Raw genomic sequence first — 57,671 nt, forward strand, 5'->3', positions numbered from 1 at the left:
ATCAGTCTCTGACTATACTGTCTGTACATCTTATGATCCGGCGGTTCAATTACCAGTGTCGCACACTTTCTGAGCGCGTTTGCTACTGGTTCCCCGGTTCTCACTCCATACTTTTTTGCAGGGATTGATTTTGCCAGAACAACCCCATGTCTGGATGCTTGATTTCCTCCTATAATAGAAGGAATCTTTCGCAGATCAATCTCTGACCCGTTTTTCAATTTTTCCACCGCAGTCCAGCTTAAGTAAGCGGAATTTACATCAATATGAAAAATAATGGATGACATGTCTGCTCCTTTCCCTAGCCTATTAAAAGTACACTTTTTCCATCTCTGATCTCTTTATCATCTGGGATTTCAAAAAAATATTCCGCGCAACAAAAAGAGAACATCTGTACTGTTTCTATCATTGCACAAATGTCCTCTTTCGTCAACGAAAAACGGCTTCACATGCAGACTGCTTCCACAAATCGCTTCCGCTGATTGAATTCACTTTGTTAGGATCTTACCCACGCCTTGACTCTCGCCTTGAGTGCTCCATCTTCTACATCGATCAAGATTGTATCCTCCGCTCCGATTTCTCCGGAAAGAATCAACTTTGCTGCCAGTGTCTCTACATTTTTCTGTAAAAACCTCTTAAGTGGTCTTGCACCGTACATCGGCTCATATCCGCCATCCACAACAAATTGCTTTGCAGCTTCTGTCAGTTCTATCTTCACTTGAGAATCCTGCAATCTTTTATTTAAATCCTGAATCAACAACTCAACAATCTCGTAAATATCTTTCTTCGTCAGTGGCTTAAACATAATGATTTCATCCAGACGATTTAAAAACTCCGGCCGGAAGTGTGCCCGCAGATCATTCATAACGAGAGTCTCTCTCTCTTCTTTGATTTCCCCATTCTCATCAATTCCATCTAACAAATACGTAGAACCGATATTCGATGTCATGATCAAAATCGTATTTTTGAAATCAACGGTACGTCCCTGTGAGTCTGTAATCCGACCATCATCCAATACTTGAAGCAACACATTGAATACATCTGGATGTGCTTTCTCAATCTCATCGAACAGTACAACAGAATATGGTTTTCTTCTCACCGCCTCTGTCAACTGTCCTCCTTCATCATATCCGACATATCCCGGAGGTGCTCCGATCAGACGTGACACGGAATATTTTTCCATATATTCACTCATATCGATCCGAACCATATTGCTCTCATCGTCAAACAGCCTTTGCGCAAGTGCCTTTGCAAGTTCTGTCTTACCAACACCGGTCGGTCCAAGGAATAAGAAAGAACCGATCGGCTTTGTAGGATCTTTGATTCCTGCTTTGGAACGGATAATTGCTTCCGTCACTTTCGTCACACCTTCGTCCTGTCCGATCACTCTTTTATGAAGTTCTTCGTCCAGATGAAGGGTCTTACTTCTCTCACTTTCATTTAACTTCGCCACCGGGATGCCCGTCCAGCGTGAGATGATCCTTGCAATCTCATCCTCTGTGACACTTTCATGCACAAGTGTCATCGATTTTCCTTTGACACGTTCTTCTTCCTCCTGAAGCTGCTTTGTCAGCTGCGGTAATCTTCCGTACTGAAGTTCTGCCGCCTTTTCCAAATCGTAAGAACGCTGTGCTTTCTGTATCTCCTGATTGACTTGCTCTATCTCCTCACGGATCTTCTGCAAACGTTCCACAGATGTTTTCTCATTGTCCCACTGCGCTTTCTTTCCGGCAAATTCATCCCGCATCTCTGCCAGTTCCTGCTGCAAATGAACAAGACGCTCTTGACTGAGTCTGTCATTTTCCTTTTTCAATGCAGCCTCCTCAATCTCTAACTGCATGATCCTTCTTCGCAGTTCATCCATCTCTGTCGGCATAGAATCTAACTCCGTCTTAATTAAAGCGCATGCCTCATCTACAAGGTCGATAGCCTTATCTGGCAGAAAACGGTCTGTAATATATCTGTTGGAGAGTGTTGCAGCTGCCACAAGTGCGCTATCTGTGATCTTCACACCATGAAATACTTCATAGCGTTCTTTCAATCCACGAAGAATAGAAATGGCATCTTCCACCGTCGGTTCATCTACCATAACCGGCTGAAATCTTCTCTCTAAAGCCGCGTCTTTCTCGATATACTGCCTGTATTCATCCAACGTTGTCGCACCAATACAGTGTAATTCACCTCTCGCCAGCATCGGTTTTAACATATTGCCGGCATCCATCGCACCATCCGTCTTTCCTGCACCGACAATTGTATGAAGTTCATCAATGAAAAGAATAATATTCCCATCACTGTTCTTCACTTCTTCCAGTACCGCTTTCAGACGTTCCTCAAACTCCCCGCGATATTTGGCCCCAGCTACAAGCGCCCCCATATCCAGCGCAAAAATCTTTTTATTTTTCAGACCTTCCGGCACATCTCCTCTGACAATTCTCTGTGCAAGGCCTTCTACCGCTGCAGTCTTACCGACACCAGGTTCTCCGATCAATACCGGATTATTCTTTGTCTTTCTTGAAAGGATCCGGACCACATTCCGAATCTCTGCGTCACGCCCGATCACCGGATCTAGCTTCTGTTCTCTGGCTCGTTCTACCAGATCGCTTCCATATTTATTCAAAGTATCATACGTAGCCTCCGGATTGTCGCTTGTCACCCTCTGATTTCCTCGGACAGTAGAAAGTGCCTGAAGAAATCCTTCTCTCGTAATTCCAAATTCTCTGAAAATGGCCTTTAATTCCTTGTTTGGATACTTCAACAGAGATAAGAAAATATGCTCTACCGAAACATACTCATCTCCCATCTGTTTTGCCTCATCTTCTGCATGGATCAAAGCTTTGTTCAAATCCTGGCCAATGTAGATTTGTCCGCCCTGTACCTTTGTGCGTTTTCTTAATCCTTCTTCCACGCGATTGCTAAACAACTGCTTCTGAATCCCCATTTTCTCGATTAGATTTGCGATTAAACTGTCATTTTGTATGATAAGAGCATACAGCAGATGTTCCTGCTCTACCTCCTGATTGCCATATTCATAGGCAACTTTTTCACATCCTTGTACCGCCTGCAATGAATTCTGGGTAAATTTATTAATGTTCATCTTGTTACCTCTCTTTCTTTTTGTTCTATAATAGATATAACATATGTTGTTAGCCATGTCAATAGATGAGTGCTAATTATTTTGTGAAAAATTTGTGAAGCCTTGATTTTACGGGCTTCACAGGGATTTTTCACTTACTTTCGCACTCGATTTTCTTGATTTGACCACATTTTTACCACAAATTCTTGGAAAAATATATTCGTCTGATTTTCTTACCACATTTTACGACAACGGCTTCTGGTTTATACCACAGCAGGTACAGTTTCTGGCAGGTTCATTTTAGACATCTCATTCTCCACATGAGGCTTCTCTGCAATATGATTGTAGACATTCATTGTGATCTGTGCATCTGAATGTTCTTCGCTCCGCTACGGTCGGTGCTAAACGGATCTCCATCGGACATCCAGCACCCTATCACATACTGCATAACTTTGGGATTGACATTGTTCTCACCCAGTCTGGTACATCCCGTATGACGAAGGGTATGCGATGAAATAGGAGGCATCAGCTCCGGCTCGTAACAACTAAATTGACATAATCAGCTTAATCTTCGAATCAGTTTCAGGATTCTGTCTGCACAAAGACGGATTTCCTTTTCTGTAAGTTTTCCTTCTTTATACGCATCACGAATGTTTTTATCATCATCCGGATTCCCCGGCATAATAATATCATTTCCTGCTGCCACACAAACCCACGGAATGCTTCCATCCTCCGGCACTGTTGTATTCCAGTCAGACATTATAACTCCTTCAAATCCCCACTCTTCACGTGCAATCCTTGTACAAAGGTCCTTGCTGTTTGCTGCATGCACACCATTGATCAGATTATAGGAAGACATAATCGCAGTTGGTGCACCCTCTTTGACGGCAATTTCAAAACCTCTGAGATAAATTTCTCTCAATGTCCTTTCTGATACGTGTGCATCAACCCCCATTCTGTTATCTTCCTGATTATTGCATGCAAAATGCTTGATTGTAACACCACATCCCCGTCTGCTCTGAACTCCTCTGGTCACCGCTGCTGCCAGTGTGCCTGCAAGAAATGGATCTTCTGAATAATATTCAAAGTTTCTTCCACACAGCGGATTTCTGTGAATATTCAATCCCGGTGCAAGCCAGAGATTAATATGAAATTCTTCCATCTCTGCCGCAACCTTCCGTCCAAACTGTTCCATCAGTTTTTTGTTCCAAGACTGTGCAAGTGCTGTTCCTACCGGAAATGCAGTACAATACTGATAGTAACGTTCTGCGCCCTCATGGTCTTTTTTTCCAACAAGATAACCATTTTCAAGTGAACCAAGCACACCTGTTCCATAAACTGTATCTTTCTCACGGTCTACTTCATAAGTTTGCTGCAGGCGGATTCCGGCCGGTCCGTCTGCCATGGTCAAAGATGGGATTCCGTATTGATCAAGCAGTGCTTCACTCGTCTCTCCTGCTGTTCCCGGCACTTTAATTCCAGATGCTCCAAGTGTACTTCTGATTTCAGACATATTTCCATACAGAAGTGAAATCAAATCTTCTACAGGAATCTCCGTTTCTTCTGGAAATGTGCATACTTTCTTTTCTTCTGCCTCTGGTTCAAATGATACGTTCGGAAGTTCCTCAAGTAGTGCTGTCCATTCTTCTGCGCGTCTGCATAATTCTTCTGCACAGTCTTTGATTTCAACGACTTCACTATGATCTTCCAGTTTCTTTGTTTTCTCCATCATTACATCAGCAGATACCTTTACCCCCGCTGAAAGTTTTGCCTCTGACAAGCTGTTTCCAATCCATATTCCATAAGCACCTGCCTGGATTCTCCACTCCTGCTGCTCTTCCAAAAAGCTTGCGAACGCCTTTGCAGGAAGAACAATATTCAGCATCTCTTTCTCTCCCGGTTTCAGTTCTTCTGTCTTTTCATATCCGACCAGACGACGGAATTCTTTTCTGCTTCCATCCTGAGGAAGAGAAGCATAAATCTGCACAACTTCTTTTCCGCTGTATGTTGTTCCTGTGTTTTCTACCTCAACAGTTACTGTCACACCTTTCGAAGCAGTATTTATACCGCAAAGTCGAATGTCAAATTCTGTATAAGACAGACCATAACCAAATGAAAATAATGGTTCAATTCCAAAGCTGTCAAAATAGCGGTATCCAACATAGATTCCTTCCGCATATTCTTCCGTCTCAAGATTTCCGTTCAAATAGCTGAACTCCTCTGCTGCCGGACAATCATCGTAGCGTTTTGTCCATGTTGTTGTCAGCTTTCCACTCGGTGTAAATTCTCCAAACAATATATCAGCAACTGCATTTCCACCTTCCTGTCCAAGCTGGGAAATATTCAGGATTGCACATATATTTTCTGTTCCAGCCAGCAGGTCTGTAAGTTCTACCGGTCCACCTGCATTAATGATCAATACAGTTGGGATTTTCTGCTCGTTTAGGAAATACAGATCTTTTTCTTCCTGGTCACTCAGATAATAATCCCCTTTTCTTTTTCTTCTGTCCTTTCCTTCGCCGGAAATACGGCTTATAACATAAACCGCTGCTTCTGCAGCCTTGATATCTTCATTTGTCACCGCACGGCCATCCGGCATGGCAAATGGATTGGCAGCATAGGCATCAAATGGATTGTCTACATGTTTTGCAGCTTCTAAGATCTGCTCCTTCCACTCTGTTCTCGCCTGCTCATAACGGTTGTGATAATCTTTCAGCCACTCCTCGCTTACAATATCCGCGTTTTTTTCTTTCATTCCGGCATATATAGATACACTTTCCCTGTTATTTACATCTCCGGAACCAGTACCACCTTTGATCGTCTTCTCTGCCCCAATTCCCAAAAGTGCAATCTTTGTATCTTTTTTTAATGGAAGAAGTCCTTCATTTTTCAACAGGACAATTCCTTCTTCTGCTGCCTCACGCGCAAACACTGCATGATCTATTTCACGCTGGCAAACTTCTGTACTTCTTGTTCCACTATGTTTCAAATTTGTTTCCATTTACACATCTCCTTAAATAAACCAACTGTAAGAAAAAAGCTGCCCACTAAATGACAGCCTTCCTCCAACAACTTATTTCTTATTATTCTTTTACTCCACCAAGAGTAACTCCTGCAATAATATATTTAGACAACAGCAGGTATATAATAATGATCGGCACGATTGCTACTGTGATCATCATATAGATTTTACCCATATCAAAGTTCATATAGTCTGCTCCACGAAGTGTTGCGATCAGGATCGGGACTGTCATCTTATTCTTTGACTGAATGATCAAAGCCGGAACGAAGTAATTGTTCCAGGAACCAACGAAAGTAAAGATTGCCTGAACTGCAATTGCCGGCTTCATGATTGGAAGAACAATGTGGTTAAATGTCCTAAATTCTCCGGATCCGTCTATTCTTGCCGCTTCTACAAGAGAAATCGGAAGGGAAGACTGCAGATAACTGTACATGAAATAAAATACAGCCGGTGATGCAATGGATGGAAGGATCAATGGAAGCAGAGAATCATACATTCCCATGTTCGTAACCAATTTCAGGAATCCCATTGCTGTAACCTGTGTAGGCATAACAAGGATTGCCATAATAAATGTGAATGCTACTTTTTTCGCTTTAAAATCATAAGCATAAAGCCCATATGCTGTCAGAGCTGAAAAATAGGTACATAATGCTGCTGAACACCCTGATACGATCAAACTGTTCAAAATACCACGGAACATCGGGAAGCTTCCGTCATTCGCTACATTTTTTAGATTTGTAAAGAAATATTTTCCCGGCAGTGCTGAGAATCCCTTCTGCAGATCTGAATGAGAACGTGTTGCATTTATAATCAACACATAGAAGAAAAACAGACACATAAAAGATAACAGAATCAATACGGTATGTGCCAGTATGCTACGTCCACGACTTGACTTTGTTTTTGATTTCATTATCTCTTTCTCCTTTCTGCTTTTGCTCTTTTCTTAGCTGCTTTCTTAGAACCATCCGGATCGTTATCATTTGTCATACGATATACAAAGAAACAGAGGATTGCACTTACGACAAACAGATATACAGAAAGTGCACCGGCCATTCCATAGTTTTTGCTCTTCAGATGACTGTTCAGGAACATGATCAGAGTCATGGATGTTCTGTTCGGGTTACCCTGTCCATTTGTCAGGATCTGAGGAACATCAAACATCTGAAGTCCGCCAATAATGGATGTGATCAATGTATATGCCAGAATTGGACGGATTATAGGCAGTGTAATATAGAAGAATCTCTGGATACTGTTACATCCATCCAGGTCAGATGCCTCGAAGACGTCCTGACTGATTCCCATGATTGCTGCCATCAACATAATAGTTGTATTTCCAAACCACATCAGGAAGTTCATAAATCCGATCAACGATCTTGTTCCAAATACAGATCCAAGGAAATCGATCGGTTTTTTCAGGATTCCGATTGACATCAGAATTGAGTTAATCGGTCCATTTGTTGAGAACATTGTAAAGAATAACAATGCAAATGCAGATGCCATAATCAGGTTTGGAAGATAAATGACAACTTTGAAAAACTGCTGCCCTCTAATCTTTAATCGGACATCAGTGAACCACGCTGCAAGTACCAGCGCGATCACAATCTGAGGTATAAATCCGATCACCCACAGAATTAAAGTATTCGCTCCATATTTCAGCATATCTGAATGAAGAAGACTCACATAGTTTGCCATTCCTATAAAATTCGGTCCAACCTCTTTAATTCCTGATCGGTAATATTCAAAGAAACTATACCTTACTGTATCGATCAACGGTATCAATGAGAAAATAATGTATGTTACGAAAAAAGGAAGAATAAATATATATCCCCATTTTCCATAATCAATACTTTTTTTCTTTTTCTTCATAATGGTTCTTCCTTTCCACAATATCTTCTAACAGAACAGAGGCTCTGCTGTCACAGAGCTCCCTGCGTTAGTAGCTGTTCATTCCAGACATTATTCTGGCCAAACAACCTCTGTAATGTCAGGATAACGTTCTTTAATTGCTGTTTCAAAGTTTGATTTTGCTTTCTCAAAGTCAACTTTGCCCTGGAAGTAATCGCTGAATGAGTTCTGGAGCAACTCCACACATCCCTGATCGTAAGCGGAAAGTGGTGCGATCTTGATGTTTTCAGCAACTGGTGCAAAATACTGGAATGGGTTCTGTCCGCCAAGGAATTCTGAACCATATGTAGCATCATCGTTTGCTGCTTCCTGCATACCGGATTTTGTATTTGTAAAGTCTGAGTAATCCTGGGAGATCTTTAACAGATTATCTTTTTTTGCTGTCATAGCAAGGATAATGTCTTTTGCATGTTCCGGATTATCTGTACCTGTTGCAACATGGATGTAAGATCCTCCCCAGTTGTATTCCTGCGGTGGGTTTGTTACTGCCCATACGCCGTCTTCTCCATCCCAGTTCGGTTTCAGTGTGAAATCAATACCCCATGCCGGGAAGAGGAATGCAAATACTTTGGACTGACTTCCCATTGCTTTGTTCCAGTCATCATTCCACTGACCTTTTACTGTCGGGTTTAAGTAACCTGCATCCAGCCATTCTTTTGAATCATTAATCCACTGCATGATCATTGGATCAACTGTAACCTTTGTGTCTCCATCTTTTACCCATGAATCAGAAATGTTGTTTCCATAGAGACGGAATGTATCAGCATAAGAAGCAAATGCATAATATCCTTTCTGCTTCAGTTCTTCTGCTGTCTGTTTCATAGTAGCCCAGTCTTTTACTTTTTCACCTACAGCAGTCGGATCGTCTGTTCCGAATACCTCTTTTGCAATATCACGACGGTAAACCATTGTTCCCGGACAGCACTGCCATGTAGATCCTCTCTGAACTCCGTCTGCATCAGATGCTGTTGTTCTTGTGAAGTCGTACTGATCTGCAAGATCTTTATCCGGATCAATTCCAAGATCCTTCAGTGGCATTGCAGCGTCTGCTTCAGCATCTGTATATTTGTATACATAGTCTGTCTCTGACAGGAAGATATCTACTTTATCATCTGTATCAGCATCTGCCTGTTTCATAAGTGCCTCATCAAGTTTCTGCTGATAAACACCATCCTGATTTGGATTGATGATCCAGTGGATCTCTGTTCCATCTTTCAATGTTGTAACAGTTCCATCTTTGGATGTTGACTCAACTTCAGGATATACAGCTTCCAGTCTCTCACGGAACTCATCATTCCAAGAATAAATGTTAATTACCTTTCCTTCTTCTGTACTGGCCTCTCCGCCATTTCCCCCTTTGCTTCCACATCCGGCAAGTAATCCAACAGCAACTACTGTTGCCATAAGAATCGCAACAACTCTCTTTTTCATTTATAAATCCTCCTTTATCTAAGCACTCTGCTATGCTTTTCTTGTTGTTGAACTAAATATACCATCTTTTTTCCTCCGATTATATTATTTATCTTAACAAAATGTCAAATTCGTGTTATAATATAAAAAAGGAGATTTTTTATGGCTTTATCTAATGAATGGTACAATACAGAACTCGAAAACAGCGAATTAGAAACGCTTCACAGATCACCAACTGTAGAATATTCTTTCTATAATGCTGTACGCTCCGGCGACATGGAAGCAGTCATTAAAAACTGTTCCGAAGATGAATTTATTCGCCTGGAAGGAACGGGCGTTCTGTCCCGTAATGCGCTTACTAATATAAAATACCACTTTGTTGTCACTGCTGCAATGTTGACCCGTTATTGTATCGACGGTGGGCTCGAACCAGAGCAGGCTTACAGGCTCAGCGACTTCTATATTCTGAAGATGGATCCCTGCACAACGATCCGTCAGGTTGCAGATCTTCACCATGAGATGGCAAAGGATTTTACAGGTAAGATGATTCTTCAGAAAAAGAGTTCCATTTTATCAAAACCCGTTATGCAATGTGTTGATTATATTTACAGTCACATCAAAGAAAGAATCACGATTCAGGTTCTTGCTGACCACACCGAACTTTCCACGAATTATCTTTCACGCATTTTCAAGCAGAATCTGGGAGTCTCTGTCAGCGATTATATCCGTGAGCAGAAAATAGAAAAAGCAACTCATCTGCTGCGATACTCAGATAAATCAATTGTAGATATCGCAAATTATCTTGCTTTTTCTTCACAGAGTCACTTCATCCAGACATTCGAGAGCTTTACCGGGCTCACCCCAAAGAAGTACCGGGACAAATACTATAAAAGCATGTGGTAACATCAGAATTCTTCTCAGAAGAATTCTCAGATTTTCCCACAAAAAATACTGTCAGAAAGCAATTCTCTTTCTGACAGTATTTTTATCTTTTTTTAATCTGTCGATTATACTAATTCAATTTCAATCTTATGTGTCTGTTTCACTGAAAGCATCTGAATCTCTCTCTTTGAAAGTATTGTACACCTTTCAGCTGTTATTTCTAATGCTTTTCCATCGCAAGCTGCTTTCCGGATCTTCAACTGATTGAATTCTTTCTTTTCTTTATTATAGAATATAATCTCAAAGTTCCTTCCGGCAAATGTCATCTTAAGTACTGCTTTTCCATCCTGATTATACTGTTCCGGCATAAGTGCAGGTGCGATCTTCAAGTCACCGCAATCTCCTTTCACCCCAAACACTTCTGTGATCATGGTAAGCATATACCAGCTTGCAGCGCCTGTCAGATATGCATAGAGGCCTCTTCCCTGATTATCAAAATATTCCGGAAGTCCAGGATACATCTTACTGTTATCAAATTCCATTGCTGCATCTAAAAGTGCCTGAAGTACTTTATTTCCTTCTTTTGCAAATCCTCTCTGGTACAATGCATTTGAGTACATAACAGCCATGTGTGAGAACACTGCTCCATTCTCTTTCTCGCCATAAGCAAATCCAAACATTCTTCCAAGATCAAATTTTTCCTCATGGAAGTTTGTGTTCAAACGGTATCCGCCGGCTTTCTGATCATAAAGATACTTGTCTGCACTCCTGCAGATAGATTCCACCTGATCTTCTGTTGCCGTTCCACTCATAATGGCAAATACTTGTCCGGTCAGCATCATTCTCACGCTTTCATCCATAACGCCTTCTACTTTTCTGCCATGGTTATCATAATAGCCATTGAACCAGCCATCTTCTCCATCCTTCACCCATTCGTTGGCACGGACGTTTTTCATCATCCAGTCTGCTTTTCCCTCAAGATTAGCAGCAAGTTGATCCAGTCTTACAACAATTGTGTCTCCACTGATATTATGTTCACATTTCTTTGCGTATCCTGCAAGGAGTGCCTGCTTACGTGCTGCATCTTCATACAGTTCCACGCTTCCTGCAAGAAGATCTTCCATCTCTTGTGCAATTTCAATCTTGCTGCTTCCACTGATTTCTTCCAACTGACGGAGTGTTTTTGCAATATTTCTCAAATTTCCGGCATAAGCACAGGTAAATGCAACACTTTCACCCTTCTCCCATGCCATGTCCAGTGCATCATTCCAGTCGGCACCATGAAGACGCATTTCATTATGCTCTCCTACATCATAGAACGCACACAGATTCTGTAAAAGAATATGCTCCAAAACTGTTCCGAAATAAATGTGGTCTCTTTCTGTTTTCTGCTTCTGTCCATATTCGCTGTTCCAAAACTTATCATGTGCAGTACCTCTCATAGACTGCAAATCTTTAAAATACGGAACCTTTTCAAACAGAACCTCCATATCTCCTGTCTGATCCAGATACAGACGAGTCGTTACAAATGGCCAGAATGCATGATCCATCCAGACACGTGTAATATTGTTTCTGTCTGCAATAAACTCACCCTGCTTATTTCCGATGATTGTCGCATTTGTTCCATCAATTCTTACTCCGCCATAATTATCCACAATCATCTGACGGACGTTTGAGGGATTCATAATCAGAAGTGCAAGGCAATCCTGCCAGAGATCTCTCCAGCCTCTTCCTCCTTTTCCATAATCGTGATATGGAAGGAAGGAACATCCATAAATTCTTCTTAAAATTGGCTGGAAGCAAATCCACTTCAGATAATTGTCTGTAGCTTCATCACCGGTTTCAAACTCTACATTCACTTTTTCTGTCCAATACTTTTTCACTTTGGCAAGCTCGTTTTCCGCTTGCTCCTTCGTACCAAATAAAGTACAGATTTTTGAAATGGAAGCCTTTTCTCCCGTTGCTCCGGCAAGAACAACATACTCTATTGATTCATTTGCTTTTAATTTTCTGCGTTCAAACCTGAATGCCCCAACAGCCTCTTTCCCCTCCAGATGGCAGCCTGCGGTACATCCCGTTTTTTCTACACGTACTGCTTCCGGAATCAGGAAAGAACCTCCCTCTCCAATAAAGCTTTCAACAGTCGGATAAAACTCCTTCGGGGCATTTCCTTCTGCTGTAAAACCATATACAAAATAAGTCGTATCATTTTTCTGATGTCCACGCTCATCAAAGGATAATACCGGTGTAACTTCTACGCCACATTCTTTCGTGTCGATTCTGTGAAGAAGTGATGTAACATGTCTGTGGTCGCGGATATTATCTGCGCTTCTTCCATAAACCGGAATGGCAACGATCGGTGTTACTTCCTGTTCTTCTTCCGAAAGATTTGTAATCTTGATCAGCTGGATCTCTGTTGTGCCATCAATAGAAACAAAGGATGTGATTTCTGACTGAAGATCATATTTTTTTGAAGTTCTTGTCAACTTCTGCCACATCATTCCTGCTTCCAGAGTGCTTTCATCCTGTCTGTCTGTATATTTATCAAACTCCTGCTCCGCTGAAACTCCACATGCTGACCAGTAGCCTTTTCCTTCTACCCGACACCAGAAATTTCTGGTGCCACGGTTATTGTGAAGGTTTTCAATGCTGACAGGTTCGAGAAGGAAATGATTCTGGTCCGTTTTACTATCTCCTCCCAAAGTTGGTGTAATACTGGATTTCAGACCTTCTTCTCCTGCCAGTGGTAAGTAAAGTCCACTATAATTTTCCGGATTTGTAATCGTAAATGTTCCGTTTTTATCTGTAAAATTGATTTTTCTCATGTCCAGTCCCTCGTCATTTCATTTAAGAAAGGAATAATTCTACCTCTGTTGTCTTTGTTAACTTCTCCTGTGGAATATAATTATCTTTCATTTGTTCTCCATTTACGAAAAGTTTTTCACATCCTGACTCTGCATGCCCCGGATTTTTCACAACGATATGTAAATGTGAACCTCTGAAATCTTTTTCGATTTCAAATTCTTCCCACTCTTTCGGTACTGACGGAGCAATCTTCAGTCCATAGAAGTCTGGCCGCATTCCGAGAATTCCTTCTACACATCCCACCATAATCGTAGATGCTGTTCCTGTCAGCCAGTGTACATGAGAACGGCCGAAGTTCGGGCTGTGTTTTCCTTCTGTAAACTGTCCATAGCAGTATGGTTCAAGTCTTCTGATCTCTGCACGATTATTCTGTGCAGCCGGTGCATTTTCAATAAAATAGTTAAATGCTCTCTCTCCGTGTCCACGAAGCGCCTCTGCAAGAATGATCCATCCCTGAGACTGTGAGAAAATTCCTGCATTTTCCTTTGTTCCGGCATTGTAGATCACAGCCAGTGCACCGTCAAATGCATGTGCATGATACGGAGGATCCATCAGGATTGCACCATATTCTGTATTCAGTTTGTCATATACATTCTGAAGTGCAAAATCTGCCTGCGCTTCATTTGCAAGCCCACTGATCACAGACCAGCTCTGTGGGTTCAGCCACATATTTGCCTCCGGATCTGTGCGCTGTCCAATCACTTCACCATCCTCTGTGAAGCCACGGATAAAGCGGTCTTCGTTCCAACAGAGATCCTGGATCAGTTTTTCCAGCTTCTTCTGACTTTCCTCCAGATAATTCAGATATTCTGTGTCTTTCTTATACTCAGCAAATTCCTTCAAAATTGTCATTGCATAGTAGAACTGTAATGCAACGAAGGTTGACTCTCCATCTTTTCCGAGTCTTAAGCAGTCATTCCAGTCAGCATAAAGGCCTGCCGGCATACCATGCTTTCCAAGATGATTCATGGAGAAATCTACTGCACGTTTCAAATGCTCGTACACGGTACCTTCTTCTTTATTTGCAAACGGAATCACTTCATCGATAAATTCCAGATTTCCCGTCTCGGAAATGTATTTGTATACTGTCGGGAACAGCCACAGCGCATCATCTGCACGATAAGCCGGGTGTCCTGTCTCCTGCACATAAGAAGCATCATCCGGTGTATCCTCATGTCCCGGATTGTGTGTGAATTTTACAAGTGGAAGCCCTCCACCATTATTTACTTGTGCAGAAAGCATGAAGCGGATCTTCTCTACTGCCATCTCCGGTGCCAGATGGATCACACCCTGGATATCCTGTACTGTGTCACGATAACCGTATCCATTTCTCAGTCCACAATATGTAAAGGATGCAGCACGTGACCAGATAAATGTCATAAAGCAGTTATATGCATTCCATGTATTGATCATTATATTAAATTCTTCGCTTGGTGTCTTCACCTGGAAATGGGACAGATGTCCATGCCAGTACTGGATTAATTCTTCCAGTTCATTTCTGCAGATTGTTTCACAATCCTCATAACGAGACATGATTGTTTCTGCATCAACATCTTCTTTCATACCAACAAGAAATGCTATTTCTTTTGTCTCTCCCGGATATAAAGTCAGGATTGTAGCTAATGCTCCACATCCATTTTCATTATAATTTCCTTCACAATTTAAAATACCATCTTCCACTCCGACCGGATTGTTGTATCCATGATATCTTCCAAGGAAACCTTCCCTGCTTCCACACCAGGAATCAACCTTTGCACCTGCAAGTCCGAAGAAACGGTCAACAACTATCTTGTCATCCACATCTTTTCCATCTTCCAGCTGATCCAGATTGGCATGGATCAGCTGCCGCACACGGTTTCCACGGAACACTGTTCTTGTAATGAACTGAGAGTACTGAAGATTTACCTGATCCTGCTCGTAATTGCTGTTGTTTGTAAATTCTGCATAGCCTGTTACATTGATCTTGCGCATGCGATCCGAGGTATTTGTCACTGCAAGATTCCACACTTCATAAGACTGATCCAGCGGAACATAGTATCTTACTTCTGAATGGATCTCGCTATAATCAGCCATCATCTTTGTGTATGCTGTACCATGATGACATTCGCTCTTATAAGAATTCAAATCTTTTCCTACCGGCTGCCAAGAAGCTGACCAATAATCTTCACTCTCCTGATCTCTTAAGTAGATATATCTTCCCGGCTGGTCAAACTGATTGAAGATATATCTTAAAATTCTTCCGTTCGCTCCTGATTTTGCAAAGCTATATCCACCTGCATTATTAGAAATAATTGCTCCATATTCTGGAGATCCAAGATAGTTCACCCAAGGTGCCGGTGTATCCGGTCTTGTGATCACATATTCTTTTTTCGATTCGTCAAAAAAACCATATTTCATACTTCTCATTCTCCTATCACACTTATTATAAACAAATTGCAGCCATTCCTACTATCTGCAATTCTATCTTTACTTTCATAAAAGAATATCAAATCAGAACACATTAATATACAAAATAAGAACTCAAAATATCAAATTCGTGACATGACAAAAAGGGATTTACCATATCTGGTTTTACTATTTTCTGATGTCCGGAGATAGAAATTTCCTTAATTACAGAACGAACAGAATCAATCCCATCTCTGCTCAATGTTGCCAGTCCTTGCATATTGTAATTCCAGTCATCTGGCAAACTTAACATCAGCGATAATAGACCTTTCGCTTTCAATGTCAGATTCTTATTCTTGAAATGGTGATTACTCATTACCGTAAAATTCTTAGTTCTCTCTACACGAAAAATCTGTGCCATGCTCCCATCCTCCTTTTCAGTTCAAAAGAAAAAGCGTAAGTAATATCTCTATCACTCACGCCTTCTCTAAACATTTTATTCTTTTTTCAATAAATTTTTAATCTGTCCAATTACCTGTTCAATCCTCAGTTACCAGCTTCAACTTTATTAAACATAGATCAGTTCCTTTAAAATAATCTCTTCCGCAATCGCTTTGTGTTGATTAACAGCTCTTACCCAGGCCATCTGATCTGCTTCTTTATCCGCCAATGGTTCTTTTTCTTCCAACTGTTTCAGAATCATTTCTTCCCGTTCTCTGGCTGCCCTATCCACTTCCAGAAGATGCTCTCCAATGGTGTCCTGCAGAAGCATCACCTGATAAGTTGAATTTCGATGGTTCTTCAGATAATCTCTGCGAAGAAAACCATACTTGCCAAGCTGCTCCATCTGCTCACCGGATTTATAGGTGAGATTCGGGATCAGATATCCATTTACATTCGTATACGTTAATTTCATTTTATTAGCACTCTCCATTTCTCATCATTTTTTGACCACAAATTTACGACATTTACGACAAATCTGACACTGCTTTACAATACCAGACAAAATGACTGATACCCCGGAAAGCCTGTAAAACAGGCACTTTTGGGATACACAAGACAGAACAAAAATCGACTTCCATTATCAATAGACGAGTGCTAACATTTTTAATATTTTTTTGTAATCTCATCACAGAATATTTCTTTTTTCTGTATTATAGTATTTTTATCAACTTTTAAATGTTTTATTATGAAAAAGAAACAGATGCTCTGCCTATTTTTCAGCTTTTCAAAAACTGGCAGATTTAGGATATCCAACGATTGTATCATTCAGCAGTATCAACGATTGGAACGAATATACTGTGACAAGGAGGTAACATTATGAGTTTTTTCGATTTTTTCAAACTACCTGATATTAATCAGGAATTGCTAGCTTTTCACAATACAAAAGAAGGCGTACTATTAGATGTAAGAACCCCTGAGGAATACAAAGAAGGACATATTCCCGGAAGCAAAAATGTCCCTCTACGCTCCTTATACGAAGGAACACCTGCTGCACAGCTTCAGACACCTGTATTCGTTTACTGCCATTCAGGAGCCCGAAGTCGTCAAGCAGTTATCTTACTCAAAAAAATGGGGTATACGAATGTAAAAAATATAGGAGGCATCGCTTCCTATACAGGAAAGGTGGAAAAATAAAATGAAAATTGTAATTGTAGGCGGTGTAGCTGGCGGTGCAACTGCTGCCGCAAGACTCCGCAGATTGGACGAACATGCAGAAATCATTGTCTTTGAGCGCTCTGGATTTATTTCCTATGCAAACTGCGGACTTCCTTATTACATTGGAGATGTAATTACAGATTCAGACCTTCTTACTTTACAGACACCAGAAAGCTTCCTTTCTCGTTTCCGCGTATCCATGAAGGTACATCACGAAGTTACCTCCCTGCATCCGGAACGTCATGCAGTATCTGTAAAGAATCTGGAAACAGGAGAAGAATTTGAGGAAACCTATGACAAGCTCATCCTTTCTCCTGGTGCCAAGCCAACCCAGCCCAAACTTCCTGGTACAGATATCGACAAACTCTTTACACTCCGAACCGTAGAAGACACCCTGCGGATCAAAACCTATATTGAGAAAAACCAACCAAAGTCTGCTGTTTTGGCAGGAGGAGGCTTCATCGGATTAGAATTAGCCGAAAATCTCCGTGAGCTTGGCATGGAGGTCACCATTGTACAGCGACCAAAGCAGCTGATGAATCCGTTTGATTCAGATATGGCTGCCTTTCTCCATAATGAAATGCGTAAACATGGAGTAAAACTGGCTCTTGGACATACAGTAGAAGGATTTCAGGAAACTACAGATGGTGTCCGTATTCTTCTAAAAGAAGCGGAGCCTCTTTGTGCAGACATGGTAGTATTAGCTATTGGTGTTACTCCGGACACAAAACTAGCTAAAGATGCCGGTCTGGAACTTGGTATAAAAGACAGCATTTTAGTCAATGCGCATATGCAAACTTCTGCACCTGATATTTATGCTGTAGGGGATGCCGTACAAATAAAACATTTCGTCACCGGACAAGATGCTTTAATTTCTCTTGCCGGACCTGCCAACAAGCAAGGACGTATTGCAGCAGACCATATCTGTGGAAAAAACAGTTCTTATTCTGGCTCCCAGGGTAGTTCTGTGATTAAAGTATTTGATATGACTGCCGCTGTCACTGGTGTAAATGAAACCAATGCCAGAAAAGCTGGTCTGGCTGTAGACAAAGTGATTCTCTCTCCTATGAGCCATGCCGGCTATTATCCCGGAGGGAAAGTTATGACGATGAAAGTAGTATTTGAGAAAGAAACCTACCGGATCCTTGGGGCACAAATTGTGGGATATGAAGGTGTAGACAAGCGAATCGATGTACTTGCTACAGCCATCCATGCCGGGATGAAAGCTTCAGATCTGGCAGAATTAGATCTGGCCTATGCCCCTCCTTACTCTTCTGCCAAAGATCCAGTCAATCTGGCTGGATTTATGATAGAAAATATTTCTGATGGTACGTTAAAACAATTCCATCTGGAAGATATTAAAACGCTTCCCCTGGATGGCAGCGTTATTCTTCTGGATACGAGAACCCCTGAGGAATACGAAAGAGGACATATGGCTGGATTTACAAATATCCCTGTAGATGTTCTGCGCGAACACCTAAAAGAACTCCCAAAGGAGAAACCAGTTTATGTCATGTGCCAAAGTGGTCTTAGAAGCTATATCGCCACCAGAATTCTGGAAGGAAATGGATATCGTGCTTACAACTTCTCCGGTGGATTCCGCTTCTATGATGCCGTTATGAATGATCGCTGCCTCATTGCATCCGCCAACGCCTGCGGTATGGATCAAGCATAAAGTTTCATTCTTACTTGTCTTCTCTTTCCCTACTTGCTATACTGTTCTTATGCAAGGTCAAGTCGCATCGCAGGCACTTTCCTGCTTTCGGTGCCTTTTTGACCAATCACACAGAAAGGATTTTTTAACATGAGAGCATATGAACGTTTATTAAAGTATGTAGTTGTCCGTACACCAAGTGATCATACAAGCACAACGGTTCCAACTACTTCCTGCCAGTTTGACCTGGCACATCTTCTCGTAACAGAATTAAAAGAATTGGGGCTGACGGATGCCTCTGTCGATGAAAAGTGCTTTGTATACGCTTCTCTTCCTGCAACAAAAGGATATGAAGAGAAGACAAAGCTTGGATTTGTCGCACACATGGACACGGTATCAGACTTCTGCGACCATGACATCACCCCGATCGTGACAGAAAATTATGACGGGGAAGACCTTGTGCTCGGTACAAGCGGCCGCACACTGTCTGTAAAAAACTTCCCGCACCTTCCATCCCTGAAGGGACGCACATTGATCACAACGGACGGCACGACTGTACTCGGTGCAGATGACAAAGCAGGGATTGCTGAGATTATGACCATGTTAGAGCGGATTCAGAAAGAAGAGATCCCTCACGGAAAAATCTCTGTTGCATTTACTCCTGATGAAGAGGCTGGATCCGGTGTCAACCATTTCAATGTAAAAGACTTCGATGCAGAATTCGCCTACACGATGGATGGCGGTCCGGAGGGAGAGATCCAATATGAGAATTTCAATGCATGTGAAGCCATCGTTGAGATCAAAGGATTCAATGTCCACCCTGGTTCCAGTAAAGATACCATGATCAATGCCGCACTGGTTGCAATGGAATTCAATGCAATGCTTCCATCCTGCGAGACGCCGCGCGGTACCGAAGGATATGAAGGTTTCTATCATCTCTGTGAAATGTCCGGAGATGTTGCCAACGCAAAACTGGAATACATCATTCGTGATCACGATCCTCACTTTTTCGAGGCGCGTAAAAATACTATGCATCTGATTGCAAAACAACTCAATGCGAAGTGGGGAGAAGGTACTGTCACACTGACAATCCATGACCAGTACCGGAATATGTCAGAAGTGATCCAGGGTTGTATGCACCTGATCGATAATGCGGTGGAAGCTGCCAGACTTGCTGATATCGTACCGGATGTCGCACCGATCCGCGGGGGAACTGACGGATGTCGTTTAAGCTACATGGGACTTCCTTGTCCGAACCTTGGAACCGGAGGCTACGGCTATCACGGACCATATGAACATATCACCGCCGAAGGCATGGATCTTGCCACAGATATGATCGTAAAATTAATTCAGAAATATGCCGAATAATATTTTGATGTAGAAAAGAACGCACTGCAAGATGAAACTTCTCATTTGCAATGCGTTCTTTCTTTTTTACAAACCTCGTCCATTTTCGGATGTAAATATATTTTCTTCTTAGTCTAATTCTCCTTAAATCCTTCCCCGACCACATCATTTGACTCCATGATCACAATAAATGCCTTCGGGTCAATCTCTTTTGCCATCTTCCGGATTGTGTACATCTGTTTATTATTGCAGGCACACATTACAATCTCTTTCTCCTCTTTGGAATAGCTTCCCCTTCCTCTGAGAAAAGTAGAACCTCTTCCAGTATACTCATCAATCTTTGCCGCAATCTCATGAGGATAATCTGTCACGATCAATGTCATCTTTCCGGCATCAATTCCATACATTACTTTATCGACTACCGCAGACAGAAGATAAGTCACAATCAAGCCATAAATAATCCCTTCTACGTCCCGGAAAATAAAACTTCCCATCAAAACGATCAGTACGTCCATCACAAATGCAATCTGACCGATAGATACATGAGGTTTCCATGCTTTTACCGACATGATCACAAAATCCGCACCTCCCGTGGAAGAGTTTCTCATATAAATCATTCCATATCCAAGCCCGGCTAATACACCTGTGCAGATTGCTGCCAACATTCGATCTCCCTCATATACTGGCAGCATCGGTGCCACCACATCCATCAATATCGAAGAAATGATCATTGTCTTTAGCGAACGAAGAAAAAATGTACGCCCAAGCAATTTATAACAGAGAAAGACTACAGGAATATTCAGCAAAATAGTCATTGCACCGATCGGTATATGAAATAGATGATAAAAAATCAATGCAATTCCTGAAAACCCGGTCATCGGAAACTGTGCTTTTGCTGCAAAGTTATAAATCCCAACGGCAATCAAAAACCCTCCTACAAAATCAATCAAAATATCAATTGCCAGTTCTTTTCCATTTATTCTCTTCATGATCTCTGCCTCCTGCTTTTTCTTTCCCTGTCGATATGATCTTATTTTCTTTTACCAAATCCCCCAATACCCGAAAAAGCATTTGCAAATCATAAAAATTATCATTCGCAAATGCTCTTCTATTATTCAGTATAACGCGGTAAATTCCAAAAGTCAATTTACTTCTTCCGGAATATTTGTGCAAATACTACAAGAATACTTCCTGTAAAAATAAATAGATCTCCTAAATTAAACACAATATTCTGTATTCTTTTCCATCTGCACCGGAAACTAAAGTAGTCGACAACATACTTTCTCCGAAAACGATCATATAAATTGCTGCACGCACCTCCAAGAACAAGCGCCCATCCGGTCTTTTCCACTGTTCTTCCGCCCTTTGCCAACAAACACAGCTCATACACCAAAAGAAACACTCCAAGCCCTGCCGTCAACCACTTTACGAATCCCGGCCTATTCTCCAGCAAATTCATTGCCATCCCACTGTTATAGCTTTTTCTGAGCAGGATTCTCCCACCTGCCGCCCTTCTGATATCCGCTTCCGTGAAATGATTCTCCACATACCATTTTATTCCCAGATCCAAGGCAAGCAAACTACCTGCTATGAGTAAATAAATCATAATTTCCCTCTGCGTGTCGCTATTCTCGAATATCCTCCACGCTCTCCTTTATATGTTCTTTCATCTCATGAACAGATTCTCTGACATCCTCAGCAATCTCAGATGCTGCATCTTTTACATGCTCTACAGATACTTTCGTCACATCTGCTGCCTTCTCCATAATATCCTCAATCACTTCTTCTGTTGTCTCTTCCATTTTAGCACTTTCCGATACATCACTCTCCGCAAAAATATCTTCACATTCCTGCGGCATCTCTTCTTTCTTCACCTCTGCTCCACAATGCGGACAAAACTTCATATCTTTCTCAATCAGTTCCTGGCAATTCTCACATTCTTTCACGCCTCTCATATCCGCAAGTTTCTTCTCAAAGGCAGCGATGATCATTCTTCTCTTCCTGATTTCCTCGCAGATTACTTCCAGTTCTCCATCTACAGCCTCTTCTTTTCGGAAGCGTTCATAAATGATCTTTCCAAGATCTGTCAGATCTCCCTGATTGCTGCGCTCCAGACTGCGGATCTGGCTTTTCAGCTTCTGTACTTCCATAACCTCTTCCGTCTTTTTCCCTACATTTCCTGCTGTCTCTGTAATAAATTTTCCTAAATCTTCAAAAAATTCTTTCATCGCGCTCTTCCTTTCTGTCCTTTACTCTTCTTTTCTGTATCGGAATGCAGTCACACATGTAGTTTGTGCGATCTACATCCTAAAATGTCCGAAGCTGTTCAAACGTATTGTAGAGATTCAAGCTGCCATATCCCCACGATCTGTTTGGATACACTTCCGTGTCTTTACGCTCTGTACCGAGAATCATCAGATTCTTCAGCTGGATCGAGTCAATATTCGTTCTGCCCAATTGATAAACTATCCACTCAAACAGAAGTGCTGTCGCTCCGGCAGTGATCCCCGTCGCAATACTGGATCCAGTCCTCTTTGTGAACTGCCCACGGCTTACTGCACCCGTCACATCTACTCCGGGCGCCGCGAATTCCGGCTTGAGTCTTCCACCTCTAGTATACCCTCTTCCCGAGTCGATGGCAATACTCTTATCTGCCCCATTGTAACTTGCAACCGTCATCGGATCCGGTGTATTTCCAGGTTCTGTAATAGTAGTATCTGGATTTGACTGCAGAAAATATACATCTCCGGTCAAAAATTCTGCAACCGGAAGCCACATATGGAAAATCCCATCCGCCAGCTGCTGTGGTTCTACCACAATTCTCCAGATTCCCGGGGATGGATCCGCAAAACGCATCAGGATCAATTCGGAATTCGTCCGCTCCACCAACAGCCTATAATCCAAATAGACACTCGTTCTCTCAAACACAAAGTTTAGCACCGTTCCGATTCCCTGTCTCACTGGCACAAGGGGAATTTTCTCACCGGCAGGCGAAACAATGGAAACCGCAAACACATTCGGAATCTCGGTCCACAACTCCAGCGAAAATCCTTTTACACCTTCCGCCACACGGATCTCCACATTCTTACTGTCCGCCATATTTTCTATCAGCCCATAATAATGATGCCTTTGATTCGCTTCATTTCCACCACCAATCACAATCCCCATATTAGCAGTGTAGGAATATATCTCCAGCAAGTTGCAAAGCGGAGAAGTCCCATTATGATCCCCCATATTGGTTCCAAGGGCAATGCACAGAACTAATGGAATTTTTTTCTTCTTTGCCAGATCGGTCAGATACCGGATTCCAAGCATAATATCGTTCTCCTGATAACACTCTGCATCGTCCCCGATCAAATAGAAATCCTTTAAATATTGTTTGGCTTTTTTTAACTTTACAATGCCAAGTGTGGCTTCCGGCGCAGCTCCTTTAAATCGATTTTCAATGTTTTCACTTCCTGCCGCAATACTCGCAAGAAATGTCCCATGGCTGTTCTCATCTTTGGATGGAACAACTTCCAGAGGATTCTCTCTTTGTAACGCCTCGTTAATCTTCTCCTCTGTATACTCTGTTCCGTAGACAAATCCCTGGGGAGGAGCTCCCTCCTGGATCGTCTGATCCCAGATTCCCGCAATCCTTGTGGTTCCGTCAAGATTTTGAAAAATTGGATTCTGATAATCGATACCAGTATCAATAAATCCAATCATCACGCCCTTTCCTGTCAATTTCAGTGTAGGATAATTCTGAATCTGGCTGATCCCTGCCTCATTTAGCGCTTCTGTATCCAAAAGAGTATAACACTTCGGAATTACCCCATACGTAAACCGGTCCAAAGACATCGGATCTGCAAACATCTTGTCAATATATACAACGTGATATTCATACCCGACATACTGCTCACAGAGTTCTGCACCTGAAATTCCATTAAGAAAATATGGTCTTTTACTTTCAAAAATAAAATCCCGGTATTCTTCGGACAGCGCTCTGCTTCTGCATATTTCTATCGTTTCCGGCATCATAACCTCCAAATTTTGTCAATCTTTACATCATATAAAAACAGGACACTGAATATGCTTCAATGTCCTGAATTCTCTATTCTCCCGTAAGCAGCGCCTGTCCTCTGAGTGTGATGACAGGACCTCCGGTTCCTTCGATATATTCTTTTGTGATCGTCACCTGCCCGATGTTATCATCCTTCGGAATCTCATACATGATATCCAACATAAATTCCTCGATGATCGCACGAAGCGCACGGGCACCAGTATTCTTCTCCATGGCACGCTTCGCGATTGCCTCTAATGCTGCTTCGTCAAACTCCAGCTTGACTTCGTCAAGCGCAAGAAGCTTCTGATACTGCTTTAAGATTGCATTTTTTGGTTCCTTTAAGATCTTGACCAACATCTCTTCATTCAATCCCTGAAGTGTAAAGATGATCGGCAGACGTCCGATAAATTCCGGGATCATTCCAAAGTTTCGAAGATCTTCGGCAGTCACTTTCTCAAGGATATTCTTATCGTGATTCCACTTATCCTTCAAATCAGCGGTAAACCCAATTGACGCCTGCTTGTTCAGACGCTCCTTGATGATCTCCTCAAGATCTGGGAATGCTCCGCCGCAGATGAACAGAATATTCTTCGTATTCACAGTCGTAAGTGGCACCATTGCATTTTTGCTGTTTGCTCCTACCGGAACCTCCACTTCACTTCCCTCTAAAAGTTTTAACATTCCCTGTTGTACAGATTCCCCGCTGACATCTCTCTGGCTGGAATTTCTTTTCTTTGCAATCTTGTCAATCTCATCGATAAAGATAATCCCTCTCTCCGCCTTCTCCACATCGTTGTCTGCAGCTGCCAGAAGCTTTGAGACAACACTTTCAATATCGTCACCAATGTATCCGGCCTCTGTCAAAGAAGTCGCATCTGTAATCGCAAGCGGTACATCCAGAAGTCTCGCAAGCGTCTTTACAAGATACGTCTTTCCACTTCCGGTTGGCCCGATCATCAACATATTGGACTTCTCAATCTCGATATCATCCATCGTATCTGTCGCTACCCGCTTATAGTGATTGTAGACAGCAACTGCCATTGCCTTCTTCGCATGCTCCTGCCCTACCACATATTCATCTAATTTTGCCTTGATCTTATGCGGTGCCGGAATATCTTTAAGATTCAGCGCAGGCTCTTTCTTCTCGCCTTCTTTTTTCTTCTTGACCGGCTTCGCCTTTGGCATCATATTCTCAAGTTCTGCCATGTTCATAATATGAACGCCCGGCATATTCATCAGCTTACTATAATCAAAATTACTATTCGACATTAGATCAAAGCTCTTCTGCATACAGTCAGAACATACTGTAATATTGTTCGGAAGCTCAATCATCTTCCCCGCAATGCTCTCCGGGCGGTTGCAAAGCGAACAATACTTTTCATATCCTGCATCGTCCGGCACATCCGGATGCTCTTTTCCATGCTTCTCCACATGTTTGTCTTCTTTTCCTTCTGTAATCTCATCTATGATCTCACTGTCTATCGTCAAATCTTTTTCTGACATACTTTTTCCTTCTTTCTACCATATATGGGTCTATTATATCGTAGTCGTTTCGCTGAAACAAGTTAAGAATCTATAAATTCTCCTTAATTATTTCCAATCATCTTCAAAAATGTATCCTCGGAAATGATTGGAATCCCAAGTTCCCTCGCTTTTTTATTCTTTGAAGATGTTGATTCCACATCATTGTTGATCAGCCAGTTCGTCTTTGATGTGACAGACCCGGTCACTTTTCCTCCTTTGCTCTCAATGACCTCTTTCACTTCATTCCGGTTTGCAAAATGCTCCACACTTCCTGTGATCACAAAGTTCATTCCTGCGAAGATCTGTTCTTCCTGAGTCGTCTCTTCCTCTGGAATCTTCACTTCCTCAAGTAGTCTGAAAAATTCCTCCCGATGGTCTTCCACTGCAAAATAATCAACAAAAGCCCTCGCGATCACATCACCGACTCCCTGGATCTCATTCAGCGCTTCTACATCTGCCTGAAGCATTTTCTCTACATCATAATCAAATGCACGACAGATCATCTTTGCATTGGAAAGCCCGATATTCGCAATGCCAAGCCCATAGATCAACTTTGGCAGTGTAGTTGTCCGCGCTTTCTCAATACTATCCTGAAGGTTTTTGTAAGATTTTTCCCCAAATCCCTCCATCGACCGAATTTCCTCTCCATATCGCTCCAAATGAAAAATATCAGAGAAATGGCGGATAAATCCGCGTGTGATAAATTTCTCGAGTGTCGCTTCAGACAACCCATCAATATTGAGCGCATCTCTGCTTACAAACAGTGAAAACGCCTTGATATGCTTCGCCCCACACTCTGGGTTCGTGCAGTATAATGTCTTCGTATCGCTGACCTGACGGATCTCTGTCTCACCGCCACATGCCGGACAGCATTCCGGCACCGGATCCATCCCACTTCGCGTAAGATTTTCTGCAATCTGCGGAATAATCATATTCGCCTTATATACTTGAATCGTGTCCCCGATCCCAAGCTCTAACTCTTCCATAATGCTTAAGTTGTGGACACTTGCACGGCTGACTGTAGTTCCTTCCAGTTCCACCGGATCAAAAATTGCCACCGGATTGATCAGTCCAGTCCTTGACGGACTCCATTCTATTTCCCGCAAAGTTGTCTCCCGGATCTCGTCTGCCCACTTAAACGCAAAAGAATCTCTTGGGAACTTCGCTGTACTTCCAAGAGATTGTCCGTAAGCAATATCATCGTAAGTGAGTACAAGTCCATCGGACGGAATATCATTCTCTTCAATATGCTCCGCAAAAAATCGAACACGTTCTTCCAGAGTATCCTTTGTCACCTCATAGTGTTCCACTACATCAAATCCCTGCTCTTTCAGCCACTCAAGCTGAATATTCCTTGAATTTTGGAAGTCCACTCCATCCGCCTTGACAAGCGAAAATGCGTAAAACTGCACATTTCTTCGCGCTGTAATCTTATTGTTCAGCTGACGCACTGAGCCGCTGCACAGATTTCTCGGATTTTTGTATTTTGCATCCACATCTTCGATTTCTTCATTGATCTTCTCAAAGTCCCGATAACCAATCACCGCTTCCCCTCGAAGGATCAATTCTCCCCGGTAAGCAATCCGAAGCGGTACATTCTGAAACACTTTTGCATTGTTTGTGATTACTTCTCCGACCTCACCGTTACCACGCGTTACCGCCTTTTTCAGTTCTCCATTCTCATAAGTCAGCACGATTGTAAGTCCATCAAGTTTCCAGGAGATCACTGCTTTTTTCTCTCCGACAAATTCTTTCAGTCTGTCTGTCTCCTTTGTCTTATCAAGTGATAACATCGGCTTCTCGTGCCGCTCCTTCGGAAGTTCACTCAATACTTCATACCCAACATTGACGGTCGGGCTGTTCGCCATCGTAATTCCTAGTTCCTGCTCCAGTACAAGTAACTCATCGTACAGCCTGTCATACTCATGGTTACTCATAATTTCCTTTGCATCCTGATAATAAGCTTTCCCCGCTTGATTTAACAGCTGTACCAGTTCCTGCATTCTCTGCTTTTTCTGTTCCATACTCTACTGCTCCTCATATACTGTGTTGTTGGAAGAACCTTTCAATTGTTCATATAACTCGTCCAGTTCTCTTCCGGTCACTTCGCGGTATTCTCCACTTTTTAGATTTCCAAGTTCGATATTCATCACCCGTACCCGCTCCAACCTTGTCACTTGATATCCAAAATATTCACACATTCTGCGAATCTGTCGGTTCAATCCCTGTGTCAGGATAATGCAAAATTTATATTTTCCAGTCTTTTCTACTTTGCACGGTCTTGTCACCGTGTCTAATATCGGTACCCCTTCTGACATTTTCCGAACAAATTCTTTTGTCACTTCCTTGTTGACAGTCACCTTGTACTCTTTCTCATGACAGTTGCCCGCACGCATCATCTTGTTAATAATATCGCCGTTGTTTGTCATAAGAAGAAGTCCTTCGGAATCCTTATCAAGTCTTCCAATATAGGTGATCCTCGTTGGATAATTTAAAAAACGGATAATGTTTTTCTTCTCCCGTTTTTCCTCTGTACAGACGATTCCGGTCGGTTTATTGACTGCAAGCAGGACCATTCGGTCTTTTTTCTGTATCACTTTCTTTCCAACGCACACTTCCTGATCTTTCGTGACACGCATTCCCATCTCTGCCCGTCTGCCATCGACAGTGACTCTGCCGCTCTCGATCAATCTATCTGCTTCTCTCCTCGAGCAGACACCTGCCTCACTTAAAAATTTATTTAACCGCACCGACTCTTTCGGCGCGTCAAATTCTCTCTCTATCTGATTACTCACTCGCTAACACTCCACTTAAATTATTGTCTGTAAAAAACGTATTTCCATTGTATAAAAACAGTACATCTGTAATCCTGTCTTCCTCAATGAGATCATCCAGATCCCCGTAATAATACCGCGGATCTACAAGCACGATTTCCCTGTAATATGGTGTCAGAAACGGCACAAAACAGTTCGCATAAGAATCTTTTAAGATCAACAGTCTCCGATTCTTCTCTGAAGTTGTCTTAATGTCTACCAATGCATGATTCCCATTTAAGAACATTCCATACTTATCCTTCTCTTCCAGCTTCTCTGAACTGTACATGGAAGCACTCTTTTCCTTCTCCTCCACATAGTTGACAACAACCTCTGTATCATTTTTCTCTGGAAGATAAATATCAATGTTCTCTCTTCTTGACCGCTCATAACCACTTGTAGCCGACAGTGTCCCATTAAACTCTTCCGTGACCGTATGCGGTACAAATGCTGTCATCTCCTCCCGCAAAATCCCCAGGTCTCCTGCCGCCTCCTGAAATGCATAATATGCCCCTTTTGTTGTCCAGTGATGATCTGTACGATAATAAATTTCTTCATTTTTATGTTGGTTTAACGTCTTTGCTGCATCAATCCATTGAATGCCCGCCGCTGAAACAATCTCCTCTGTCCTCTTTAACTGTGCATTCTGATCTTCTGTTGCTGCAAATGCCGGAAGTTTCTCCTTTAAAATATTTGCCGCATTCGGTGCAATCAACATATGCATTTTCAAATCTGGATAGCGCGCAGCAAATGCTGTCACTGCATCCATATTTTCCTTGTAAGAGGCTTCATCAAGCACGCTGATCTCCTCTAGCAGATACCCATCTGCTCCTTTAAAAACCCCGTTGGAATCTTTTTTCCCAAGAAGCAGATCTGCCTTTGTCTTCAAGCTTACCCAGAAATCTCTTCCAAGAAACTGATCTGATTTGTACTTTTCATACTGACTCATGAATTTTCCACTCATGACAGTCTCCACCGATGCCTTCGGCTTTGTTGCAAGCATCCGATTCTCTTCCTCAGAAAATTTTCTTTCCTTTGTAATCCCATCCGCCAGAACTAACAGCGCTATACAGGAAATAAATCCAAGCGCCATCCAAAGTCTGACCTTTCTTCTCTTTCTGTTTACTCTATTCATCCGTCTCCCCTTAAAATCTGAAATACAAAAATGGGTTGTAGGTTTCCGTCACAAGATACGCGATGGATAGCAGGAACATTCCTGCATAGATCGCACATGCAAGAACTGCCCGCACCTTATATCCTCCATAGACGATCCGACCAAAGATCTCATGCACTTTCGCCGTAGAACCGACTGCTGCGATCGCAAACAATGCAAGATTGGTAATAAGCAGATAAATCCCCATAGAATCCACTACAGTCTTTGCTCCGATTCCGAACATGACGCCGAGATACTTCCACGCAAATCCAAGTGTCGGACTAAAGAAGAATACCCAGCCGATCATCACAAACAAAAGGCTATACAAATGTCTGAACATCCCCGGAACTTTCTCAAGCCGATCCCCGATCATAAACTTTTCAATGATCAAAAGTATTCCGTAATACATTCCCCACATCACGAAATTCCAGCTCGCGCCATGCCACAGGCCAGTTAAAAACCATACGATCATCAGATTAAGAATCGTCCGTTCTTTCCCTTTCCGATTGCCACCTAACGGGATATACACATATTCCCGGAACCATGTTCCAAGGGAAATATGCCATCTGCGCCAAAATTCTGTAATGCTCTTGGACAGATACGGATAGTCAAAATTCTTCATAAACTCAAAGCCGAGCATCTTTCCAAGACCAACTGCCATATCCGAATACCCGCTGAAATCAAAATAAATCTGAAATGTATAAGCAATGCATCCAATCCATGCAGTCAGAACCGACATCTCCGAAAATGTGATTGCCGATACTTTCGCAAAGACTATCCCTGTCATATTTGCAATCAGCACTTTTTTTGCAAGTCCCCGCACAAAATAGATGGCACCATCTCCAAATTTTTCCATCGTAATATTTCGATCCCGCAGCTGCATCTCCACATCTGAATACTTTACGATCGGTCCTGCGATCAGCTGTGGAAACATCGTCACATACACGCCAAAGGAAATCAGATTCTTTTGTACTTGTACCTTGCCGCGATATACATCAATGATATAAGACAATGTCTGGAAAGTATAAAATGAAATCCCAATTGGAAGTGCCAGTTCTTTATAAGGTAGTTCTACCGGCAATACCGCATTTAGACTCTCTATCAGGAATCCATAATATTTAAAAAGCCCAAGAATCAGCAAATTCACTGCAACTGCGATAACCAGACTCTGCTTCGCCTTAAATGGATTCTCTAAATTCCGCTCAATATCAATTCCCGACACATAATTAAACAAGATGGATAGCACCATCAAAATCACATATACCGGCTCTCCCCACGCATAAAAAACAAGGCTTGCAAGCAGAAGCACGATGTTTTTCAGCCTGCCTGGTACAAGATAGTACACAAGCAGCGTGACCGGCAAAAACGTAAATAGAAAAACGATACTACTAAATAACATTCTTTTGTCCCCTTTTTATATTCTTTTTCATCCCATCTTCTTATTCAGAAACTCCTGAAAAGTACCTTCGTCCCCATCCGACAGAAAGTTTTCGCTTCTACAAAGCTTTTTGAAATACCTGATCGATCTTTTCTGCATCTTCCTTGATCACAAAAAGAATATAATTTCCCCTTACATCTATAATAGAATCTTCAATCAGTTTTGTCTGACTCGCCCCATATCCCTGAAAGCTCTCCTTCCTGGATTTTTTTCGCGCTTCGATAGCTTCGACAACGGTATCGGACTGCTCTTTGGACTTCAGTTTCACGACAAGTATCTCATCGACTTCCATTGTCCCCTCTCGAAACCAGAGCATTACTCCATCATAATCATTTGCATTTAACCGATAATTGCGCCGGAACATTTTATGATCGGCTTCTTTCATATCAGAATTATTCAGTACTCCTTCCACCGCCTGCTCCATCTCTGCAAACGGGGTATCACTCTCACCTTTTCTAAAAAGCAGTACCGCAACGTACAAAACCAATATTCCGATCAGTATCATCTGCGTAATAAAAATAGCATCCAGTCCATTCTTTCTCTCTCTGCTGTGGATCTTCCTCATCATAGACCTGCCACCTCCGCCATATTTACAAGCCACAGCGGATAGATCTCAGAAGTCATATGTACCCCATCCGGCTCATAATATTCTTCTTTTACAATCTCTGTATTATCAATAAATGTCACGCCTTCCTCCTCTGCCAGTTCCCGCAGAGTCTGATTAAATGTATCTAATGATCCATATACAGGCGACTCATCTATCTTCATCTGCTGTACCGGAAAGATAGAATTAATATAGATTGCAGCACCTGGAAGGATCTCCCTGATATCCTCCAGTACTTCTTTATAATTCTCCTTAAATACTTTCGCATCTCCACCGGTTACTGCAATATCATTCATTCCGTAAGATAAAAAAACAGTCTGTGGATTCAGTGTTCGGATCGTATCAAGTTTCTCTGTCACATCTGTCACTTTCATTCCAAGCTCTGCAATGACTGAAGACTCTCTCAGAAAATCGTATTCCACAAATCCTTCTGTGATCGAATCCCCTAACACAAGTGCATTGGAAAATCTTGCTTTCATTGACTGACTGTAAAGTTCCGGATTCGCCTCCATCTCACTTCTCTCCAACTCCAATATCTTCCCCTCGATCTGTGAAATATCTGCCTGCTCCAGTTTCCTGATCACTTCCACACCCTTTTTTGTCTCTGTCTTCTCCGTTTTCAGAACAGTTATCCCCTTTTTGATTCCAAATATGAGAATCACACCGGTAAGCACGCACATGCCTCCGATCGCAATTTTTCTTACATCCTTTCTCATCTGATTACCCCTTATCTTTTATCTTCTAGCGCTATTCCGTTTTAGACATACAAAATGTGCCCGAAAACGTTCATGCACGACTCTGCAAAATCCATCTCCAGACACACTCTGTCAAAATCTGTCTACTACTCTTTGTCCTCCGAACACACGCTTTAGAATAGTATTATAAATTTATAATATTACAAATGTCTGTTCTTTCTATTACAATTATGTAACATTCTTTCATGTGTTTTTTTACAGTGAAAAATAGGCTGTCATAAATTTTACAAGGCTCTCCTGATCTTCTCTCCCCATAAACTCTCTGCTGGAGTGCATTGCAAACATCGGAATTCCCATATCCACTGTACGCACCGGAAGAATTGCAGAAACGATAGAACCTAATGTTCCTCCTGCACTTCCGTCAGAACGATTGACAAATTTCTGATAAGCAATTCCTTCTTTTTCACAGATCTGCTGCACGATTGCGATCGCCTCAGAATCTGTCGCATATCCCTGAGAACATGCCTCCTTGATACAAAATCCTTCATTTAATTTTGCTTTATTTGTCGGATCGTTCTTTGCCGCATAGCTTGGATGTATCGCATGACTCACATCTGCTGAAATCAAAAGACTATCCATAATCGCATTAGAAAACGCCGTCTCAGAATATCCAAGAGCTGCATAGATTTTCTTTAAAATTGTCACGATCAGCGTAGACTGTGCTCCCTGCTTACTTCTGCTTCCAATTTCTTCATGATCATAGACGATCGCACAGTTGATTCCTTTCGTTCTGTCTGCATCGATGATCGCAGTTGCAAGTGCCTGTACAGAAGTCAGATTATCTAACCTCGGCGCAGAAATAAACTCTTCTTTCGCCCCTGTCAGACAGCCTTCTTCAAAATTATAAACATTCAGTTCATATTCCAGGATATCTTCTGCTTTCACGCCCATCTCCTCTGCGAGCAGATTTGCAAAATATCCTTCTTTTTTCTCACTTTCTGCAAGTTTTCCAAGAAGCGGAATCATCTGTGTCTGACGGTTCAGTTCTACCCCCTGATTCATCTCCTTCTGTAAATGAATGGCAATGTTTGGAATTGTAAGCAACGGACGCTTAAAATCAACTAAACGGACTTCCGGGTGGAAAACATCCTCTGAGCGCAATACCACTCTTCCCGCGATAGAAAGAGGACGGTCCAGCCAGCTTGCTAAGTTCACTCCACCATATACCTCTGTGTTCAGCTGCACATATCCCTCTGTCACGATCTCTGGATTTGGTTTGATACGAAATCCTGGAAAATCTCCATGACATGCAGCCAGACGGAACCCATCTTCACCTTCAAATTCTTCCCCGATTGTAAATGCAAAGATCGTAGAATCATGATGAACCATAAAATACTTTCCGCCTCGCTTCAGATCCCAGTTTTCTCTTAAAGCCACTTCCTCAAATCCAGCCTCCTCAAGCTGTTTCTTTGTCTCCAACACCGTATGGAACTGCGATGTTGCACCTTTTGTCAATTTCAGTAATTTATCCACATATTTGTTCTGTTCCATCTCTGTTTTCCTCCTTTTTCTGCACAGATGATCCTCTGTATGTGCATCTTTCTGACGAGGATCATCTATGACTCTTCCGACATCCATACGGATGTCTTTCGCAATACTTTAATCATACTGGCAATTTCTTTAAAAGTCAAATCTCTGGTAGCTTTTTTCTTCAATTATGTTATACTGTTAGTGATGCCGGACACTGCTTTGTTTCCGGCAAAATTTTACAAAGGAGACACCTGCACATGAACCTAAACAATTTTACGACAGAGCCTATTTCCAAGCTCTTTTTCCGTTACCTTGTTCCATCGATCTGCGGTACAATGGTAACGTCTATTTATGTGTTGGCAGACACTATTATTATCGGCAAAGGAATCGGAACCGACGCGATGGCAGCATTAAATATTGCCCTCCCCGTCTACAATCTTTTCTTTGGCACCGGTCTCCTGTTCGGTGTTGGCGGATCTGTCATGATGTCCATCTGCCGCGGGCACGGGGAACATTCAAAAGGAAATGCCTATTTTTCTCTTTCCTTTCTGTTAAATGTTCTTGCCTGCATCATCTATATGATCATCTGCAACACTTTTACAAAAGAGATTGCCCTCTTTCTCGGAGCAACCGATGTCACACTTCCTTATGTGATGGACTATCTTCCTTATATTACATGGAGTCTTCCGGTCTTTGCTTTTTCTTCGTTTCTGCAAACCTTTATCCGAAATGATGGGGCGCCAAAACTTGCAATGACCGCTGTTGTTTCCGGAGGAATTTTTAATGTCATCTTTGACTATATTCTTGTATATCCATGCCAGATGGGAATGGCAGGAGCTGCGATTGCCACTGTGTGCGGCTCTATTCTGACCGTGTTGATCTTGCTGATCCATTTTTTCGGAAAACACAATCACTTACATTTCTGTTTTTCAGAAATCCGAAGTTCTTTCGGTTCCGATATTTTCAAAAGTGGATTTGCCAGCTTTCTGATCGACCTGTCTTCAGGGATCGTAATTTTTTTCTTCAACCAACAGCTGCTGCGCTATCAGGGAGATCTCGGTGTCAGTGTCTATGGTATTATTTCCAACACTGCAATTGTTGTGACCTGCCTCTCAAACGGAATCTGTCAGGCAGCACAGCCGATCATCTCTACAAATTTCGGCGCAGGATTCCAGGAACGGATCGATCATGTCCGTAAATTAGGACTGCGCACAGCACTGTTCATCTGTGCTATACCAACACTGCTTGGTCTTACTGTCCCGAATCTGTTTACTTACATTTTCCTGAATCCCGATTCACAAGTACTTGCTCTGGCGCCGGCTGCTGTTCGCCTTTACTTTATCGGATTTTTGATCACCGGAGTGAACATGTTTCTCATCGGTTACTTCCAGTCAACGATAAGACCGATTTATGCTCTCAGACTCTGCCTGATGCGTGGATGTGTCTTAAGTATTATTTTTGTGAAAATTCTACCGATCTTTTTAGGTCTGAACGGAATCTGGATTTCTGTCCCGCTTGCCGAACTATTCACACTACTTACTGGAATCCTGCTGTTGAAAAAATCGATGGCTAAGAAAACAACTTAATCCCCTCTGCTTTTTGAGGCAGATACTACTCAAAACACAAATTCACTCAGGAGGTGATTTTATTTTATGATCGCACTACATATGCTGGAAGTCCGGGATTGCATGAGCAAACTGCTCCTCTCGGACATCTTCGATGCTTTCCTTTTTATAGAAGGAGACATTACAACCTTTAATACATTCCACCTCGATGGATACTTGAAAAAAGATTTTTTTGATACCGAAGAAGCCCTCTCCCGCTTCTCTTCCCGTGAGTACTCCCTGTGGAAAGAAGTACGTACACTCTGTTACACCATCATCAAAGGGAAAAAGACACCGCTCGGATTTAAATTTGTTTTCTGCCTTTCGGGCGAAAATACTTCTCGTCTTCTTGTACAGGAAGGACTTTCATTTTCTCCTGAAGATGTCCGCGGGCTTTACCTGAACTTATCCTTTGACGGCAGTACACTCCACTGCGTAACCGGAACTTCCATGAATACATTTACGATGGACAAATCACTCGAACATGCCTGGGATACAATGGTACAGCGATTTTTCAAGCAAAAGCAAATGCCATTTGAAGTACTGTAACGCAGCAGATCAAAACTGTACCTGCTTCCCAAATTTGTTTTCTTCATTTTATAAAAACTTTATCTTTTTTATACTTTTATTAGCACTCTACTTTAAAGAGTGCTAATTTTCTATTGACATTTCAATTTGCCAGTATTAATATGTAGTTATCGTGGGAATTTCCCGGAATTGAACATAGCTATTAAATGAAAATCATAAAAAAGGAGTGTTATACATGGCAGCAAAACATGGTAATCTTTCTATTCACAGTGAGAACATTTTTCCAATTATAAAAAAATGGATGTATTCCGATCACGATATTTTCTTTCGTGAGCTGATTTCCAACGGATGTGATGCGATCACAAAACTAAAAAAACTGGAAGTCATGGGCGAATATACTTTCCCGGATGACTATAAAGCCAATATTCAGGTAATTGTAAATCCAGAAGAAAAAACCTTAAAATTCATCGACAACGGTATTGGTATGACTGCTGATGAAGTCGAAGAATATATCACACAGATTGCATTCTCCGGCGCAACAGAGTTTTTAGAAAAGTACAAAGATAAGACAAATGAAGATCAGATTATCGGACATTTCGGTCTTGGGTTCTACTCTGCTTTTATGGTAGCAGACGAAGTGCACATCGACACACTTTCCTATAAGGAAGGGGCTGCACCAGTACACTGGACATGCGATGGTGGAACCGAATACGATCTGACAGATGGCAATAAAACAACAGTCGGCACAGAGATTACACTGTTCTTAAACGAAGACAGCCTTGCATTTGCAAATGAATACCGTGCCCGTGAAGTTATCGAAAAATACTGCTCTTTCATGCCGGTAGAGATTTTCTTATCCAACGCAAATGCAGAGCAGGAATATGAGACTATTTTAGAAGAAGAATTAAAAGAAGACGATGTCATCGTAGAACGGATCCACGAAGAAGCTAAAATGGAAGAAAAAGAAAATGAAAACGGCGAGAAAGAAATGGTAGAAGTTTCCCCTGCTGTTGACAAAGTAAAGATCAACAAACGTCCGGTTTCTTTAAGTGATACAACTCCGCTTTGGACCAAACATCCAAATGATTGTACAAAAGAAGACTACATCGAATTCTACCGTAAAGTATTCATGGATTACAAGGAACCTTTATTCTGGATCCACTTAAATATGGATTATCCATTTAACTTAAAAGGTATCCTCTACTTCCCGAAGATCAACACAGAGTACGAATCCATTGAGGGTACGATTAAATTATATAACAACCAGGTATTTATCGCAGACAACATCAAAGAAGTCATTCCAGAATTCTTAATGCTGTTAAAAGGTGTGATCGACTGTCCGGATCTTCCTCTGAATGTGTCAAGAAGCGCACTGCAAAATGACGGATTTGTACACAAGATTTCTGATTATATTTCAAAGAAAGTCGCAGATAAATTAAGCGGAATGTGCAAGACAGACAAAGAATCCTACATCAAGTACTGGGATGATATCAGTCCATTTATTAAATTCGGCTGCTTAAAAGACGAGAAATTCTGCGATAAGATGAGCGACTACATTCTTTTCAAAAACATTGACCATGACTACCTCACTTTAAAAGAATGTATTGAGAAAAACAGCCCTGCAAAAGAAGTGGCAGAGGAAACACCTTCCACAGAAACCGCAGAGGAAACTACTTCTGATCACTCTGACAACGATGCAGATGCAAAAGAACCTGAGAAAGTGACTATCTACTATGTAACTGATGAGCAACAGCAGAGCCAGTACATCAATATGTTCAAGGAAGAAGGTCTTGACGCGGTACTCCTGACTCACAATATTGACTCTCCATTCATTACACAGCTAGAACAGCGTAATGAAAATGTCCAGTTCCAGCGTATTGATGCAGATTTGACTGACCATTTCAAAGAAGAGGTTGCCAAAGAAGAGGAAGAAACCTTTAAGTCAAACACTGAAACACTCACAGCCATCTTCCGCAAGGCACTGAATAACGAAAAACTGGAAGTCAAAGTGGAAAAACTGAAAAATGAAAATGTCGCTTCTATGGTGACACTTTCTGAACAGTCCCGTCGTATGCAGGAAATGATGAAAATGTACAACATGTACGGTATGGATGCTGGCATGTTCGGCACAGATGTGACCCTCGTGTTAAACGCAAACCATCCACTGGTACAATATGTCTTAAATAATAAAGACGGAGAACATGTAAATCTGTTCTGCCAGCAGTTATTTGATCTTGCAATGCTGAGCAACAAGCCGTTAAATCCAGAAGAGATGACAGCATTCATCAGCAGAAGCAATGAAATTATGATGTTGCTTACAAAATAGAAAGCAAGTCCAAATACCATAAAAAATAGCGCCGCTCATAGAGTGAGGCGCTATTTTTTTATAGTACTTGTTGCCCGGACAGTTGCCAGAGCCTATTAAATTTAAAACTTAGTAATTTTAATCAAATGACAAATGACTATATATTAAATACGTATTTATCTAATCGCTCAAATGCTTCTTTCACTCTGCTAAAAGGTAATGCAAGATTCATGCGGATTGCATTTGCACCGTGAAATGCTCTTCCATCCTGCCATGCAACACCTACATCCCATCCCGCTTTCAAAAGATCATCTACGCTCTTCCCTGCTTTTTTGCACCATTCTGTACAATCTAAAAACAGCATATAGGTTCCTTGTGGTTTTGTCAATTTTATACCATCATAATTCTCTATAATATGATTATATGCATAATTAATATTTTCACTTAATGTCTGGCAAAGTTCATCTACCCATACTTCGCCCTCTTTACTATATGCACCCACAAGTGCATGCATAGAAATAACATTCATAGAATTGTAATGACATTTACTGCTACTTGCTCTTACAAGATCCCGAAGATATTTATTATAAATAATATGGTAACTTCCAACCAATCCTGCAAGACTAAATGTCTTACTTGGCGCATAAAATGAAATCGTGCGGTTCTTTGCATCCTCACTGACAGAAGCAAGCGGGATATGCTGATTGCCTTCTAAAATAATATCAGACCAAATTTCATCAGAAATAACAACACATTGATTATTCCTGTAAACTTCCATTGCTTTTTCCAGCTCTTCGCGTTCCCATACCCTTCCGCATGGATTGTGTGGGTTACAGAACACTGCAACATGAATACGATGTTTCTTCAGCTTGCGATCCATATCTTCATAATCCATTCTCCACACGCCATTTTCATCCTGAACTAATGGGCTATGTACAATTTTATACCCGCCGTTTAAAATACTATTTGTAAATCCAACATAGGTAGGGCTGTGAAGTAGCACGCTGTCTCCTGGCTGTAAAAATGCTCTCAGAGCAGACATTACCCCTCCCAAAACACCATTTTCATAACCAATGCACTCTGCAGTAAGTCCTTCCACATGATTTCTCTTTTCCTGCCAGTCAATAATTGCATTAGTATATGCATCTGATGTCATAAAATATCCAAAGGATGGGTGCTGTATTCTATTCATCATTGCATCAAGAATTGGCGGCGCTGTCGGAAAGTTCATATCCGCAATCCACATTGGAATAATATCAAATCCATCTTTTGGGCGTTCCGGTGCAAATCCTGGCATTTTCCCAAGTCCATCCACTGCGATGGCATCTTTTCCTTCTCGGTCTAAAATAGTAGTAAAATCGTATCTCATCATTATTCTCCTATCTTTTGATTAAATAATTTCGTAACAATAATTCTAATAAAAACTCAGTTCATGCATTACAACTATCAAAAATAATTACTTCTGCTTTCATTGTAATGTTTCAGGAATTTTCATCCAGATTTCCCAAAAGCTGTTTTATTCGCAAATAAATTATAGCTTTGTAAGTCAAAACCAACTTTTTTAATATTTTTTATTTCAATTATTTTTATTAATTCCTTCCATCAAATTTACCACATAATTGACAGTAGATTTCACCCCCATATCCAAAACAGACTCATCTACATCAAATCGTTCATTATGATGTTCTGCTCCGCTTCCATATTCTAGATTTTTAATTCCAAGAAGCGCCAACACCCCTGGATATTCCTGCAAGTATCTTCCAAAACTTTCCGAAGCATACCATCGTTGAAATACATCCGGTACCGCCTCTTTCCCATAAATCTGCTTAACTGCTTTTTTAGCTTGTTTCGCATACAAAACATCATTTATTACAGGAATCCCTACTTCCCCTGCCATTTTACTGCAATCAACCTCACAATTATGCATCGCTGCCGTATGCTCTGCTACTTTTATTACAATATCTTTTGCTTTCTTTCCCTCTTCGCTATCAAAGAAGCGCATGGAGCCTCTGATATAAGCTTTTTCTGGAAAAATATTAAAAGATTCTCCGCCTCTAATACTCGTCAAGCCAAATGTAACTGTTTTTTCCACATCCAACTGATTGACAAAAGCACCTGGAATATTGGTAACAATTGATGCAGCAGCAAATACTGGATTAATTGAAAGATCCGGTCTAGAACCATGCCCTCCCTTTCCTTTCACCAGCAATTCCAAAGGAGCAAATCCTGCCATACAAGGACCTTCACAAATTCCCATTTTGCCTGATTCCAACGCAGAATAAACATGAATTGCCCACACTGTATCGATCTTTTTCTGACGCAGTGATTCCATAATCTGACGATAACTTGAGCCAATCTCTTCGCCTGATTCAAAGCAAAAATAAACCACTCCAGAAAGTTCTTCTTTTAGTGAATACAATACTTCCATACTTCCAAGAAGCATCGCACAATGTGCGTCATGTCCACATGCATGGCAAGTATTTTCTTGTTCAGAAATGCATATGCGCGGGTGACAAAGATTCTCTGAATTTTCTTTCATCGGTAATGCATCCATATCTGCCCGAAGTACTATATGCGGCCCTTCCTTTTTAGTATCCAGCATAACTATCAATGCAGTATCTGTCACCTCTTCGTATGGCAAATCCAACCTTTTCACTAACTCTAAAATATATTTTTTTGTTTTAAACTCTTTTCCTCCGAGTTCAGCAAATGTATGAATCTTTCTTCTATGATTTATTACAGATTCTTTTACAGCATCTGCATGATCCATAACTTTTTTCAATTCCATTCTACTCCCTCTCCTATCCTATCATTGCCATCTGCTTACACTTTTAGAAAAAATCTTTATGTTTTTCCAATATCTCAATAATAATACCAATCATGTTCCGAAAGCACTAACATTACCTCAATGCTACACATAAATATAAAATGTATATCCTTTTTGATTATAAGGAATCAAATTTTATTTTTCAATATTTTCATGTAATTTAATTCTATATTTTGATATTTTCTATAATTGTATGCTTTTATAGTTTTTTTCTATCATCTTTTTCCATCTACCTTCTCATAAAACAGAATTCAATTCCTCATTTCATTCTATTTCCATACTTTAATTCTTTATTTTTCAACTTTCTATAGATTATAATTCTAAAGACAGGTATTTTGCATGGAACTCCAGTATAGAGAAAATCTGGAAATCATTTTCAGTCAGATGTGGTTTTCTACTAAACGATAACATACATTTTTACGAAGGAGATTTAGAGCTATGGATCATTTCACATTATTTTACAAACGACTGACACAACTACGAAACAAACAGGGAATCTCGGCAAGGGACATGAGCCTGTCACTCGGGCAGAGCGAAAGTTATATCAATAAAATCGAAAACGGAAAAGCGCTTCCTTCCATGAGTGCTTTCTTTTATATCTGTGATTTTCTGAAAATTCATCCGAGAGATTTTTTCGATGAATCTGATAAAAATCCTGCAACTTCTCAGGAACTTACAGAAAAATTTATGAACCTGACAACTACACAACAGGAACATCTTCTCTTTCTGATCAATGATCTTTTGACAAAAGATGAATAAATTCACAAATGTCCGATGTATCTTTTGCCATTTCATGTTATAATCGCTATATGCGATATGGATAAAGGAGATTATTTTCAATGGATGATTTAAGAATTTTACCGGTAACAAATGAAGAACTTATTTTAAATGTGGCAACAATGGCGGAAGAAATCTGGCATGAATATTTTCCAGCTCTGATCAGCGAAGAGCAGATTGATTATATGCTTGAGAAATTTCTTTCTTTTGATTCTATTTTTGCGCAGATCCAAAATGGATATGAATATTTTCTGCTGATTCACGATTATACATTCGCAGGTTTTGCCGGGGTACATGAAGAAAATGGAAGTCTTTTCCTCAGCAAGCTTTACATTCACAAAGATTTTCGTGGAAATGGCATCAGTTCTAAAGTTATGAAAAATTTGATAGAGCTTTGTAAAGTCCGTTCTCTTGATAAAATCTGGCTGACCTGTAACCGTGGCAATGAGTCTGCTCTCGCCATCTATAAACACTTTGGATTCATTCAGACACGAGAACAAGTCAGCGATATCGGCGGCGGGTTTGTAATGGATGATTATATCCTAGAATATTCTGTTAATTAAATAGCAGGATTCATTAACAGAAAAGCTGCCTGCAACTATGGAACGTTTCCCATGCTGCAGGCAGCTTTTTAATATTTTGAGAACAGCCCTACCATTTGTTAGAAACACTGTCCTCTCTTGTATTAACTATTATTTCATCGGTACCACGGCACCTTCATAAGTGTCTGTGATAAATTTTCCAATCTCTTCACTCTGAAGTACTTCCACAAGTGCTTTGATCTTCTCACTATCTTTGTTTTCCTTTTTCACTGCAATAATGTTCGCATAAGTCTGAGCAGCCTCAGAATCGGCCTCTTCTTTTGCAATCGCATCTGTCTGCACATTAAATCCTGCATCCAGCGCATAATTTCCATTTAATACGACAAAATCCAGCTCCTCTACCACTCTCGCGATCTGTGCGGCATCCAGCTCTACAATCTCAATGTTATGAGGATTTTCTTCCACATCTTTCTTAGTTGCATTCAATCCCGCATCTGCCTTCAATGTGATGATTCCATTTTCTTCCAGAAGCAGAAGCGCTCTCGCCTCGTTTGTCGCATCATTTGGAACAGCAATCTTTGCTCCGTCCTTTATATTCTCAAGGTCTTCGGATGCTCCTGGATAAATTCCCAGCGGCTCATAATGAATCTTTGCAGCACTTACCAGATCCGATCCCTTCTCTTCATTAAAATTATCCAAATACGGCTGGTGCTGGAAATAATTTGCATCAAACTCTCCCTCATCCACAACAACATTCTGCTGCGGATAATCATCAAATTCCTTGATTTCCAGTGTATATCCTTTCTCTTTTAAAAGATCCTTTGCCGCCTCTAAAATTTCAGCATGTGGTGTCGGGGAAGCCGCCACCGTGATTGTCTTATCATCTGCCTTGTTTTCTTTTCCTCCACATGCAGTCAATCCAACTGCAAGCACAGCAGCTGCTCCTGCTGCCAATATTCTCTTTGCATTTCTATTCTTCATATCCTTATCCTCTCACTCTCTTATCTGTCCGTTTGGAAATCTGCATTCCGACTTCCTGTAAAATCTGCACGATCAATACAAGTACAATGACTGTGATCAACATGATGTCTGTCTGATATCGATGGTATCCGTATCGAATCGCAATATCACCCAGTCCACCTCCGGCAACAACTCCTGCCATTGCAGAATACCCGAGGATCGTTGAAAGTGCGATTGTACATCCTACGATCAATGATGTCTTCGCCTCCGGGATCAATACTTTCACAATGATTTTAAGCGGGGAAGCTCCCATACTTAACGCAGCCTCCACAACACCGTGTTCTACTTCCAACAAAGAAGATTCGATCATACGCGCAATAAATGGTGCCGCTGCAATAACGAGCGGGACAATTGTAGCGGTAGATCCATAACTTTTTCCGACGATCAGTTTTGTCAGAGGGGTCACTGCGATCAACAAGATCAAAAATGGAATAGATCTTAAAATATTTACAAAAATATCCAAAATTCGATTCACCGCCGGCATTGGTTTTAAGCCATCCTTTCTTGTCACGATCAGAGCAATTCCCATCGGAAATCCAATCACATATGCAAGTGCCGTTGATACCAGTGTCATGTAGAGTGTATCAACCGAACCTTCCGCGAGCATTTTAATGAGTTCCTGTGTTTCCATGTGCGGTGACCTCCTCTACAATAATATTTCTCTCTTCCAGATAATGAATTGCCTGCTGCGCTTTCACATCCTCATCTGGCATCTGTAAGATCATCTGACCATATGCTTTCCCATCGATATTCTTCATATCCGCCCCCATAATATTGACGCGGACTCTGCAATTCAAGATCATATCCGCAATGGCAGGTTCAAACGAAGAATTTCCGTCAAATACAACACGGACATATCTCTTTCCGCCTACCTCAAGCTGATTTGCCTCTTCCTTATATACAAGTTGCTTTGCAATCTCTGTCTGTGGCTTGGAAAATACATCTGTCGCACTTCCTGTCTCCACAAGTTTTCCCGCATCAACGATCGCAACCTGGTTACAGATTTCTTCTACAACCGCCATCTCATGGGTAATGATCACAATTGTAATCTTAAATTTCTGGTTGATCTCCTTTAACAGTGCAAGGATCGCCTTTGTTGTCGTCGGATCAAGTGCACTTGTTGCCTCATCGCAGAGTAAGATCTTCGGATTTGTCGCAAGCGCGCGGGCAATCGCCACTCTCTGCTTCTGCCCTCCTGACAGCTGTGATGGATAAGACTTCGCCTTATCGCTTAATCCTACAATCTCTAACAGCTCTTCTGCACGCTTTCTTGCATCTGCTTTTTTCACTCCTGCAATTTCCAGCGGAAAACAAATATTATCCAGCACATTGCGCTGCATCAGAAGATTAAAATTCTGAAAAATCATCCCGATTTCCTGCCTCTGTCTCCGCAGTTCCTTCTGATTCATTTTTCCAAGATCGCGTCCTGCAATGCGTACTTCTCCCTCTGTCGGTACTTCCAGATAATTGATACACCGGACAAGCGTACTTTTTCCCGCACCACTCAGACCGATAATGCCAAAAATATCTCCTTCCTGGATTGCGAGATTAATCTGATTCAGCGCCTGAAACGGACCATTTTTTGTATAGAATGTCTTGCTGACATTTTTAAATTCTACAATCGGATTCATCCTGCTCCTCCTCATAAAAAATAAATAATGATGCTGCAAATGCCTGCATATCAGCATCTTCCTGTATGTTTTACAAACATACGTCTTATTTTATTGGCTGGAAAGATATTTGTCAAGCAATGTCTGAGTTTATCCCGGAGTTTCCCTTCTTTTCCCTATCTGCAAGTTTCTGTTCTATTTCTATTCTTCTGTATCAATATATTCATAAGCTGATGCATAATCTTCTGACACGATCACTTCACTTGGAACAAGTCTTACTCCTACTCCTTGTGCATAGATGAGAGTATCTTCCGGAAGCACAATATTGCAGCAATGAAGTCCTCCAACCTCACTCAGTCTATCTTCTACAAATACAACTTCCGTATAGGCATCATACTCTTTTCTCTCCTTCTCAGTAACCGTGTCTGGAACCAGCCACGCAAACGTCCCATATTCGCTCTCTTCTGTCCCTTCATAATACAGATTATAAACTCCCGCTTCAAAATCTTTTCCTGCTGTCAACTTCTCCCCCGCTTTCAGATGCACTTGTTCGGTCAGTGGATTTTTCATTCCGGTCATTTCATCCAGCTGTGCAGTTTCTGATGAAAAGCGAAGTCTTACTCCCGGGGACAATATTTTCACTGTCGCTCCCGCAAATAATCTCACATCCTCACACTCTGTAATAGAATCTGTTCCCGCTTCATATTCTTCCGAAAAAAACTCATAGATATAGATGTTATGTTCCATGTCCAATACCTGAATTCCGCCATACCCTTCCATCAATTCTATGGTATATTTTCCTTCCGGAATATGCACCCCGACAACATACTCCCCTTGTACCAGCTGATTTTCAAAAAATGCTCCCGTTTCTCTCAGAACCGCATCAGTCTGTGCATATGGATCAGACTCATCTGCCACCTGATAATTTCTTTCCACAAAAAATTCCTGGATTTCTCCTACAAGCGAGGAGACTATATTGATCAGAAAGAGAAAAAGAACGATACCTGCAAATATCTTTGTCCCTTTTTTTCCGGAAATTTTCTTTTCTGCCTGGACAATCGTAGAAGATTTCGCCTTCTGTAACTCTGTTTTCTTCCCAGTCTTTTCTTTTGGAATTTGAACCTTTCCTCTCGCGTTCGTTTCGTTTCCCCAATGCGGTGTCCCATTTCTGGTCTGATATCTACTGTCCGACTTTCTGTTATCCAGTCCACATTCCTGACAAATTCCATTAACCAGCTTCCCACCACAAAGCGTACATCTTTTTCTTCTCATCCGTTCCCTCCTCTCCATCCACTTCTATCCGTTTTCTCTATTTTTTATCATCCTTAAGTTTTTTCATAGTACTATTTTTGATTTTCTCTAACAGTATTTCTTTTTCGTCCGGCAGAGTTCCCAATAACTTTATAATATTTGTGGCATGTGTCGTATCAAATTCTGTTCTTTTTTTCACATCAAGATTTTCCAGAAGAATTCTCACCTCGGATATTTTTTCTTTGATACCAGCCTGCACAAACATCCCTTCCTGTTCCATCTTTGCAAGTTCTGTACTTGCAAATACTGTTAAATTCATAGTAATGATCTTACTTGCTAAAAACTGATTTAACATCTCTGCAGTCTTTTTTGCGTTCTCTTCTGAATTTCCTTCCCCTGCAATCCCATACATGACAATCGCATTGAATGGCAGTCTTGCTTCATTTAATTTTTTTCCTACAGCAATCGCTGTTTTTACGGTATGTCCCTTTCGGATGCTCTTCAAAACTTCATCGCTTCCCGATTCAAACCCTATATATAGAAGTCTAAGCCCTGCCGCATGGAGCTGTTTCAATTCTTCCACAGTATAATTGTTTATCGTGCGGACAGCTGCATACATAGCCACACATCCACAGTACGGATAATACTTTTGAATCAGTTTTAAAATACGCATCATTTTTTCATATCCAACAGAAAGAGGATCTGCTCCTGTCAAAAATACACGTTCAGTATAAGTTTCTCCATTCATCAATTCAAATTCGATTTCCTGAAGCATCACCTCTTCATATGCTTCCTCTTTGTACATGGAACAAAATGCACACTGATTAAATGAACAGCCTCGTGTTACGGGAACTAAAACAGTTGTGATTTCTGTTTGCGGGTAAAAAATATTTCTAGATTCACTCATACTACATCCTCCTCTTTTTATAATCCAAACGGAAACTTTTGTTAATAAAATTATACTTCCTTCTGAAAAAAAATGGAAGCGCGTCTTGACAGCAAAAAAATACCGGAAATCTTATCAACAAAGATTCCCGGTATGGATATAAAAAAATCGGAGTGACAAGATTTGAACTTGCGACCTCTACGTCCCGAACGTAGCGCTCTACCAAGCTGAGCCACACTCCGAAAATAAAAACTTCACTGTATTCAATGAAGTTCAAACTACGGAAAAGGGATTCGAACCCCTACTAACAGAGTCAGAGTCTGCTGTGCTACCATTACACCATTCCGCATTATTCTTTATTATTTTTTGTGTTTGTTTTGTGTCCCTCACTCAACAAAACCCATTATAGCAGAGTTACAGAAAAAGTCAACACCTTTTTTGAAATTTTTTTATTTTTTTTAATTTTTTTCATTTTGTATATTTTTCAACGGATTTTGGCACTTTCCCTTCCCACTAAAAACTCGAAGCTCCAGGTCGTTTGATAACCGGGATCTTGTGCTGCAAGATCCCGCCTCCGAATTGCTATTCATAAAGTTCTCCATCAAATACAACCGTCGCCGGTCCGGTCATATATACGACATTTTTTTCTCTGTCCCACTCAATCTTCAGATTGCCTCCAAGCAGCTGCACAGTCACACAGTCCTCTGTAAGACCATTTACCATACTTGCCACAGCCACCGCACATGCTCCCGTTCCACATGCCAGCGTCTCCCCGGATCCCCGTTCCCATACACGCATCTCTACAGTCTCGCGATCAAGCACGCGGGCAAACTCGGTATTCACTCGATTCGGAAAACATGGGTGATGCTCAAACTTTGGTCCAATTTTTTCGATCTCCATATTTTGGATGTCATCCAGATATACGACTGCATGCGGATTGCCCATTGAGATACAGGTCATCCGATACTCGTCTCCATCCACACTGATTGGAACATTTACCGCGTGATTCCCTTCTACTTTTACCGGAATCTGCTCTGGCACAAAAATCGGGGATCCCATATCTACTTTTACAAGTGCAACTTTCCCCTCTTCTACCGTCAGACTTAAATGTTTGATCCCTCCAAGTGTCTCTACAGATATTTCTGTCTGATCTGTCAGACCATAATCATAGACGTATTTTCCAACACAGCGAATCCCATTTCCACACATTTCACCTCTGGAGCCATCTGCATTATACATCTTCATCTCAAAATCCGCACATTCAGACGGACAGATTAAAATCAATCCATCCGATCCCACTCCAAAATGTCTGTTACTGACTCTTCGTGCCATTTCCGAAGGAGATTCTACTTTTTCCTTCAGACAGTTTACATAGACATAATCGTTTCCTAATCCTTGCATTTTTGTAAATTTCATCTGCGGTTCCTCTCTTTTCTCTTTTATTTTTCTGATGGACGCTCATCCATCATCTCTAATATCATCTGCGCTGTCTCTGTCAGGCTGTTCCCACTCTCCATACTGTATTTTTGTAAATATCGGTGTGCCTCTGCTTCTGATATTTCTTTCTTTTCCATCAGCTGCGCCTTTGCTCTGGAAATAATCTGATTCTGTCTCTCATTTCGTTCACTCTTTCTGCCGCGCCTTTTTCTTCTCTGCCACTCAAACATTTCTTCCATGGCCCGCACTTGCTCTAACAATTCCTGCACTTTCAGAGGCAAAGAAAGCGTCCTGATATGTGCCGTTTCCTCCACCGGATGCCTTCCTGTTGTAAGCACCAGCATCTCAAATGACTGCGGCAAATCCGCTCGTAATTCTCCATACACCATATCTTTGAGCTGGCAGGAACAAATGACGATCCCCTCCTCCAGAACATCCGCATAGTTTAATATCTGCACGCCGGAAGTGCAGACTCCGATGACATCAAATCCATTTCGGACAAGCAGATTCCGAATCTGTATTCCGGTCTCCCTTTTCGGAATTGCCACTATGATCCTGCTCACGCTCACCCCTCCCTGCATCTTTTCGTTTGACAGAATAGCTTCCTATATCCGATACAAATATTGTTCCAACTCCCACGCAGTCACCTGTGCACAGTATTCCCGGTATTCTCTCTTCTTCGTCTGAATATATTTTTGCGATAATTCTTTCCCGATCACACTTTGCATCAGTTCATCCTGCTCAAAGGCTTCCACCGCTTCCAAAAGGCTCTTCGGAAGTCTGCATGTTTCTTCCAGTTTCTGACTCTGTTCCCTGTATTCCTGTTCGTCAATGCAGGATGGCGGAAGGATTTTCCTCTCAATTCCATCCATTCCTGCCGCCAGACAGACTGCGAGTGCCAAATATGGATTTGCGGATGCATCCGGACTCCTTAACTCTATCCATTTTTTTTCTTCTTTCTCAAATGGAATGCGAATCAGAGCACTTTTCTTCTTGACTGACCAGTTTGCATAAATCGGCGCATCAAATCCCGGTATCAGCCTTTTATACGAATTGACGATCGGATTGGTAAACAGAGACACTGCGCCGATGTGTTTCATTAATCCTCCGATAAAATAATAGGCTTCTCTGCTTAATCTATAAGGATCCTTCTCATCGAAAAATAGATTCTTTCCCTCCTTCTGAAGTGTCAAATTCAAGTGCATCCCCGAGCCGGTGCTCTCACTTTTCGGCTTCGGCATAAATGTTGCATGCAGTCCATGCTTTTTCGCAATAGTCCGCACAACCATCTTAAATGTCAGAATATCATCTGCCGCAGACAGTGCCTCACTGTGCCGAAAAACGATCTCATGCTGTGCCGGAGCCACTTCATGGTGGGAAGACTCAATCACAAATCCCATCTCCTCCAATGTCAGTACGATATCTCTCCTTGTATTTTCTCCAAAATCCATCGGATCGATGTCAAAATATCCTGCACACTCATGTGTTACTGTCGTCGGATTTCCCTCTTCATCCATGTGGAAGAGGAAAAACTCACACTCACTTCCAACTTCCATCGTGTATCCCTTCTCTTGCGCCCGCTTGATCGTCCGCTTTAAAATCTGGCGGGAATCGCTCTCAAATGGTGTCCCATCACACTTATAGACATCACAGAGCAACCTGGCAACTTTCCCCTGCTGTGGCCGCCATGGAAAGATTTCAAACGTAGATGGATCAGGGTGTAAATACATATCCTCTTCCTCCAACCAGATAAATCCTTCCATACAGGATCCATCAAATGTACATGCGTGCTCCAAAGCTTTTGGAAGCTGACTTGCTGTGATTGCTATATTTTTCAATGTTCCTAACATATCTGTGAACTGAAGGCGGATAAACTCTACATCCTCCTCTTCCACAATTTGTATAATATCGTCCTTCGTATATGTTCTCATAACTTCCTCCCCGACAAAACCGAGTTTTCTGCTGCTACTTTTATGCGATCCAGAAAGAGGGCGTTCCTGCACGGAAAACGCCCTCGTCTGTTTTTTATCATAACAATCCCTATTTTATTTGTCAACGAAATCACTGCTATTTTGTGACTGCTTTTGACAATTCATCAATTCGTCTAAGCTCTTCTTCACTGAACTCTGTTTTTTCAACGATTTTTACATTCTCCCGAATCTGTTCCGGCTTGGATGCGCCGATCAGGACACTTGTCACATCTCCATCGCGAAGCACCCAGGACAGAGCCATCTGTGCCAGTGTCTGTCCACGCTCTTTTGCGACTTCATTCAACGCCTCCAGCTGCTCTAACCGTTCTTTTGTGACTGCACTCTCCTTTAAGAATCTTCCGCTTTTCCGAATGCGGCTGTCTTCCGGAATTCCGTGCAAGTACCTGTCGGAGAGCAGTCCCTGTGCCAACGGACTGAATGCGATCAGCCCGCAGCCACTCTTGTTCGCAAATGTTTTCAAACCATCATTTTCAATCCACCGATCTAGGATCGAATAGCGAATCTGGTTGATCACGAAAGGACATTTTAATTCCTTTAAGATCTCCATCGCCTGCATCGTATGTTCCAGATCATAGTTCGAAATTCCCGCATACAATGCCTTTCCCTGCTTCACTGCCGCATCAAGCGCCATCATACTCTCCTCCACAGGCGTCTCTGGGTCTACACAGTGATGATAGAAAATATCTACATACTCCAGCCCCATGCGCTGCAGACTCTGATCTAGACTTGCCAGCAGATATTTTCTGCTTCCGCCACTGCCATAAGGGCCCTCCCACATATCATATCCCGCCTTCGTGCTGATGATCATTTCATCACGGTAACTTCCAAGATCTTCTTTTAGGATCTTTCCAAAATTCGTCTCTGCGCTTCCCGGAAGCGGACCATAATTATTTGCCAGATCAAAATGTGTGATTCCAAGATCAAAAGCAGTAAAACACATCTGACGCATCGTCTCAAAATCGTCCATTGTGCCAAAGTTGTGCCAAAGTCCAAGTGACACCGCCGGAAGCTTCAGCCCGCTCTTTCCACATCTGTGATACTTCATCCTATTATATCTCTCTTCATCTGCATGGTATTTCATCGCTGCGTAACCCCTTTCTTGCTGCACTTTTTTTCTATTTTACTTCTTTCCAAGCTCTTTTGCAACTTTTACGCACGCTTTCATCGCTTCGATGACGCTGCTTCTGAATCCTTTCTCCTCGAGTACGCGCACCGCCTCGATGGTTGTCCCTCCCGGAGAGCATACCATATCTTTTAATTCTCCTGGATGTTTTCCTGTCTCCAACACCATTTTCGCGCTCCCATAAACTGCCTGCGCTGCAAATTTATATGCCTGCGCTCTCGGCATTCCATCTGCGACAGCCGCATCTGCCATCGCCTCGATGAATAAAAAGACATATGCCGGAGAACTTCCGCTTACAGACACAACAACATCCATCAGTTTCTCACTTAATACTTCTGCTTTTCCAAATCCACTAAATATTTTACAAATATAGGAAAGTTCTTCCTCTGTCACCAGTTCATTTTTGCAGACACCTGTAATGCCTTCTCCCACAAGCGCCGGTGTGTTTGGCATTGTGCGAACAATCTTCACCGGTTTTCCGAATAATTCCTGCAAATGTTCCAGCGTCTGTCCCGGCGCGATCGTGACGATAATCTGCCCCTCTGATACCACTTCCCGGATTTCTTCGATCACAGCTGCATAAAACTGTGGTTTCACAGACAGAACGACTACCTCTGCTTTCTTTACCACTTCTTGATTATCTGTTGTCACAGCAATTCCAAGTTCCTCTTTCATCCGCTCCAATCCCGGCTGATAAAGATCAGATGCGATCACATCCTCCGGTAACAGAATCTCGTTCTTCAAAATTCCACCCATCATCGCTTTTGCCATATTTCCGGCGCCGATAAACCCTAATTTCTTCTCCATGTTTTCTTTCTCCTTTCACAAAAGCTTTCAAAAGCATCTTTCCTAATTAAATGACTGTTCTGTACGTTCAATAATTTCATCCTGAAGTGCTTTGCTCAAATTGCGGAAGTGATCACTGTAACCTGCTACGCGCACGATCAGATCCTTATACTCTTCCGGATTGTTCTGAGCATCGATTAGTGTCTGTCTGTCGATGACATTGAACTGGATATGATGTCCATCCATATTAAAATAACCCCGCACAAGATTTGCCATCTGCGTCAATCCTTCTTCCCCTGCAACAACACTCGGTGTGAATTTTTGATTCAAAAGCGTTCCCCCTGTCCGTACATGATCCATTTTAGATGCAGATTTTACTACCGCTGTCGGACCACAGATATCGGCACCTTTCTCCGGCGAGATTCCCTCTGATACAGGCTTATGTGCAAGTCTTCCGTTCGGGCTTGCTAACATCACTTCACCAAAGTACACATGACAGGTAGTCGGAAGCATATTGATCCTATAAGTACCGCCTTTCATGTTCGGTCTGCCTGTGACTGTATGATAGTAGAAGTCAAAGACTGCCTGCATCACATCGTCTGCATAGTCATCGTCATTTCCATATTTCGGTGTCTTGTTGCGTACAAGATTTGCAATCTTCTCGTATCCTTCAAAGTTGTGTTCCATGGCTTCCATTAACTCTTCCATCGTAAATTTCTTCTCATCGAACACATTGTATTTGATCGCTGTCAGAGAGTCTGTAATCGTACCGATTCCTACCCCCTGCAAATAGTTGATATTATAACGAGCTCCTCCGGCATTATAATCTTTTCCGTTGGAAATGCAGTCGTTTGTGATGACAGATAGAAATGGCGCCGGCATATATTCTGCATAGATCTTCTCAATAATATTGCTTCCTTCCATTTTGATGTCTGCAAAATATTCTACCTGCTTCTTATAAGCCTCAAACAATTCTTCATAAGAATGGAAGTCTGTTTCCCCCCCAGTCTGAAGCCCGAGCTGCTTTTTGCTGACCGGATCAAAACCATTGTGCAGCGTGATCTCGAGAATCTTCGGAAGGTTGAAATATCCTGTCAGAATATATGCTTCATTTCCGAATGCACCGGTCTCCACACATCCACTCGTTCCGCCTCTTCTTGCATCCTCAATAGATTTTCCTGCATTTAGCAATTCCTGTATGATCGCTTCCGTATTATAAAATGCCGGCTGTCCCCATCCTTTTCTAGAAATTTCGCAGGCACGTTTTAGGAACTTCATCGGTGTCTTCTTGCTGATCTGTACATTCGAACTTGGCTGCAAAAGCTTCATTTCATCCATACAATCTAAGATTAGATAGCTGACCTCATTGACTCCATTCTGTCCATCCGGTGTAATCCCTCCGGTATTAATATTTGCAAAATCTGTGTAAGTACTGCTCTCCTTTAATGTGATTCCCACTTTTGGAGGAGCCGGCTGATTGTTAAATTTCACCCAGAGGCATTCTAAAAGTTCCAGCGCTTTCTCATCATCTAAAATGCCTGCCTCTGTATCTTTTTCATAGAATGGATTCAAATGCTGATCCAGTCTTCCCGGACTATACGCATCCCATGGATTTAACTCCGTTGTCACACCAAGATGCACGAACCAGTACATCTGGATCGCCTGCCAGTATGTCTGTGGCGCATGTGCCGGAACCACATCACAATTTACCGCGATCTGTAGCAGCTCCTGCTTTCTCACTTCATCTTCCTCTTTCTCTGCAAGTTCTCTTGCAAGCGCTGCATAACGTTCTCCAAGGATAATGATTGCATCACAGGCGATCTCCATCGCATTTAACTGTGCACGCTTGTCAAGTGCTTCCTTGTCATTGAGGAAATCCAGACGGTTTCTGCTCTCGATAATATCCTGCTTGTAATCGAGAAATCCTTTTTTGTAGATTTTCTCAGAACCAACTGTATGTCCCGGTCCTCTCTGCTCCATAAACTCTGTGAAAATCCCTGCCTCATAGCACTCTTTCCACTGTCTGCTCATATTGTGAAGGATCTTATGACGGATAGAACGATTCTCCCAGTATGGAATGATCTTTTCCTTCTGAAGTTTTAAGTCTTCCTCTGTTACCTTGAAACTGATCAGATCCCGGTCATTCATCACATGCATGTCTTCCAGTGTATGACAGCAAAGTTCTGGGAATGTCGGTGCCGACTGCGGGCTGTCCCCTTTCTCTCCAACAATCAGTTCTCCTTCATTAATACAAAGTGTCTTATTTGCCATAAAATGCTTAAATGCCAGTGCCCTCATCTCCGGTACACTGACAGATCCTTCGTACTTTATGTACGCATCTGTCTCCAGATCGGCACGCTCCATATAAATGTGCGGAACTGCATTGACACTCTGTTCTCTCAGTTTCTGAATTCTTTCGTTCATACCTCTTCTCATAATTAACCTCCGATTTTTGTATTTGCAAATCCATTTTGGATAAATCGTCTCTGGAATGCTTCCATCTGTTCTTTCGGCGGAATCGTAAATGCTTCCCCCTTATATCTGATATCCAGCTTATCATATTTTCCCCCGGCAATATTATGATACGGGAGCAGATTGATCTGGCTGACAGAAATGGATTGTTTCAGAAAAGTAATCATTGCTTCCATCTCTTCTTCCGTGTCATTGACTCCACCGATGACCGGAATACGAATATAAATCCTTGCCCCACGTTCACTGATGAAACGAAGATTTGACAAAATTAATTCATTGTCTTTCCCCATATATTTTTCATGCTTTTCCGGATCCATTGTCTTGATATCATATAGAAATGTATCCACATAAGGTAGCACGCGCTCATAATTCTCCTGCGGTGCATACCCACATGTGTCAATTGCCACATTGTATCCCTTTCTCTTAAGCTTCTTTAATAACTGCTCGATATAGTCCATATTCTGCGCCATGACCTCACCGCCAGATAATGTTACGCCTCCTCCTGACTCCTCATAGAACATACAGTCTTTCTCAATTTCTTTCATCAATTCCGAAATCGTGTATTCCTTCCCCACAATCTCTCGCGCATTATTCACACAATGATCCAGACATTCTCTGCAAAGTTCACATTTTGTCCGGTCCGTGCACGCAATTCCATCCCGAACCGTCACTGCATGGTGACTACAGATCTGTTCACATGCATGACACCCGCCGCACCGGTCCGCATGGAACATCAGCTGAGGCGTAAATTTCTGACTTTCTGGATTGTGACACCACCAACACTTTAAATGGCAGCCTTTAAAAAAGACCGTCGTTCGAATTCCATCTCCATCATGTATGGAATATTTCTGAATATTCATAATCTCAGGATATTTCATAATCCCCTCCACCTTTTCTTCCGTCAGGATTCTTCTTTTTATGGCTAAAATTCATCCTTATATTTTCACAAAAATGAAATTTTTATCATTTTTTCATATTATATCACAGTATTTTTATTTTGTCATAAAATTACTTTACATTTTTTAATTACTTCTTTCATAAAAAACTTTTTGACTTTTTATAAAATTCATATCTCGTGAATTGATTTTTTCCTGCAAATCCTTTATCATAGAAACAGAAATAAAAAGAAATGGAGCATCCAGTGTGAATAAAAGTGCTGTCATCGGATTTCGTATCAAAGAACTGCGAACAGAAAAAAAATATACATTAAAATATCTCAGTGAACAGACCGGTCTTTCCATCGGCTTTTTGTCACAGTTTGAGCGTGGACTGACCAGTATTGCGATTGATTCTTTGGAAAAGATTGCCCAGGTATTGGAAGTTGAACTCTCGTCCTTTTTTGATCTCTCCTCACCACAGGAGACAAAATATGTAGTGCGAAGCTATGAAAAGGAGACTACCCTCGTCAACTCGGAAATCATTGAATATGCATTGACTGACCATCTGACCAGTTTCGATCTGCTTCCGCGCCTTGTAGAGATCATGCCTCCTCTTCCTGAAGAAAAAGAGACTCTGGAACTCTACAATCACACCGGCGAAGAATTCATTTATATTTTAGAAGGAATCCTCACGATGAATATTGATGGTATCACTTATCAGCTTTATCCCGGTGATTCCGTCCACATCCCATCATGCATTCCTCATAACTGGTCCAACAAGACAAATCATATTACAAAAATCCTGACTGTCCACAGTCCAAATCCTCTCAAAAAAGAAGGCTGATCACCTGTCATCTGGGATCTGCCTTCCTTTCACATCTAAATGATATGCTTCCTCATACAGCAGCTGTGAAAGCGGCACCAACCGGAACCCTTCTCTCTCCAGACTTTCAATGAGCTTTGGCAATGCCTCTTTCGTATATTTTGCCTCACTGTTTAGCCGGATGATTGAGCCCCCTTGCAGTTCTTTATCTTCCATCACTGTCCGTAAGATTGTCTTCGCTCCATAATCTTTCCAGTCCATAGAGTCTATATTTCCCATCACAGTAAGATAGCCCCCTTCTTTTGCTGTCAAAATCACCGTATCATTAAATGCACCATAAGGTGGTCGGAAGAACTTCATCTCTTTCCCTGTCAATTCTTTTACTGCCTGATGTGTCTCTTTTAATTCTTTCTCTATCTCCTCTTTTTCAAGCTGTACCATGTTCCGATGTGTCGCCGAATGGTTCCCGATATCGTGCCCTCCTTGAACGATCCTCCGAACATCTTCCGGATACTGTTTCACCCAGTCCCCAGTGACAAAAAAAGCAGCACGAACATTATGATCCTCAAGAATCTCCAGTATGTCCTTTATACTACTGTGATCCCATGCACACTCAAATGTCAGCACTGCCTTCTTCTCTTCTGTTTCCACCGACTGAATCGGTAATTCTTTTCCGTAAACATTGTTGCTTACAGTAACTATCTCTGGGAGATGCCACACAGCACCTACGACCAGAAGAAACACAGACACAACAAACAAACAGCATTTCCAGATTTTTTTCATACCGTTCTCCAGCTTTCTTTTACTTTA

The 57,671-nt window shown here is 41.7% G+C and carries 47 protein-coding genes and 2 tRNA genes (1 of these 49 only partly in view); 10 read left to right on the plus strand and 39 right to left on the minus strand.

Translation table 11 applies throughout. The annotated features are described in order from the left end of the window. From ACESPO_RS12250 to ACESPO_RS12275, 6 genes are all read right to left on the minus strand, one after another. On the minus strand, positions 1-284 hold the start of the coding sequence (locus ACESPO_RS12250) for a DNA polymerase Y family protein (protein WP_009262857.1). Its footprint begins 949 nt before the window's first position; only the first 284 of its 1,233 coding nucleotides appear in the window; it begins with the start codon at positions 282-284; its stop codon lies beyond the left edge, outside the window. A 209-nt stretch (positions 285-493) separates the two neighbouring features. Continuing rightward, a complete protein-coding gene (gene clpB, locus ACESPO_RS12255; RefSeq protein ID WP_499788904.1) occupies positions 494-3,091 on the minus strand; it encodes an ATP-dependent chaperone ClpB in 2,598 nt (865 codons plus the stop codon). A gap of 538 nt (positions 3,092-3,629) precedes the next feature. Next, positions 3,630-6,071 carry a glycoside hydrolase family 3 protein gene (locus ACESPO_RS12260; RefSeq protein ID WP_499788906.1) on the minus strand — a complete coding sequence of 814 codons (2,442 nt, stop codon included), beginning with the start codon at positions 6,069-6,071 and terminating at the stop codon, positions 3,630-3,632. An 82-nt stretch (positions 6,072-6,153) separates the two neighbouring features. After that, entirely contained in the window at positions 6,154-7,002 is an 849-nt protein-coding gene (locus ACESPO_RS12265) for a carbohydrate ABC transporter permease (protein ID WP_009262860.1), read from the minus strand. After that, a complete protein-coding gene (locus ACESPO_RS12270; protein ID WP_009262861.1) occupies positions 7,002-7,958 on the minus strand; it encodes a carbohydrate ABC transporter permease in 957 nt (318 codons plus the stop codon). Before ACESPO_RS12270 ends, ACESPO_RS12265 begins: the two co-directional genes overlap by 1 nt. Positions 7,959-8,048: 90 nt before the next feature. After that, entirely contained in the window at positions 8,049-9,428 is a 1,380-nt protein-coding gene (locus tag ACESPO_RS12275) for a carbohydrate ABC transporter substrate-binding protein (RefSeq protein ID WP_499788907.1), read from the minus strand. Positions 9,429-9,569: 141 nt separating this feature from the next. On the opposite strand from ACESPO_RS12275, the gene ACESPO_RS12280 reads away from it, so the two are divergent. Beyond that, a complete protein-coding gene (locus tag ACESPO_RS12280) occupies positions 9,570-10,310 on the plus strand; it encodes an AraC family transcriptional regulator (protein WP_251392400.1) in 741 nt (246 codons plus the stop codon). A 104-nt stretch (positions 10,311-10,414) separates the two neighbouring features. Here the strand turns inward: ACESPO_RS12280 and ACESPO_RS12285 are convergent, their stop codons facing one another. From ACESPO_RS12285 to ACESPO_RS12300, 4 genes are all read right to left on the minus strand, one after another. Then, entirely contained in the window at positions 10,415-13,114 is a 2,700-nt protein-coding gene (locus ACESPO_RS12285; protein ID WP_499788909.1) for a GH36-type glycosyl hydrolase domain-containing protein, read from the minus strand. 22 nt (positions 13,115-13,136) lie between these two features. Beyond that, the gene (locus ACESPO_RS12290; RefSeq protein ID WP_499788910.1) at positions 13,137-15,551 is read right to left on the minus strand and encodes a glycoside hydrolase family 94 protein; all 2,415 of its coding nucleotides are present in this window, start codon (positions 15,549-15,551) and stop codon (positions 13,137-13,139) included. Between the two features lie 103 nt (positions 15,552-15,654). Beyond that, a complete protein-coding gene (locus tag ACESPO_RS12295; RefSeq protein WP_499788911.1) occupies positions 15,655-15,960 on the minus strand; it encodes a helix-turn-helix domain-containing protein in 306 nt (101 codons plus the stop codon). 147 nt (positions 15,961-16,107) lie between these two features. Then, on the minus strand, positions 16,108-16,455 hold the full coding sequence (locus tag ACESPO_RS12300) for a TnpV protein (RefSeq protein ID WP_499788913.1): 348 nt from the start codon (positions 16,453-16,455) through the stop codon (positions 16,108-16,110). 404 nt (positions 16,456-16,859) lie between these two features. On the opposite strand from ACESPO_RS12300, the gene ACESPO_RS12305 reads away from it, so the two are divergent. The 3 genes from ACESPO_RS12305 (at position 16,860) to pepT (ending at position 20,220) form a co-directional block, all read left to right on the plus strand. Continuing rightward, positions 16,860-17,177 (plus strand): rhodanese-like domain-containing protein, encoded by a 318-nt coding sequence (locus ACESPO_RS12305; RefSeq protein WP_016440097.1) that lies wholly within the window; start codon positions 16,860-16,862, stop codon positions 17,175-17,177. A 1-nt stretch (position 17,178) separates the two neighbouring features. Then, on the plus strand, positions 17,179-18,873 hold the full coding sequence (locus ACESPO_RS12310) for an FAD-dependent oxidoreductase (RefSeq protein WP_499788914.1): 1,695 nt from the start codon (positions 17,179-17,181) through the stop codon (positions 18,871-18,873). 129 nt (positions 18,874-19,002) lie between these two features. Next, a complete protein-coding gene (gene pepT, locus ACESPO_RS12315; RefSeq protein WP_117576385.1) occupies positions 19,003-20,220 on the plus strand; it encodes a peptidase T in 1,218 nt (405 codons plus the stop codon). Positions 20,221-20,333: 113 nt separating this feature from the next. Here pepT and ACESPO_RS12320 read toward each other — a convergent pair whose 3' ends face one another. The 12 genes from ACESPO_RS12320 to ACESPO_RS12375 all read right to left on the minus strand — a co-directional run bounded on the left by ACESPO_RS12320 (position 20,334) and on the right by ACESPO_RS12375 (position 34,022). After that, positions 20,334-21,188: a YitT family protein gene (locus ACESPO_RS12320; RefSeq protein WP_009262872.1), complete on the minus strand. Its 855-nt coding sequence runs from the start codon at positions 21,186-21,188 to the stop codon at positions 20,334-20,336. Between the two features lie 158 nt (positions 21,189-21,346). After that, entirely contained in the window at positions 21,347-21,805 is a 459-nt protein-coding gene (gene lspA, locus ACESPO_RS12325) for a signal peptidase II (protein ID WP_412402572.1), read from the minus strand. Between the two features lie 19 nt (positions 21,806-21,824). Continuing rightward, on the minus strand, positions 21,825-22,427 hold the full coding sequence (locus ACESPO_RS12330; RefSeq protein ID WP_499788915.1) for a zinc ribbon domain-containing protein: 603 nt from the start codon (positions 22,425-22,427) through the stop codon (positions 21,825-21,827). Positions 22,428-22,506: 79 nt separating this feature from the next. Beyond that, positions 22,507-24,216: a S8 family peptidase gene (locus ACESPO_RS12335; protein ID WP_412402573.1), complete on the minus strand. Its 1,710-nt coding sequence runs from the start codon at positions 24,214-24,216 to the stop codon at positions 22,507-22,509. 76 nt (positions 24,217-24,292) lie between these two features. Then, positions 24,293-25,747 carry an ATP-dependent Clp protease ATP-binding subunit ClpX gene (gene clpX, locus ACESPO_RS12340; protein WP_008976373.1) on the minus strand — a complete coding sequence of 485 codons (1,455 nt, stop codon included), beginning with the start codon at positions 25,745-25,747 and terminating at the stop codon, positions 24,293-24,295. Between the two features lie 83 nt (positions 25,748-25,830). Next, on the minus strand, positions 25,831-27,792 hold the full coding sequence (ligA, locus tag ACESPO_RS12345; protein WP_320852214.1) for an NAD-dependent DNA ligase LigA: 1,962 nt from the start codon (positions 27,790-27,792) through the stop codon (positions 25,831-25,833). 3 nt (positions 27,793-27,795) lie between these two features. Beyond that, positions 27,796-28,563, minus strand: a complete 768-nt coding sequence (gene rluF / locus ACESPO_RS12350) for a 23S rRNA pseudouridine(2604) synthase RluF (protein WP_499788917.1) — start codon at positions 28,561-28,563, stop codon at positions 27,796-27,798. Next, the gene (locus ACESPO_RS12355; protein ID WP_499788918.1) at positions 28,556-29,716 is read right to left on the minus strand and encodes a DHHW family protein; all 1,161 of its coding nucleotides are present in this window, start codon (positions 29,714-29,716) and stop codon (positions 28,556-28,558) included. The genes rluF and ACESPO_RS12355 overlap by 8 nt, the downstream gene beginning before the upstream one ends. A 10-nt stretch (positions 29,717-29,726) precedes the next feature. Further along, complete coding sequence (locus ACESPO_RS12360; protein ID WP_499788920.1) at positions 29,727-31,133, minus strand: MBOAT family O-acyltransferase; 1,407 nt, start codon at positions 31,131-31,133, stop codon at positions 29,727-29,729. A 97-nt stretch (positions 31,134-31,230) separates the two neighbouring features. Next, on the minus strand, positions 31,231-31,740 hold the full coding sequence (locus ACESPO_RS12365; RefSeq protein ID WP_320618705.1) for a DUF4358 domain-containing protein: 510 nt from the start codon (positions 31,738-31,740) through the stop codon (positions 31,231-31,233). Beyond that, entirely contained in the window at positions 31,737-32,492 is a 756-nt protein-coding gene (locus ACESPO_RS12370; protein ID WP_117576392.1) for an SGNH/GDSL hydrolase family protein, read from the minus strand. The genes ACESPO_RS12365 and ACESPO_RS12370 overlap by 4 nt, the downstream gene beginning before the upstream one ends. Before the next feature lie 234 nt (positions 32,493-32,726). Continuing rightward, positions 32,727-34,022, minus strand: coding sequence for a M18 family aminopeptidase (locus ACESPO_RS12375; RefSeq protein ID WP_270601936.1), 1,296 nt, complete (start codon positions 34,020-34,022; stop codon positions 32,727-32,729). Between the two features lie 236 nt (positions 34,023-34,258). On the opposite strand from ACESPO_RS12375, the gene ACESPO_RS12380 reads away from it, so the two are divergent. The 3 genes from ACESPO_RS12380 (at position 34,259) to htpG (ending at position 38,459) form a co-directional block, all read left to right on the plus strand. Beyond that, positions 34,259-35,587, plus strand: a complete 1,329-nt coding sequence (locus ACESPO_RS12380) for an MATE family efflux transporter (RefSeq protein ID WP_270665910.1) — start codon at positions 34,259-34,261, stop codon at positions 35,585-35,587. 66 nt (positions 35,588-35,653) lie between these two features. Beyond that, positions 35,654-36,154 carry a DUF5721 family protein gene (locus tag ACESPO_RS12385; RefSeq protein ID WP_009262880.1) on the plus strand — a complete coding sequence of 167 codons (501 nt, stop codon included), beginning with the start codon at positions 35,654-35,656 and terminating at the stop codon, positions 36,152-36,154. Between the two features lie 214 nt (positions 36,155-36,368). Next, positions 36,369-38,459 carry a molecular chaperone HtpG gene (htpG, locus tag ACESPO_RS12390; RefSeq protein WP_016439321.1) on the plus strand — a complete coding sequence of 697 codons (2,091 nt, stop codon included), beginning with the start codon at positions 36,369-36,371 and terminating at the stop codon, positions 38,457-38,459. A 136-nt stretch (positions 38,460-38,595) separates the two neighbouring features. Here the strand turns inward: htpG and ACESPO_RS12395 are convergent, their stop codons facing one another. Beyond that, positions 38,596-39,807 (minus strand): MalY/PatB family protein, encoded by a 1,212-nt coding sequence (locus ACESPO_RS12395; RefSeq protein ID WP_016439322.1) that lies wholly within the window; start codon positions 39,805-39,807, stop codon positions 38,596-38,598. A gap of 207 nt (positions 39,808-40,014) precedes the next feature. Next, a complete protein-coding gene (locus ACESPO_RS12400) occupies positions 40,015-41,226 on the minus strand; it encodes an amidohydrolase (RefSeq protein WP_016439323.1) in 1,212 nt (403 codons plus the stop codon). Positions 41,227-41,703: 477 nt separating this feature from the next. Here ACESPO_RS12400 and ACESPO_RS12405 point away from each other — a divergent pair, with 477 nt between their 5' ends. Both ACESPO_RS12405 and ACESPO_RS12410 read left to right on the plus strand, forming a co-directional pair. Then, positions 41,704-42,024, plus strand: a complete 321-nt coding sequence (locus ACESPO_RS12405; protein ID WP_120105066.1) for a helix-turn-helix domain-containing protein — start codon at positions 41,704-41,706, stop codon at positions 42,022-42,024. 80 nt (positions 42,025-42,104) lie between these two features. After that, entirely contained in the window at positions 42,105-42,605 is a 501-nt protein-coding gene (locus ACESPO_RS12410; RefSeq protein ID WP_336304715.1) for a GNAT family N-acetyltransferase, read from the plus strand. Positions 42,606-42,734: 129 nt separating this feature from the next. Here ACESPO_RS12410 and ACESPO_RS12415 read toward each other — a convergent pair whose 3' ends face one another. From ACESPO_RS12415 to ACESPO_RS12480, 14 genes are all read right to left on the minus strand, one after another. Next, positions 42,735-43,565 carry a MetQ/NlpA family ABC transporter substrate-binding protein gene (locus ACESPO_RS12415; RefSeq protein WP_336304714.1) on the minus strand — a complete coding sequence of 277 codons (831 nt, stop codon included), beginning with the start codon at positions 43,563-43,565 and terminating at the stop codon, positions 42,735-42,737. 4 nt (positions 43,566-43,569) lie between these two features. Beyond that, on the minus strand, positions 43,570-44,235 hold the full coding sequence (locus ACESPO_RS12420) for a methionine ABC transporter permease (RefSeq protein WP_008976393.1): 666 nt from the start codon (positions 44,233-44,235) through the stop codon (positions 43,570-43,572). Beyond that, positions 44,213-45,235: a methionine ABC transporter ATP-binding protein gene (locus tag ACESPO_RS12425; RefSeq protein WP_008976394.1), complete on the minus strand. Its 1,023-nt coding sequence runs from the start codon at positions 45,233-45,235 to the stop codon at positions 44,213-44,215. Before ACESPO_RS12425 ends, ACESPO_RS12420 begins: the two co-directional genes overlap by 23 nt. A 180-nt stretch (positions 45,236-45,415) precedes the next feature. Beyond that, the gene (locus tag ACESPO_RS12430) at positions 45,416-46,486 is read right to left on the minus strand and encodes a hypothetical protein (RefSeq protein WP_336304713.1); all 1,071 of its coding nucleotides are present in this window, start codon (positions 46,484-46,486) and stop codon (positions 45,416-45,418) included. 37 nt (positions 46,487-46,523) lie between these two features. Further along, positions 46,524-47,372 carry a radical SAM protein gene (locus ACESPO_RS12435; protein WP_336304712.1) on the minus strand — a complete coding sequence of 283 codons (849 nt, stop codon included), beginning with the start codon at positions 47,370-47,372 and terminating at the stop codon, positions 46,524-46,526. Between the two features lie 147 nt (positions 47,373-47,519). Continuing rightward, positions 47,520-47,593: transfer RNA gene (locus ACESPO_RS12440), tRNA-Pro, on the minus strand. A 36-nt stretch (positions 47,594-47,629) separates the two neighbouring features. Then, positions 47,630-47,700: transfer RNA gene (locus tag ACESPO_RS12445), tRNA-Gln, on the minus strand. Between the two features lie 233 nt (positions 47,701-47,933). Then, positions 47,934-48,767 carry a diaminopimelate epimerase gene (gene dapF, locus ACESPO_RS12450; protein WP_120105063.1) on the minus strand — a complete coding sequence of 278 codons (834 nt, stop codon included), beginning with the start codon at positions 48,765-48,767 and terminating at the stop codon, positions 47,934-47,936. Positions 48,768-48,790: 23 nt separating this feature from the next. Beyond that, positions 48,791-49,351: an ANTAR domain-containing response regulator gene (locus ACESPO_RS12455; protein WP_009262887.1), complete on the minus strand. Its 561-nt coding sequence runs from the start codon at positions 49,349-49,351 to the stop codon at positions 48,791-48,793. Between the two features lie 42 nt (positions 49,352-49,393). Further along, positions 49,394-50,719 carry a type I glutamate--ammonia ligase gene (glnA, locus tag ACESPO_RS12460; protein WP_317343886.1) on the minus strand — a complete coding sequence of 442 codons (1,326 nt, stop codon included), beginning with the start codon at positions 50,717-50,719 and terminating at the stop codon, positions 49,394-49,396. Positions 50,720-50,855: 136 nt separating this feature from the next. Then, positions 50,856-51,860: an L-glyceraldehyde 3-phosphate reductase gene (mgrA, locus tag ACESPO_RS12465; RefSeq protein WP_008976400.1), complete on the minus strand. Its 1,005-nt coding sequence runs from the start codon at positions 51,858-51,860 to the stop codon at positions 50,856-50,858. 39 nt (positions 51,861-51,899) lie between these two features. Continuing rightward, positions 51,900-52,709: a pyrroline-5-carboxylate reductase gene (proC, locus tag ACESPO_RS12470; RefSeq protein WP_009262889.1), complete on the minus strand. Its 810-nt coding sequence runs from the start codon at positions 52,707-52,709 to the stop codon at positions 51,900-51,902. 42 nt (positions 52,710-52,751) lie between these two features. Continuing rightward, positions 52,752-55,124 carry a trans-4-hydroxy-L-proline dehydratase gene (hypD, locus tag ACESPO_RS12475; RefSeq protein WP_499788922.1) on the minus strand — a complete coding sequence of 791 codons (2,373 nt, stop codon included), beginning with the start codon at positions 55,122-55,124 and terminating at the stop codon, positions 52,752-52,754. Between the two features lie 2 nt (positions 55,125-55,126). Next, the gene (locus tag ACESPO_RS12480) at positions 55,127-56,038 is read right to left on the minus strand and encodes a trans-4-hydroxy-L-proline dehydratase activase (RefSeq protein ID WP_349160210.1); all 912 of its coding nucleotides are present in this window, start codon (positions 56,036-56,038) and stop codon (positions 55,127-55,129) included. A 265-nt stretch (positions 56,039-56,303) separates the two neighbouring features. Between ACESPO_RS12480 and ACESPO_RS12485 the strand changes: the two genes are divergently transcribed. After that, positions 56,304-56,882 carry a helix-turn-helix domain-containing protein gene (locus ACESPO_RS12485; protein ID WP_008976404.1) on the plus strand — a complete coding sequence of 193 codons (579 nt, stop codon included), beginning with the start codon at positions 56,304-56,306 and terminating at the stop codon, positions 56,880-56,882. On the opposite strand, the gene ACESPO_RS12490 is transcribed toward ACESPO_RS12485, so the two are convergent. Beyond that, a complete protein-coding gene (locus ACESPO_RS12490; protein WP_009262892.1) occupies positions 56,883-57,644 on the minus strand; it encodes a polysaccharide deacetylase family protein in 762 nt (253 codons plus the stop codon). It lies immediately after the preceding gene. Between the last annotated feature and the right edge of the window lie 27 nt (positions 57,645-57,671).

Origin of the sequence: Coprococcus sp. HPP0074, from assembly GCF_964238105.1 — a bacterium.
Classification (GTDB): Bacteria; Bacillota; Clostridia; order Lachnospirales; family Lachnospiraceae; genus Faecalimonas; species Faecalimonas umbilicata.

Excerpts from the sequence above, each read along its gene's own strand:
- clpB (WP_499788904.1), bottom strand. The coding sequence starts at position 3,091 with ATGAACATTAATAAATTTACCCAGAATTCATTGCAGGCGGTACAAGGA.
- ACESPO_RS12260 (WP_499788906.1), bottom strand. The coding sequence starts at position 6,071 with ATGGAAACAAATTTGAAACATAGTGGAACAAGAAGTACAGAAGTTTGC.
- ACESPO_RS12265 (WP_009262860.1), bottom strand. The coding sequence starts at position 7,002 with ATGAAATCAAAAACAAAGTCAAGTCGTGGACGTAGCATACTGGCACAT.
- ACESPO_RS12270 (WP_009262861.1), bottom strand. The coding sequence starts at position 7,958 with ATGAAGAAAAAGAAAAAAAGTATTGATTATGGAAAATGGGGATATATA.
- ACESPO_RS12275 (WP_499788907.1), bottom strand. The coding sequence starts at position 9,428 with ATGAAAAAGAGAGTTGTTGCGATTCTTATGGCAACAGTAGTTGCTGTT.
- ACESPO_RS12280 (WP_251392400.1), top strand. The coding sequence starts at position 9,570 with ATGGCTTTATCTAATGAATGGTACAATACAGAACTCGAAAACAGCGAA.
- ACESPO_RS12285 (WP_499788909.1), bottom strand. The coding sequence starts at position 13,114 with ATGAGAAAAATCAATTTTACAGATAAAAACGGAACATTTACGATTACA.
- ACESPO_RS12290 (WP_499788910.1), bottom strand. The coding sequence starts at position 15,551 with ATGAAATATGGTTTTTTTGACGAATCGAAAAAAGAATATGTGATCACA.
- ACESPO_RS12295 (WP_499788911.1), bottom strand. The coding sequence starts at position 15,960 with ATGGCACAGATTTTTCGTGTAGAGAGAACTAAGAATTTTACGGTAATG.
- ACESPO_RS12300 (WP_499788913.1), bottom strand. The coding sequence starts at position 16,455 with ATGAAATTAACGTATACGAATGTAAATGGATATCTGATCCCGAATCTC.
- ACESPO_RS12305 (WP_016440097.1), top strand. The coding sequence starts at position 16,860 with ATGAGTTTTTTCGATTTTTTCAAACTACCTGATATTAATCAGGAATTG.
- ACESPO_RS12310 (WP_499788914.1), top strand. The coding sequence starts at position 17,179 with ATGAAAATTGTAATTGTAGGCGGTGTAGCTGGCGGTGCAACTGCTGCC.
- pepT (WP_117576385.1), top strand. The coding sequence starts at position 19,003 with ATGAGAGCATATGAACGTTTATTAAAGTATGTAGTTGTCCGTACACCA.
- ACESPO_RS12320 (WP_009262872.1), bottom strand. The coding sequence starts at position 21,188 with ATGAAGAGAATAAATGGAAAAGAACTGGCAATTGATATTTTGATTGAT.
- lspA (WP_412402572.1), bottom strand. The coding sequence starts at position 21,805 with ATGATTTATTTACTCATAGCAGGTAGTTTGCTTGCCTTGGATCTGGGA.
- ACESPO_RS12330 (WP_499788915.1), bottom strand. The coding sequence starts at position 22,427 with ATGAAAGAATTTTTTGAAGATTTAGGAAAATTTATTACAGAGACAGCA.
- ACESPO_RS12335 (WP_412402573.1), bottom strand. The coding sequence starts at position 24,216 with ATGCCGGAAACGATAGAAATATGCAGAAGCAGAGCGCTGTCCGAAGAA.
- clpX (WP_008976373.1), bottom strand. The coding sequence starts at position 25,747 with ATGTCAGAAAAAGATTTGACGATAGACAGTGAGATCATAGATGAGATT.
- ligA (WP_320852214.1), bottom strand. The coding sequence starts at position 27,792 with ATGGAACAGAAAAAGCAGAGAATGCAGGAACTGGTACAGCTGTTAAAT.
- ACESPO_RS12355 (WP_499788918.1), bottom strand. The coding sequence starts at position 29,716 with ATGAATAGAGTAAACAGAAAGAGAAGAAAGGTCAGACTTTGGATGGCG.
- ACESPO_RS12360 (WP_499788920.1), bottom strand. The coding sequence starts at position 31,133 with ATGTTATTTAGTAGTATCGTTTTTCTATTTACGTTTTTGCCGGTCACG.
- ACESPO_RS12365 (WP_320618705.1), bottom strand. The coding sequence starts at position 31,740 with ATGATGAGGAAGATCCACAGCAGAGAGAGAAAGAATGGACTGGATGCT.
- ACESPO_RS12370 (WP_117576392.1), bottom strand. The coding sequence starts at position 32,492 with ATGAGAAAGGATGTAAGAAAAATTGCGATCGGAGGCATGTGCGTGCTT.
- ACESPO_RS12375 (WP_270601936.1), bottom strand. The coding sequence starts at position 34,022 with ATGGAACAGAACAAATATGTGGATAAATTACTGAAATTGACAAAAGGT.
- ACESPO_RS12380 (WP_270665910.1), top strand. The coding sequence starts at position 34,259 with ATGAACCTAAACAATTTTACGACAGAGCCTATTTCCAAGCTCTTTTTC.
- ACESPO_RS12385 (WP_009262880.1), top strand. The coding sequence starts at position 35,654 with ATGATCGCACTACATATGCTGGAAGTCCGGGATTGCATGAGCAAACTG.
- htpG (WP_016439321.1), top strand. The coding sequence starts at position 36,369 with ATGGCAGCAAAACATGGTAATCTTTCTATTCACAGTGAGAACATTTTT.
- ACESPO_RS12395 (WP_016439322.1), bottom strand. The coding sequence starts at position 39,807 with ATGAGATACGATTTTACTACTATTTTAGACCGAGAAGGAAAAGATGCC.
- ACESPO_RS12400 (WP_016439323.1), bottom strand. The coding sequence starts at position 41,226 with ATGGAATTGAAAAAAGTTATGGATCATGCAGATGCTGTAAAAGAATCT.
- ACESPO_RS12405 (WP_120105066.1), top strand. The coding sequence starts at position 41,704 with ATGGATCATTTCACATTATTTTACAAACGACTGACACAACTACGAAAC.
- ACESPO_RS12410 (WP_336304715.1), top strand. The coding sequence starts at position 42,105 with ATGGATGATTTAAGAATTTTACCGGTAACAAATGAAGAACTTATTTTA.
- ACESPO_RS12415 (WP_336304714.1), bottom strand. The coding sequence starts at position 43,565 with ATGAAGAATAGAAATGCAAAGAGAATATTGGCAGCAGGAGCAGCTGCT.
- ACESPO_RS12420 (WP_008976393.1), bottom strand. The coding sequence starts at position 44,235 with ATGGAAACACAGGAACTCATTAAAATGCTCGCGGAAGGTTCGGTTGAT.
- ACESPO_RS12425 (WP_008976394.1), bottom strand. The coding sequence starts at position 45,235 with ATGAATCCGATTGTAGAATTTAAAAATGTCAGCAAGACATTCTATACA.
- ACESPO_RS12430 (WP_336304713.1), bottom strand. The coding sequence starts at position 46,486 with ATGAGAAGAAAAAGATGTACGCTTTGTGGTGGGAAGCTGGTTAATGGA.
- ACESPO_RS12435 (WP_336304712.1), bottom strand. The coding sequence starts at position 47,372 with ATGAGTGAATCTAGAAATATTTTTTACCCGCAAACAGAAATCACAACT.
- dapF (WP_120105063.1), bottom strand. The coding sequence starts at position 48,767 with ATGAAATTTACAAAAATGCAAGGATTAGGAAACGATTATGTCTATGTA.
- glnA (WP_317343886.1), bottom strand. The coding sequence starts at position 50,719 with ATGAGAACATATACGAAGGACGATATTATACAAATTGTGGAAGAGGAG.
- mgrA (WP_008976400.1), bottom strand. The coding sequence starts at position 51,860 with ATGAAATACCATGCAGATGAAGAGAGATATAATAGGATGAAGTATCAC.
- proC (WP_009262889.1), bottom strand. The coding sequence starts at position 52,709 with ATGGAGAAGAAATTAGGGTTTATCGGCGCCGGAAATATGGCAAAAGCG.
- hypD (WP_499788922.1), bottom strand. The coding sequence starts at position 55,124 with ATGAGAAGAGGTATGAACGAAAGAATTCAGAAACTGAGAGAACAGAGT.
- ACESPO_RS12480 (WP_349160210.1), bottom strand. The coding sequence starts at position 56,038 with ATGAAATATCCTGAGATTATGAATATTCAGAAATATTCCATACATGAT.
- ACESPO_RS12490 (WP_009262892.1), bottom strand. The coding sequence starts at position 57,644 with ATGAAAAAAATCTGGAAATGCTGTTTGTTTGTTGTGTCTGTGTTTCTT.